The organism is Streptomyces sp. NPDC024632 (assembly GCF_055559175.1).
Map to the genome: position 1 here is coordinate 74,845 of NZ_JBVHLD010000010.1, position 57,067 is coordinate 131,911.

A 57,067-nucleotide genomic window follows, 5' to 3' on the forward strand; every position below is an offset into this window, starting at 1 on the left:
GGGATGCGGTGTGCGGGGGAGGGTGGGGGGGGGGCGGGGAGGCGGGACTGCCGCGACCCCCGGTGGGGGGTCGCCCCCCCCCCCCCCCCCCCTCCCCCCCCCCCCCCCCGCCCCCCTTTCACGTGTGTCGCCGTACGCGCCTACCGCAGCTCGGCCGGCGGGGTGCGGGCCGCGTCGACCTTCTCGGTGCGGACGAGTTCGCCCCAGACGATGTAGCGGTAGCGGGAGGTGTAGACGGGGGTGCAGGTCGTGAGGGTGATGTAGCGGCCCGGCGTGGTCTTGCCGGACTCCTTGGGGACCTGGTCGGTGACGGCGACGTTGTACTTCGAGGTCTGGTCGAGGATCTTGTAGACCTTGTAGACGTACCAGGTGTCCTTCGACTCGAAGACGACCGGGTCGCCGTCGTGGATCTTGTCGATGTTGTGGAACTTGGCGCCGTGGCCGTCGCGGTGGGCGGCGAGGGTGAAGTTGCCGGTCTTGGCGGTCGGCAGCGCGGCGGGGACGGGGTCGGTGTAGTAACCGGCGACGCCCTCGTTGAGGACCTTGGTCGAGGTGCCCTTCTTGACCAGCACCTCGTAGTCCTTGCCCATGGCGGGGACGTGCAGGAAGCCGATGCCGTCCTTGGTGTCGAGGCTCCCCGGTCCCGCGTCGGGCGTCCGGGCCCAGTCCTGCCGGACCTTGTCCGCCGCCTTGTGCTCATGGCGGTCGGCGAGGACGTTCGTCCACCACAGCGAGTAGGCGACGAACAGCGCGAGCACCAGGCCCGCGGTGATGAGGAGTTCGCCGATGACGCTGATGGTGGCCGCGATGGGCCCCCGGCCGCCGCGTTTGGTCGTGGTCACGCCGTTCCGTTCCTCAAGTTCCGCTTGGAGCATGGATCACTCCACCAGCGCGTCGGGCTTGCCCTTGCTGCGCGGCCGTTCCTCGGTCAGCTTTCCCCAGACGATCAACCGGTTGGTGCTGGTGAATTCGGGGGTGCAGGTGGTCAGCGTCAGATAGCGGCCGGGCCCGGTGAAGCCGGAGCCGGTCGGCACCGGCTTGATCACGCTGATGTTGGACGGCGGGGTGGACGCCAGCGAACTGGTGATCTCGTACGTGTAGTAGGTGTCCGCCGTCTCGACCACGACCTTGTCGCCGGGCACCAGGTGGTTGATGTAGCGGAACGGTTCACCGTGGGTGTTGCGGTGGGCGGCGACCGCGAAGTTGCCGGACTTGTCCCACGGCATCGCGGTGTTCAACACGCCGTCGTAGTGGCCGATCATGCCCTTGTCCAGCACATTGTGCTTCGAGACGCCCTGCGCGATGGGCGCCTTGACGTCCAGCTTGGGGATGTACATGATCGCGAAGCCCTGGCCGGGCGAGAAGGTGCCGGGGACCCGGTTCGGGTCGTCCTTCGTGGCGTCCCACTGGTGCTGGAGGTTGTTCGCGGCGCCGCTGGCCTGCTGGTGCGCGCGGACGTTGGTCCACCACAGCTGGTACGTGACGAACAGCAGCATCAGCACGCCGGTGGTGATGAACAGCTCACCGACGATACGGCTGACGACGACCGCCGGGCTCTCCTTGGCGGCCTTCGCGGCCCTGCGGGCCTCGACCCGGCTGAGCGGGACGGCTCCGGCGGGGGCCGCACCGGCCGCGCCACCGGGCGTACGGCCCCTGGCGCGGTGGCCGCCGTGTCCGGCGCCGCCGCGCTGCTGTGCCTGCGCCGCCTTCCGCCGCGCGGCCCGCCCGCCCTCGCCGTCGGGGCCGAGCACGGGACCCGACGCCGGACCGGGCCCGGGACCCGCGGGCTCGGGGGCCGGTTCCGGGGCCGACTCCGTGGTGGGGAAGACGGATTCGAGTACGTCGTCCGCGGGCGGTTCGACGGCCGGCTGCTCGACCGGCCGCACGACGGGCTGCACGACCGTCGCCGTGCCGAGGTCCAGCTCCTCGTCCGCGGTGACGGGCCGGACCGGGGGCGGCGGAGGAGGCGGGGCCGCCTGCGGCGGCTCCTCGGGTACGAACCAGGGCGCGGCCGGCTCGTCGAACACCGGCTCTTCGTAGGCCGGTTCGGGGAAGACCGGCTTCTCGTACGCCGGTTCCGGGAAGACCGGCTCGTCGAACACCGGCTTCTCGTACGCCGGTTCGTCGTAGGTCGGCTCGGGAACCGCGGGGGGTCTTCCGGGGAGAGGGTCGTTCAGGGGGTCGTCGAGCTGCTCGACAACGGCTTTGAACTGCCCGGTGTCCTCATAGGACATCGGGCCGTCCGAGGGGCGCTCCGGGCGGAGCGTGGTCACGCCCCGGCCCTCCCCGCAGGACTTCCCGAACCTCCGGCGCCCCCCGCCGTACCGACCACGGGCGCCAGCCCCTCGGAGCGGCCGACGGCCCCCGGATCACCGCACTCGGCGAGCCAGTTGGCCAGCATCAGATGGCCCCACTCGGTGAGCACCGACTCCGGGTGGAACTGCACGCCCTCGACGGCCGCGTCCCGGTGCCGCAGCCCCATGATCACGCCGGACTCGGTCCACGCGGTGACCCGGAACTCCTCGGGCACGGTGTCGCGTTCGACGGCGAGTGAGTGGTAGCGGGTCGCGGTGAAGGGCGACGGCAGCCCGGCGAAGACGCCGGTCCCGTCGTGCGTCACCGGCGACGTCTTGCCGTGCAGCAGCTCCGGCGCGCGGTCCACGACCCCGCCGTACGCGACGGCCATCGACTGGAGGCCGAGGCACACGCCGAAGACCGGCACCCCGGTGTCCGCGCAGTGCCGCACCATGTCGACGCAGACGCCCGCCTCTTCCGGCGTGCCGGGGCCGGGCGAGAGCAGTACGCCGTCGAAACCGTCCTGCGCGTGCGCGGGCTTGACCTCGTCGTTGCGCCGCACCTCGCACTCGGCGCCGAGTTGGTAGAGGTACTGGACCAGGTTGAAGACGAAGGAGTCGTAGTTGTCCACCACGAGAATGCGTGCGCTCATCGGACAGCGGCCGTCCCCGTCTCGCGTACGACGGCCATCCCGTTGTCGACGGTGACCTCGTTGAACGGCAGCAGCGGCTCCGCCCACGGAAAGATGTACTGGAAGAGGAGGTAGACGACGGCCAGGGCGAGCACGAGCGAGATCAGAGCCCTCACCCACGCGTTACCCGGCAGATGCCGCCAGATCCAGCCGTACATGCGCTGCCTTCCTTCCTCTTCCCCGGAACAGAGTAAAGGGAGATCGGCGTGATAGGGGGCCCGGCTGGACAAAGGCTTCGGCATGCGTTCGCCAATGCTTCGGCCGGGGACGCCCGCCGCTCACGACGCCGGCTCCGCGTAGTGCAGGTCGGTCGAGCCCGAGTAACCGGGCAGTGTCGTCCGCTTCTGCGCGCCGACCTTCCAGCCGAGGCCGTACGCGTTCACGTACTGGAGGTAGTTCTGGATGGCCGGGCTGTCGTTGAGCGCCTTGCGCAGTTTGGCCTGGTCGCCGACGGCGGTGATGCGGTACGGCGGGGAGTAGACGCGGCCCTGGAGGATCAGGGTGTTGCCGACGCAGCGCACCGCGCTGGTGGAGATCAGCCGCTGGTCCATGACGCGGATGCCCTGGGCGCCGCCCTGCCACAGCGCGTTGACCACGGCCTGGAGGTCCTGCTGGTGGATGACCAGGTCGTTGGGCTGCGGGTCGGGGACGCCGGGGACCAGCGCGGTCGCGTTCGGCGGGGCGTCGTTGAGCGTCACGTCGATCGCGGGGCCGGTCAGCTTGCCGGTGCCCGCCGCCTTGTCGAGGGCGTCGAGCCTGGCCCGCTCGGCGGGGCTGACGCCGTCGCCCTGCCGGGTCAGCCGGTCCACGTCCTTGCGCACCCCGGAGAGCTGGTCCTCCAGCTGCTGATTACGGGTGTTCTTGGTACGTACGGTGTCGGACAGCTTCGGCAGCGGGTCGTCGCTGCGGATGTCGACGCCCTTGGCGGTGTTGAAGCTGGTCCAGAAGATCAGTCCGGCGAGCGCGAAGACTCCCGCACTCATGGTCCGCAGCGCTACGGTGCGGTGGGCAGGACGGGAGGAGGGGGTGGGGGATACCCCGTCTGAATCCGTCACCGTACCCTGTCTCCTTATAACCCGAGGAAGCACTACGCTAACGGACGCCCGGAAGCGGTAGTGACCCTTACCAGGCCCAGAACCCGCCCGGCTTACCCCGCACACCCGCGCGGTTACGCAGCGCATCGACAGGAGCGTCCCTCGTGCCGAAGTCACGGATCCGCAAGAAGGCCGATTTCACGCCGCCACCGGCGAAGACGGCCACCGCCATAAAGTTCAACACCAACCGCAACTGGGTCGCGCCGCTCATGCTGGCGTTCTTCATCGTCGGTCTGGCGTGGATCGTGCTGTTCTACGTGACGCAGGGCAGTCTGCCCGTCGAAGCGTTCGGCAACTGGAACATCGTGGTCGGTTTCGGCTTCATCGCGGGTGGGTTCGTCGTGTCCACCCAGTGGAAGTAGCCGTCCCCAGCGGGGTGCCGGGGGCCGCGTCGGCGTGCTGCCGGACGTTTGTCCACACGGTTATCCACAGTGGGGAAAAGGTCGGAAGATCTGTGGATAACCTCTACGAGGTTGACGCCGGTACGACCGGTGGCCAGGACGTCGGCCACCGGTCTTTCGCTGATCTTGGGCTTGTGCGGGCGTGAAACACGGTCTTCCGGCGACTTGTGCACAACTTGCGAAGACCCGCCTACACGCTGTGGATAACGTGTGATCAACGCCAATGGACACGGGTCCACGGCCGCGAATCCGTCCCTCAGGACGTGACCTGCGCCACAGCGATCACGCTGAGCGCGATCGAGACCACCAGGACCGCCGCCGTGGTCCCCCACTGCACCAGATCGCGGCGCTCGCGCGGCGCGTAGGCCATCCCTACGGCGATCGCGGTACCCGCCACCAGTCCGCCGATGTGGCCCTGCCAGCTCACGTCGGCCCAGGTGAAGGTGAACACGATGTTGAGCGCCAGCAGGATCAGCACCGGCCGCATGTCGTAGCGCATCCGCCGCATGAACACGGCCGTCGCGCCGAACAGGCCGTAGACCGCGCCCGAGGCGCCCAGGGTGAGCGACGACGGGGCGAGCAGCAGCACCAGCGCGCTGCCGCCGAGCGCGGAGACCAGGTAGAGCGCGAGATAGCGGGCCCGGCCGAGCATCCGCTCCAGCGGGGCGCCGATCCACCACAGCGACAGCATGTTGAAGCCGATGTGCAGGACCGCCTGGTGCAGGAACGCCGAGGTGATGAGGCGGTACCACTGGTCGGGGCCCTGGGCGACGCCGATGCAGCCGTGCTGTCCGAACGGGTCGTTGCCGCAGACCGCGTACAGCCCGAGGTCGTAGACCAGCCGGTCGCCGACCGCCTGGACCAGCAGGAACACCGCGATGTTCAGGCCGATGAGGATCTTGGTGATCAGGAACGGGTCGGCCGCGACCGTGCCGCCGGCGACCGTACGCGGCGCCGCCGTGTGCCGGCTGGACTCGTTGACGCAGTCCGGGCACTGGAAGCCGACCGACGCGTTGACCATGCACTCGGGGCAGATCGGCCGGTCGCACCGGGTGCAGCGAATACCGGTCTCCCGGTCCGGGTGCCGGTAGCAGCAGACCGCCTGGTCCATGAGCCTTCTCCCTGAATGAAGCGCCTCGCGATGCGGCGCGGAGGCGCTGAGACGCCCCGCCCACTCCTACGTGCGGGCGGGGCGCGATGTTCCCGAAGACGTTCCCCTGAGACGTTCCCCGAAGGTGCTTCCGAAGGGTACGGGATACGGGCCGCGGGGCGGCGGGCCGCGTCAGCGCTTCTCGATCACGACCGTCTCGATGATGACGTCGTCCAGCGGCCGGTCGGTGCGCGGGTTGGTCGGCGCGCCGATGATCGACCCGACGACCTTCTTGCTGGCCTCGTCCGCGACCTCGCCGAAGATGGTGTGCTTACGGGTCAGCCAGGTGGTCGGCGCGACCGTGATGAAGAACTGCGAGCCGTTGGTGGCCGGGCCCGAGTTGGCCATCGCCAGCAGATAGGGCTTGTCGAAGGCCAGGTCGGGGTGGAATTCGTCGGCGAACTCGTAGCCGGGACCACCGGTACCGTTCCCCAGCGGATCGCCGCCCTGCATCATGAAGCCGGAAATGACGCGGTGGAAGACGGTGCCGTCGTAGAGCTTGGCCGTGGAAGGCCGGCCGGTACGGGGGTCGGTCCACTCGCGGGTGCCCTCGGCGAGCCCGACGAAGTTGTCCACCGTCTTGGGCGCGTGGTTCGGCAGCAGCCGGATCACGATGTCGCCGTGGTTGGTCCTCAGGGTGGCGTAGAGCTGCTCGGCCACGGTCTACCTTCCATAGTCTTCGCTGACAGGGACAAATCCTTTCACGGACGCGGTGGCGCGCGCGGGGTTCCCCGAGGGTCCGTGGCAAGGGAGCCGGCGGCGCGTCCCGAAGGCCCTCCCGGACACCGGGACGGACCGCTCGGAACGGGTACCTGACCCGTATGCGCGTCCACACATGCCGGACCCGCCATCGACAGGCATGATTTCAAACTGGGTGGAAAGGCGAAAACCGTACGCCACCGAGGAGGAGGATCCCGTGACCCGCATCGACAGCGTGCGCCACGCAGCCGACGTGACCAAGGACAGCGTGCGGCATGCCGCGGAGGTGGCGGCGCCGTACGCGAGCACGGCTAAGGACAACGCCGCGTACTACGCGCAGCAGGCCGGCGCACTGGCCAGGCAGCAGTACGACGCCCATCTCGCCGACCGGGTCGACCAGGCCCGCGAACAGGCGAAGTCGGCCGTGCCGCCGAAGGCCGCCGACGCGCTCGGCACCGCCGCCAAGCGGACCCGCCGCGGCGCGCGGGCCGCCGCCGACTACACCGCGCCGAAGGTGCGGGCGGCGGCCGACTACACCGCGCCCAAGGTGGAGTCCGCCGTGACCGCGACCCGCTCGGTCGCCGGTCCGGCCAAGGACGAGGCGGTGCTGCGCGGTGCCGCCGCGCTGCACGCCCTGCGCGGTCAGGTGACCGCGGCCGAGATCGACGGGCTGGTCCGCAGGCGGGTGCGCCGCGAGCGCACCGGCCGGGTCTTCCGCGGGCTCGTCGTCGCCGGTCTCGTCGGCGGTGCGGCCTTCGCCGCCTGGAAGTGGTGGTCGAAGCAGACCAACCCGGACTGGCTGGTGGAGCCGCCCGAGGCGACCGACGTCGCCGACCGCGGTCCCGTGAACAGCAGCGGCACCCTCACCGTCGTGGAGCCGGTCGGCCACCCCAACGGGTCCTCGCCGAACGGCACGATCGACCAGGTCGACGGCTCCCTCGAGGCCGATGGCCTCGACCCCGAGGTCGAGGCCAAGCAGGCCGACGCCGACCGCCCCGACGACGAGGGCCGGGGCGGCACCTACCCCTAACCGCCGACGAGGGACGAATCGCGCGATCAGCCGTGACGTGTGTGGCACGTCACGGCTGATCGCGCCGTGGCGCGGGTGAGAACCGTCCCCAGCGGGGCGGTTGCTGTTGTTTTCGGGCTCAAAGCCCGGCGGGGGCTGAGCACGCCGTTCCCCGCGCCCCTTCTGGGCTCGTACCCACCGTGCGCACAAGTGCGCCGTCGTCAGACGGCAGGGGCGGGTTGGGGGGCCTGCTCCGCAGGGGCTTCGGGGACGTCGAGCACGGCGGGGACCCCGCGGAGGGCGAACAGGGCGGCGACGGCACCGGCCAGCATCAGCGCGGCGGCGATGTAGAGGGTGCCGTGCAGCCCGTCGGTGAAGGCCGACTTGGCGGCGGCGACGACCTGCCGCCCGGTGGCGCCGGGCAGAGTGGCGCCGGTCTCGACGCCGGAGGTGACGGATTCGCGCGCGGTGGCGACCCGGTCGGGGGAGAGCCCGGCGGGCAGGATGAGGCCGTTGCGGTAGAAGGCGCTGAGGACCGACCCGAGGATGGCGATACCGAGGGCGCCGCCGAGCTCCATGGCGGTCTCGGAAATGGCGGCGGCCGTACCGGTCTTGGTCCTGGGCACGCTGGCCAGCAGGGTGTCGGCGGTGACCGAGAAGACGAAGATCAGTCCTGCGCCGTTGACGACGAGCGCCGGAAGCAGCAGCCAGTAGCTGGTGTCGGCGCTGATCAGCCCGAACGCGGCGGTGCTCAGCGCCATGAGCAGCAGGCCGAACGAGACGGTACGGGCTCGGCCGATCCTCGGGATCAGCAGCGCGGACAGCGGCGCGGCGAAGGCGGCGGACAGCGGTCCCGGCAGCAGCGCGAGCCCCGCGGTCAGCGGCGACCAGCCGCGTACCACCTGGAAGTACAGGGAGAAGCCGAGGGACAGGGTGGTGGCGGTGAACAGCGTCACGACGTTGGAGCCGACGGCCCCCGCGAAGGCGGGGTTGCGGAAGAACCGCAGGTCGAGCAGCGGTTCGGCGAGGGTGGTCTGGCGGCGCAGGAAGAGGACGAGGGCGGCGAGGCCGACGGCCGCCGAGATCCAGACGGCGTGGTCGTCGACGCCGTCGCGTGCGGCGGCCTTGATCGCGTAGATCACGCCGAAGAGCCCGGCGATCGACAGGGGCACGCTCGGCCAGTCCAGCCGTCCCGGGTGCGGATTGCGGGACTCGGGGAGCAGGACGGCGCCCGCGACGAGGACGGCGGCCATCACGGGGACGTTGATCAGGAAGACCGAGCCCCACCAGAAGTGGTCGAGCAGCACGCCGCCGACGACCGGGCCGAGCGCGAAGCTGGCCGCGCCGATGCCGCTGCTGATGCCGATCGCGGTGGTCCGCTCCTTGGGGTCGTCGAAGACGCTGCGGACCAGCGACAGGGTCGACGGCATGATCGTGGCCCCGGCCAGGCCGAGCAGCGCGCGGGAGGCGATCAGCATGCCGGGGCCGTCGGCGTAGGCGGTGAGCGCGGAGGCGGCGCCGAAGCCCGCGACGCCCAGCAGCAGGAGCTTCTTGCGGCCGATCCGGTCGCCGACGTTGCCCGCCACGATCAGCAGGCCGCCGAGGACGAAGCCGTAGATGTCCACGATCCACAGGAGCTGTGTGGAGGACGGGCCCAGCTCGCGGGACAGGGACGGGATCGCGTAGTTGAGGACGCTGTTGTCGATGCCCAGCAGCGCGGCGGCCACGCAGCAGATGGCCAGGACGGCCCAGCGCCGCCGGTGCGCCTGTTCTGCGGCGCTCCCGCGGCCCCTCACGTCGTCGTTCGGTGTCGTCGTCATGGCAAGCAGCGTGCGGCGGCCCGCTGACGGCCGGCGCACCGTCGGCTGACAGGGCCGGGGCGCGATCCGGTCAGCGGGCGGTCGGGGCTGGGCCGGGGCGCGGGTCCCAGGACGGGAGCCGCACGCGGCAGGCGGTCGGAGAGCGTCAGGGGCGCGGGTCTCGGGACCGGTCTCGCCCACGCGGCGGGCGGTTCGCCGTCCGCTCAGTCCGCCGTGAGGTACGCCGTCAGGACGGCGAGTGCCGCGTCGCGGTCGAGGGCGGCGGCCCGCGCGCGCTCGCGCTCGTACGCCTCGTCGCCCAGCGCGGCGCGTACGGCGGCGACGGTCGCGGCGGCGTCCGGCCCGGTGGGCGGCCGGCCGCGCAGGGCCTCGGCGGCGCCGAGGAGGGCGGCGGCCCGTGGCGCGTCGCCGTTGAGCAGGGCGAGGCCCGCGGTGGCCTCGGCGGCGACGGCGCCGTTGAGCGGGAGCCGCATGGCGACGCTGTCGAGGGTGACCGCCTCGCGGAAGTGGCCGCGGGCCAGGTCCGGGTCGCGGTCGGCGACGGCGACCCGGCCCAGGGCGACGAGGACGGCGGAACGGGTGCCGTTGCTGGAGAACCAGCCGACCGGGCACTCGGCCAGCGCCTGCTCGTACAGCGCGCGGGCGCCGTCGCCGTCGCCGCGCAGCCGGACGGACTCGGCCAGCGCCAGGTGGGCGAGTGCCAGGCACTCGGGGGTGCCCGCCCGGCGGGACAGCTCCACGGCCCGCTCGCTGTACGCGGCGGCGGTCGCGTAGTCGCCCGCCTTGGTGCTGTACGCGGCGCGGATGCAGAGCAGCTCCGCCATGTCGAGCGCCGAGTCCAGCTCCTCGGCGAGCAGCAGCGCGTCATCGAGGAGGGAATCGGCGAGCGCGAGTTCACCGCGGTGGTCGGCGAGGTCGGCCAGCACGTTGAGGTTGGTGATCATGCCCCAGCGGTCGCCGAGGCGGCGGAACTCCTCGTAGGAGGCGGTGCAGTGGATCCGCGCGGCGACCGGGTCGGCGCGCGTCAGCCAGGACTGGAATCCGCTGCCGAGCAGGATCAGCGCGCGGTACCAGGGGTGGTCCCGCTCGGTGAGGAACTCGTCGAAGACCGCTTCCAGGACGTCGATGCCCTCGTCGGGGACCCCGGCGAAGGGCGCCCACAGCAAGGTGAGCACGGGGTAGCGGCGGGACAGCCGGTGCATCGCCTCGACCACCCGGGTCGCCGCCGCGACATGGTCGGCGAACTCCTCGGGGTCGGGCAGCATTCCGACCACCGCCATCACGCACAGCGCGTACTCCTCCTCCATCCCCTCCGGCGGATTCGGGCCGAGGGCGGCGAGGACCTGGCGGGCGGGTCCGAAGCCCTCGTAGCGCACGCCGCGCAGCAGCCAGTACGAGGACAGGGCCGCGATCAGCCGCATCGCGGTACGCACCTCGCCCGCCTCCAGGCTGCGGTGCAGCGCGGCCTGGAGGTTGTCGCGCTCGTCGCCGAGCAGCCGCAGCCACTCCAGTTGCTCGGCGCGGCGCAGGTGCGGGTCGGCGGTGAGCGCGAAGTCCAGGAAGTACGCGGCGTGCGCGCGCACCGTCGCCTCGCGCTCCCCCGCCTCCGTCAGCCGCTCGGCGCCGTACGCTCTGATCGACTCCAGCGCGCGGTAGCGAATCCGGCCCGCGCCGTCCGGCTGCTCGGCCACCACCAGGGACTTGTCGACCAGCGCGTCCAGCAGGTCCAGCACGTCCTCGGCGAGGATTCGCGCGCCGTCCGCGCACACCGCCTCCGCGGCGGCGGGCGTCCAGCCGCCCGCGAAGACCGAGACACGGCGGAGCACGGCCCGCTCGTCGTCGGGCAGCAGGTCCCAGCTCCAGTCGACGACCCCGCGCAGGGTGCGCTGGCGCGGCTGGGCGGTGCGGCTGCCGCGCGACAGCAGCCGGAAGAGCGCGTCGGGCCGTACGCCCAGGCTGTACGGGGCGTCGTCGTCGGGCAGCGCGCCGAGCCGGTCGGCGATGTCGGTCACCGACAGCGAACGCAGCCGGGCCGCGGCCAGTTCGATGGCGAGCGGCAGCCCGTCGAGCGCGGTGCACAGCCGCAGGACGGCGTCCACGGTGGCCGGGTCCGCGGTCGCGTCGAGGTCGAGGTCAGGGCGTACGGCGGCGGCCCGCTCGGTGAACAGCCGCACGGCGGGGGAGCGCAGCGCCTGCTCGCGGTCGGTGCCGGGCCGGGGCACGTCGAGCGTGGGCACCGGGCACAGCGTCTCGCCGTTGATGCCGAGGGCTTCCCTGCTGGTGGCGAGCAGCCGCAGCAGCGGTGACCCGGCGAGCAGCCGCTCGGCCAGCCGGGCCGCGTCCTCCACCACGTGCTCGCAGTTGTCGAGGACCAGCAGCAGCGGGCGGCCGTCCAGGGCGGCGGTGATCCGCGCGACGGGGTCGTGCGGGCCGGGGTCGTGCCCCTGGCCGCCGGACGCGGCCGATCCGGCCGCCAGCAGCCCGCCGGCCCGCAGGCCGAGCGCGCCGAGGACGGCCTGCGGGAGTTCCGCGCCGTCGCTGAGCCCGGCCAGCGGCACGAAACAGGCGTCGTGCGCGTACCGCCCCGCGGCCTCCACCGCCAGGCGCGTCTTGCCCGCGCCGCCGGGGCCGGTGAGCGTGACGAGCCGCTGGCGCGCCAACTGCTCACCGATCCGCTCCAGTTCGGCGGACCGGCCGATGAAGCTGGTGAGCTGGGCGGGGAGTTCGTGCCGGGGCGGGGCGGGGGCGGGCGCGCCGTCCCCTGAGCCTGCCGCGCCTTCCGTCGATGTTCCACGTGGAACATGTCCGTCGGCGCCCACCCTGTCCGCCGTGTCTGTTTCACGTGGAACATCCTGCGGCGCGTCCTGTGGAACATCCCGCCGGGCGGCCCGCGGCGCGGCGCGTGGGGCCTCGCGTGAGATGTCCCGTGGAAGCAGCGCCGGGTCGCCGCGCAGCACCGCGAGGTGGACGGCGGCCAGTTCGGGTCCGGGGTCGGCGCCGAGGGAGTCGGCCAGTTCGCGCCGGGCCTCCTCGTACGCCTCCAGCGCCTCGCTCTGCCGTCCGCTGCCGTACAGCGCGCGCATCAACTGGCCGCGCGGGCGCTCCCGCAGCGGGTGCGCGGTGACGAGTTCGCCGAGTTCGGCGACCAGGGAGCGGTGGCGGCCGAGGGCGAGGTCGGCGTCGACTCGGTCCTCGACGGCGCCGGTCCGCAGCTCTTCGAGCCGGGTGATCTGCGCGGCGGCGAAGGGCGCGGGGCCGACGTCGGCGAGTGCGGGGCCGCGCCACAACGCGAGGGCGGTGCGCAGCAGTCGCTCGGCCAGGACCGGGTCGCCCGCGGCCAGGGCGGCGCGGCCCTCGGCGCTCAGCCGCCGGAAGCGGTGGGCGTCCACCTCGTCCGGTGCGACGGCGAGCCGGTAGCCCGCGGGGAGCCCTTCGAGCGGCACCGGCAGCACCTGGCGCAGCCGGGAGATCTGGGACTGCACGGCGTTCCCCGCGCCCGCGGGCGGCTCGTCGCCGTAGAGGCCGTCGATCAGCCGCTCGGCGGGCACCGCACGGCCCGCGTCGAGCAGCAGCAGGGCGAGCACCGCGCGCCGCCGGGGGCCGCCCAGCGCGACCTCGGCGCCGTCCGCGCCCACCACCCGCGTCGCGCCCAGGATGCCGAACATCACGCCCCCGTTCTCCGCCCGGGAGCGCGGGCCGACGCCGCCCGTGGCTCCCCGGGCACCGTCAGCAGGTCGCCGTGTCCCCTGCCTCGCCCAGGCACTCCGGCGCGGCGGCCGGGGCGTCGGTCACGCAGCTCAACGCCGCGTCCGTCGCCGTCCCGTCCACGCCGTGTCCCGACGCGGCGAGCTGGAGCAGATCGTAGAGGGTGTCGCGCTGGCCGGTGTCGAGCGCGCAGAGGACTTCGTCCTCGACGCGGGCGAGCGCGAATTCGGCCTTGGCCAGCCGCTTGCCGCCCTCGTCGGTGAGCTGCACCAGGTGGCGCCTGCGGTCCTCGGGCGAGCGGAGCCGTTCGATCAGGCCGTCCGCCTCCAGATCGTTGAGCAGGCCGACGACATTGGCGCGGTCCATCATCAGCGTCGTGGAGAGCGCCTGCTGGGTGCTGCCGTGCTGGTCACGCAGGACGGTGAGGGCCACCAGGTGCCGTGGGCGCAGGCCGAGCGGGGTCAGCACGGACTCGGCGTGCAGTCGCATCCGGCGCGTGAGCTGTTCGAGCAGCGCGCCTGAACGTCGCGGGGGCTGGTTGAGCACGGGCAGTGAGGCCACTTCCTCAGTCTATCGGGCGGCGTGGAATCATGACGTGCTATAAATCGTTGGCGTTACACAAACCAAGTATGAAGGGTTAACGAGATGCCTCACCTCCTGCACATCGATTCCAGCGTCCAGGGCGACCGATCCGTCAGCCGCCGGTTGACCGCGCGGGCCGCCGCCGCCTGGAAGGCCGCCCACCCCGATGGCACGGTCACCTACCGCGATCTGGGCAAGGACCCGATTCCGCACATCCACACCGGCACCGTGGGCGTGGCGATGATCCCGGCCGAGGACCGCACCCCCGAGCAGGCCGCCACCTACGCGCTGTCCGAGACGCTGATCGGTGAGGTCAAGGAGGCGGACACCGTTCTGCTCGGTCTGCCCGTCTACAACTTCGGCGCGCCCAGCAGCGTCAAATCATGGGTCGACCACCTGATCGTGCCCGGTCTCTCCGTCGACGCCGAGACGAGGGACCCGCTGCTGACCGGCCGCGACTTCGTCGTCCTCGCCTCGCGCGGCGGCGGCTACGCCCCCGGCACCCCCCGCGAGGGCTGGGACCACGCGGAGCAGTGGCTCCCGCACGGCGTGGTCATGACCGGCTTGGTCCCGCGCTTCATCACCGCCGAGCTGACCCTCGCGCCGGTCACCCCGGCCATGTCCGAGCTGATCCCGCTCGCCGAGAAGAGCCTCGCGGCGGCGGAGGAGGCCGTCGACGCGCTGTGGCAGCCGGTGCGGGCCGCCTGATCCCTGGGGGTTCCCTGACCCCTCAGGGTTCCCTGGTCCCTCGGGGTTCCCTGACCCCTCAGGGGCTCGCGGCTTGACGCCCCGGCTCCACCGGCCCGGGCCACGGCTACGCCTGCGCCACCACGATGTAGAAGGTCACGGCCGCGAGGAAGGGCCCTGAGGCCAGGTGGTCCAGCCAACGACGGGCCCCTTCGACGGTGAAGTACCCGGCGGCGAGGGCCCGTTGCGTGGTCCGCTCCAGGCCGAGGACCTTGTCGGCGGCGCCGACGTCCCGGAAGGCGGGCGTCACCGGGACGACCGTCGGCACCGTGAAACCGGCCTCCGCCGCCAGCCGGGGGAGCTGCCTGCCGATCCGGGCGTTACGGATCACCTCGTCGGTCACGTACCGCGTGTAGGCGCGCGACAGCTCGTCGTCGGGGTGGTCGACGGTCAGCGTGTCCCAGTCCGGCTCGCCCAGCACCAGCCGCCCGCCGGGCCGCAGCACACGGTGGGCCTCGCGCAGCGCCCGTACGGGATCGGCGACGTGTTGCAGCACTCGGTCGGTGCGGGCGCGGTCCACGCTGCCGTCGGCCAGGGGCAGTTCGTGGACGTCACCGAGGTGGACGGTGACGGTGTCCCGGTCGGCGGTACGTTCCCTGGCGGTGTCGACGGCGACCTGGTCGTGGTCCACACCGATGACCGCGCCGGGGGCGGAGCCCGTGCCCGTACCGCTGACCGCGTCGGCGAGGGCGCCGAGGTCGGTGCCGGGGCCGCAGCCGATGTCCAGGACCGTCTGGCCGGTCCTGACATCGAGTGCGTCGAGCATGCGGCCCTTGTAGAAGCGGCCCAGGTCCGTCGCGGCGAGACGGTCGAGGTAGACGACGGAGCCGGGAGCGACGGTCTCGAAGACCGTTGAGGTCGGTGAACTCGGTGAGCTCGATGAGGTCGATGACGTCATGGCGCCAGTCAACCAACCGCCCCCGCGTCGGCGGGCTCCTTCCCCCGAAGGGGCGGCTACCAGGAGATCGCGTCGTTCATCGACTGCTGCCAGTAGCTGACCTTGAGCGAGTCGTCGATGTAGGTGCCCCCGGCGGGCAGCGACGGGTGGGCGCCGGTGCCGACGCTCTCGTTGCCGGAGCGGCCGTGGAAGTAGACGTTCAGGGTCTTCACGGTGCGGCCGTGCCCGGCGCTGCCGTCGGCGGCGGCCAGGACGATGACGGCGTAGCCGGACTCACCCGGGTTCAGGGTGACGACCGCCTGCGGCTGGGACTCCTCGATGACCGGCGGCTCGGCCTGCGCGTCGGTGAACTGCACGGACGGGTACGTGTAGAGGAGGCAGGGGTTGCCGCCGGTGTTGGTGACCGTGAGCAGCATGTGGTTCACGGGACGGTTCAGCGGGGACGCGACCGTCTTGGTGTTGGAGCCCTGGCAGGTGACCGCCGTGTCCTTGGCCCCGGGCTTCTTCGGCGCGGGTGCCTTGGCCACGGGCTTCTTGGTCGAGGCGTCCGCGGCGGGCTTCGAACCGACCGGCGTGCCCCCGGCGTCCGCAGTGGTGGAGCCGGAACCGGGAGTGAGGGTCGGGGTGACCGAGGGCGAGCCGTCAGAGGAGGAGGACGAAGAGGCCGGCGAGGCGCCCTCGTCCCTGCTGCCCGACCCGTCGTCGCAGGCGGTCAGGGCGAACGCGGCGAGCGCCACGGTCGCGGCGGCGGTGACGAAGCGGGTACGGGTACGGGAGTTCCGGATGCTGGACATGTGGCGGGTGCCCCTTAGTCGTTCGGGTGGTGGTGCTGCTTGGATGACTGGAGCTTGCGGGGCAATCCGTCCCAGCCACCACCGTCGGCGGGCAGTTGGGGACGCTGGGATGGGAAAACGGGCTCTGAGCAGGGGGAACGCACATCCCCTGGAATGCGTGACTGGGACGCGGGGGGATGGAGGAACTGATGTCGGTGGCAACAGGGGCCGGTGAGACGAACGAGTTCGCGACCCTGCTGCGGCAGCTCAAGGACCGTTCGGGCCTGAGCTACGGGGCGCTGGCGAAGCGGCTGCACATGAGCACGTCGACGCTGCACCGCTACTGCAACGGCACCGCGGTGCCGAACGAGTACGCGCCGGTCGAGCGCCTGGCGCGGGTCTGCCGGGCGACGCCCGAGGAACTGATGGAGCTGCACCGCCGCTGGATCCTCGCGGACGCGGCGCGCGACCGGCGCGCGGAACAGGCCGCGGCGGCGCGGGCGGGGGCGGCAGCGGCGGAAGCGGGGGCGGCGGAGGCACCGGGTACGGAGCAGGCGGCGCCGTTGTCGCAAGCGGGGGAGGCGGGTGCCGGGGCCGAGACCGGGACCGGGACCGGGGCCGAGACCGAGACCGGGGCCGGGGCCGGGGCAGAAGCCGAGACCCCGGCCAAGGCCAAGGCCGAGACCGACGGAAACGGTGACCTCGTCGTCACCGACCTGCCGCGCACGCCCGCGCCCGCACCGCCGTCACGCCGCCGCCGTCACGCCCTGATCGCGGCCGTCACCGTGGCCGCCGTCCTGGGAGCCGTGGTCCTCGCCGTGGACCGGCCCTGGGACGGCGGGAACGGCGGGGGGTCCGCCGACGGAAAACAGCGGGCCGTCGGCGCCACCGGCACCACCGCCGCCACGACCACCGGTACGGCGGCCACCGCGACGCCACCCGCCACCCCGTCCTCGACCGCGCCGAGCCGCACCCCGTCCACCACGCCCTCGGCCACCAGGACCGGCGGGGCCGCGCCCGCCACCAGGACCGGCGACGGCGAAGGCGACGGCAAGGCCCCGCCGGTCAGCGTCGACGTCCACCCCTACGTCCGCGCCGAGGAGAACCCGTGCAGCCAGCACTTCCTCGTCGACGCCGAGCCCTCGCACATGGGGCCGCCCGCCAGCGAGCAGGACTCACCGCGCTGGGCCGCCGCGTACGGCGCGGTCTCCTCCGACGAACAGCGCCTGTCCCTCACCGTCCAGGGCACCGGCTCCGAGACCGTCGTCCTGGAGGCCCTGCACGTACGGATCGTCTCCAAGGCCGCGCCGCTCGCCTGGAACGACTACGCGATGGCCGTCGGCTGCGGCGGCAATGTCGGGACGGCGGACTTCGGCGTCGACCTGGACAAGGGCAGCCCGCACCTCACCCCGGAGAACGGCCAGCGCGACTTCCCGTACAGCGTCAGTGAGTCGGACCCCGAGGTCTTCCGCGTCACCGCCACCACCAAGGCGTACGACGTCCGCTGGGACCTGCTCCTGGACTGGTCGAGCGGCACCCGCCACGGCACCCTCCACATCGACAACAAGGGCGTCCCCTTCCGTACCAGCGCCCACGTGAACCGTCCCGGCTACGACTACCCGCCCGGCTACACCGACTGGATCAAGCGGGAGGGCGGCTGAGGCGAGGCGGGGGACGACGCGGTGACGTACGGACACGGGTGACGCGGGTGACGCCGTTACCGCGTCAGTGCTCCGAAGGCGACTTCGGCCGCCCGGGCGATGAGCGCGTCGTCGCGGGTCGCGTCCTCGGCCGCGCGGCGGGACAGGACGGCGAGGACGATCGGCGCGCCCCCGCCGGGCGGCCAGGCGATGGCGATGTCGTTGCGGGTGCCGTACCCGCCGGTGCCGGTCTTGTCGCCGATCCGCCACCCGCGCGGCGCACCGGCCCTGATGGTGTGGTCCCCGGTCGTGTTGCGCACGAGCCAGTCGGTCAGCACGGCGCGCTTGTCGGCGGGGAGGGCCGTCCCGAGGACGTACGCGCGCAGGTCGGTGGCCAGGGTGCGGGGCGTGCTGGTGTCGCGGAGGTCACCGGGGACGGCGTCGCTGAGCGCGGGTTCGTACCGGTCGCAGCGGGTGACGTGGTCGCCGAGCGCGCGCAGGGCGTCCTGGAGCCGCCGGGGGCCGCCGAGTTCGCGGAAGAGAAGATTCGCGGCGGCGTTGTCGCTGTACCGGATGGCCGCGTCGCACAGGTCGCGCACGCTCATTCCGGTGGCCACGTGCTTCTCGGTGATCGGTGAGTTGCTGACGATGTCGCCCCGGCCGTAGCGCACGACGCGGTCGAGCCGCCGCAGCGAGTTCTTCTCCAGAACGGCTCCGGCGAGCAGGGCCTTGCAGGTGGAGGCGTACGCGAAGCGTTCGTCGGAGCGGTGCGCGACGGTACGGCCGCTGCCGGTGTCGAGCGCGTGGACGCCGAGGGTGGCGTCGAACTTCTTCTCCAGGTCGGCGAAGGCGCGCCGTGTCGCGGGGTCGGCGGCGTTCGTCGCGCCCGGGGCGGGTCGCGTGGGCCCGGTGGGCCGGGTCGCGGGCGGGGACGTCGTCGTCGGCCGCGCGCCCGACCGGGTCGGGGCGGACGTTCCGGAGCCGCCGCAGCCGGTGATCGGCACGGCCACGATCCCGGTGAGGGTGGCGAGCGCGGAACGGCGGGAGACAGGGGCGCGGGTGTCCATGGGGCGCGGGACTCCGTTCTGGGGGGGGTGGGTTCGCAGTTCTGAAGGGGGTGGGTTCGCACCGGGGGGCCGCCGGTCGGCTCAGGAGGTGAGCCGGTCCTGGTGGCCGCGGACGGCCCACGGCGTCGGTGCGGGGGCACACCGTACGGTCGGCCCCTCGTCCCGGAGTCAAGCCCGCGACCGGGCCGTATGTCGAATATGCTCTTGATGTCGGATCGATTCACAGGCCGTATCGGCCCACGCCAGGGGGTACGGATTGCTGACGGAACGGCATCTGGAAATCTTCGTCGCGCTGGCGGAAGAGGGACACTTCGGGAGCGCCGCGCAGCGGGTCGGCATCACGCAGCCGCCGCTGTCGCAGGGCCTGCGGCGGCTGGAGGCACTGCTCGGCGTCCGCCTCTTCGACCGCGAGCGCGGGGTGTCCCTCACCGAGGAGGGCGCCCTGCTGCTCCCGCACGCCCGCCGGGCCCTGGCCGCGCTCGCGGAGCTGCGCGAGACCGGTGCACGTGAGCAGGCCGACGGGCGCCGTCTGCGCCTCGGGCTGGCCCCCGAGGTGCCCGCGCCCCTCGCGGCCGGCGCGGCGGCCGAGGTCGCGGGCGCGCCGGTACGGACCGGTGAACGGACGCGCATCGGCGTGACGACGGCGCCGACGGCCGTACTGCTCAACGACCTCGCCGCCGGGCGGCTGGACATCGCCGTGATCCGGCACCCGTCCGTGCTGCACGGTCTCACCGCGGGCCGGGTGATCCTGCTGCCGACCTGGCTCCTCACCCCGGCAGGTCCGCACGTTTCTCACGGCGGGGGTGGGGGTGGCGGTCACGGTCACGATGGGGGTGGCGCGCCGCCGCGGCTGCCCGTCGCCGTACGACCGCGGGCCGAGGCGCCCGCGGCCCACGACCTGTTCGTGGACACCCTGGCCAGCCGTGGCCGCCGGGTGGAGACGGTGGTGGTCTCCGACGAGCGCGCCGGGCTCGCACTGGTGGCGGCGGGCCAGGCGGTGCTGGTCACGGCGGACGACACGCTGACGGCCTCGGGGGTGGAGCGGCGCGCGGCGGCCGATCCGCCGCTTCCGCTGCGGCTGCGGGTGGCCTGGGATCCGCGGCGGCCGGGGGCGGGGGAGACCGCGCGGACGGCGCGGCGGTTCGAGGAGAGCCTGGCCCGTGGCGTCGCGGCCCCTCACACCTCTGGGCACTCTCCGCACGGCGTCCCGGCCCGGCGGGTGGCGCCGTGAGCGGCACCCGGCACAAGAGCGGGGTCGAGCGGGCCATCCGCGCCCTGTTCGACGACGCGGGCGTCCGCGGCTGGCTGCACGTGGCGGATCTGCGCCGCCCGTCCGACCAGGTGACGATCGACCCCGGCGAGCGGCTGCCCATCGCCTCCGTCTACAAGGTGCCGCTGATGGCCGCCTTCTGCCGCCTCGCGGACGCCGGGCTGCTCGACCCGCGCCGCCCGGTGACGCTGGAGCCCGACGAGCGCGTCCCCGGCGCGACCGGCGTCTCCGTACTCCGCGACCCCGTCACCATGTCCCTGCGCGACCTGGTCGTCCTGATGATGACCATCTCCGACAACGCCGCGGCCGACGCCGTCCTCCGCGCGGTCGGCCCCGACGTGGTCGACGCCATGTGCCGCGAGCTGGGCATGCCCGACACCCGCGTCCACGGCGGCGCCGCCGGCACGTTCAGCCGCCTGGTCGCCGAGACGGGCGCCGCCTCCCTGGACGCGGCCCTCGCCCGCGTCGCCGACAACGACTCGGTCGCACCCCCCGGCGTGTACGACCCGGCCTTCACGGCGTCCGGCACCCCCGCCGACATCGCCGTGCTGCTCCGCGCGATCTGGACCGACGAGGCCGCCTCCGCCGCCCGTTGCGCCTTCATGCGCGACGTCATGCGCCGACAGCCCTGGACCCACCGCCTCGCCTCCGGCTTCCCCTACGACGACATCACCGTCTACGGCAAAACCGGCACCTTCGGCTCACTGCGCCACGAGGCGGGCGTCGTCGAATTCCCCGACGGCACCGCCTACACCGCCGTCGTCTTCACCCAGGCCGCCCGCTCCGACACCAAACTCCCGCGCGCCGACGCCGTCATCGGCACGGCGGCGCGACTGGCGGTGGAAGCACTACGCGCCACCCGCACCACCTGACCGCCCCCGGCCCCCAGGTACGACGGTGGGCCTTCGCGGTGTGGACGACTCGGCGGAGATCCCCACCACGCCTCAGGTGAGGACGTGTTCCCAGGTCAGGGCCGACGTCCCTTCGATCCAGTAGCGGTGGGACGCCTGGGTGACGCGGAGCCGTACCGAGTTGATCTCAGGGTGTCCGGCTGCCTGCCAGGCGACGAGCGCGCCCTCGATCCTGTCCCAGAGAGGTACGGGGCCGCCCTGCCGGACCGTCCACCGACCGTCCTGGGCGGTGAATTCCGCGAAGGACTCCCGGTCGGGGTCGAAGAGGTACAGCAGGCCGGTCCCGTCGCTCCGGACGGCGCGGACGAGATGTGCGCCGGGTGCGGCGAGTTGAGCGAGGAAGGCCGGCATCCAGTCGTCGAGGAGGGTCGGTGGCACCTTCGTCTTCCGCTCGCTGTCCACGTAGGCGGTGCGGGCGGACAGGTCGCCTGCCACCGGCACGACGGCTTGGGCACGTGCCTGCATGAACGACGAGCGGCCGGCAATGCGGCCCTCGGCGTTGCCGTCGTCGTCGACCACCTTGGCCAGGCCGGTTCCGTACGGCCAGGAGCCCACGGTGGCCAGGATGGTGCCCCCGGGCTTGGTCTGGAGGATCCAGGTGTGCAGAATGCGGCGGACGGCGCAGGTGGCGATCACGCGGTCGTACGGGGCGTTCCGTGGGTACCCGAGGAGGCCGTCGCCGGTGACGGTCCATGCGGAGAAACCGAGCGATTCCAGCGCGGTGTCCGCGCGCTCGGCCACCTCCGGATCGACCTCGACCGTGGTCACGTTCTCCGCGCCGAGGCCGTGGCACATCAGGGCGGAGGAGTAGCCGGTACCGGTGCCGATTTCCAGGACCCGGTGACCGGGCTCCAGGTCCAGATTCTCGATCATCCGGACGACGGTGGCCGGGGTGGTGGAGGAGGAAGTGGGCACCCCGGCAACGGGCTCGGCCGTCTGGTCGGCGGTCAGGTGGCCGTCGAGCTGAGTGGTGAGGGTGTCGCGACCGTACGCGGTCCTGAGCCACTCGGTGGGCTCGGCGCCGGCCGCCGTGACGGGTTTCCAGAGGCCGCCCTCGTCGAGGAACACCCCGGGGCGGAGGAACACCTCGCGGGGTACGGCTTCGACGGCCGCGCGCAGCCAGGGCGAGATGAGGTCGCCGTGTCGAGCCAGCGCCGTGGCGAGGCGGCGGCGCTCGGGCGCGGAATCGGTCACGGGCTTTCTCCTTGTGCGAGCAGGTCGGCGAACGCGGAGGACATCGGGAGGCCGGTCTCCGTCGCCAGCCACCCCCACTGGCCGTTGGGATTCAACTCCAGCCACCAGTAGTCGCCCGCCCGATCCACGGCGAGGTCGAAGCTCCCCGACACCAGGCCGAGACACTCCAGATAGAGGTGGAGCGCCTTGGCCACCTCCTCGGGAAGGCGCTCGACGGTGTAGGTGAGGGCGCTGTAGTCCTTGCGCCAGTCCAGCAGACCGGACTGGATCCGCACGGCGAACGTGCGCCGGCCGACCACCAGGACACGGACGTCGGCGGCTTTCTCCACGCGAGCCTGAAACAGGTGCGGCGCGACACGGACGCTTTCGTCGACCTCGTCGGCGGACACGGGTTCGGCCCAGCCGGTGACCGGTACGCCGTCCCGCACGTACGGGGTCCAGCGCAGCGTTTTGAACAGCACGTCGCCTCGGATACCGGCAATGAACTCGCGTGCTTCGTCCGGGTCGTTGGTGATGAGGGTGGCCGGGACGGCGAGGCCGAGTCGCTGTGCGAGGGCGAGCTGCGCGGGTTTGTAGTCGGCGGCGGCGATCCGCTGGGGATGGTTCACCCAGAGCGGGCCGTCCATCGCGTAGAGGAGACCGCCGAGCCCGAAGCGGACGTGCGCAGCCGCGAACCGGGCGTCGTCCGGGCGCAGATGGGAGAAGGCCGGCCACTCGGGGCGGCGCCAGTACACCGCGCGGACGCGGGCCAGGTCGGCTGTCCTCGACCGGGTGCGCAGCCGCCCGGCCATGGAGTCCGGGCGGGTGCCGAACCGGGTCGAGACCGTCAAGTCGGCACCGATGTCAGCAGGGTTGAACCTGACCACGGGCACATTCCGCCGGTTGAGTTCGGTGATCACCATGTCGGCGGTCAGGTCGTCCGCCTCGGTCACCACCAGAACCGGCCTCTCCTCGGTCACGGCGTCAGTCCTGCTCGGAATCCTGGTCGTGACCCTGATCGTTCTTGGAGTCCGAGTTCGTGGTGGTCGACGTTTCGGTGCCCTTGCTGGTGCCGTGCGCGCCCATCTCGACCAGCAGACCGGCGCGATCGCGGAACACACTTAATTGCGTGCCGGGGTCGACGACGACCGTGGCATGCGGGCGCTGTGCGGTGGTCGGGTACGGGGCGAGACGGCCGACGCCCCACGGTGCGGTGGGCTGGGGCGCGAGTCGCTGCTCGGTTCGGGTGACCACGCTGATGACCTCCACGGCGGGACGAACGGATCGGGTCCTTCGAGCCTGCCGCGGCCCCATCCCGCCGGGAATGAACCACCGTCGCACCTTTGTGGCACTTCCGTGGCCGCTCGCACACCGTCCGTGATTCCATGGCGGCGGGAGGTAGGCGCGCCGTGGTGAACGTGAGTCGATGGACGGGCCACGAGGCGGGCTTGCTGCGGCAGGCGCTGCGCATGAGTGTGCGTGCTTATGCGGCGCATCTCGGCGTCGGCATCCGCACCGTCTCGAAGTGGGAGAAGCTGGGCACGGACACCTGCCCCTGGCCCGACACGCAAGCCATTCTCGACACAGCCCTCGCTCGTTCCGACGCCGCCGTACAAGCCCGATTCGATCAGCTCATGGGTTCGTTCCCCGGTCGGCGACCGACCAGGACGCCCTCGCTCACGGTCGCCGATTACGAGACCTGGACGGAGGATCTGGAGCGCGGCGCGGTGTGTCTCGACCGCCAGGACTTCTCCTTCGCCGCCAGCCTCCTGGAACGTTGGCTCGGTCGGGTCCGGACACGGGACCTGGACGATCGCGGCTTGTACCTCTACGGTCGCTCCCTGGTCCTCTCCGGCGACCTGCGCCGACTCCAGGGCACCCTTCAGGACTTGATGACCGCCAAGCGCCTCTACTGCGACGCCCACGCCGTGTTCACCGAACTCGGCATCCCCCGCCGGGCCGCGCAGATCGAACTCTCGCTCGCGGTGGTCACCGAGATGGCCGGACGGCTGGCCCCCGCCGCCACGCTTTATCAACAGCTCACCGACGACGAAAGGCTCGGCTCGGCCGACCGCGCTCGCGCCCTGCTGTGGATCGGCACCGCCCTGGCCAAGCACGGCCGCAACGAGTTCGCCATCCAGGTCATGGCACAGGCAGCCGAGCGGTTCGAGGACCTGGACGAACCGGAGGACTGGGCGACCGCCCAGCAGAAACTCGCGCTGGCGCACCGCGGCGTCGGCGATCTCACCCGGGCGCTGGCGTACATCGACACGGCCCGCAGCAACGGCCGTTTCGAGACCCCGCTCCAGCGCGTCCAGATCGACACCGCGCACGGTCACATCCTGCTCACCGACCCGGCCACCCGCAGTGCCGGCGACTCCGTGCTCGACCGGGCCTCCGACACCGCCACCCGGTACGGCCTGAAACACCAACTGCGGAGCATCAAGACCGTGCGTGAGAACGAGGAGTACGCGTGACCAGCCAGGCACCGATCAGCGACGCGGACCGGGCCGACGCCCGCACCATCTGGGACTTCCACCAGACGGGCCACGAGCTGAAGCCCTGCTCCGCCGCGATCACCCTCGGCAGCCTCGACCTCGGTGTGGCCACCACCGCCGCTGACCTCTACCGCGCCGGCATGTTCCCGACCGTGGTCTTCACAGGCGACACCAGCGCAGCCACCCAGGCACGATTCCCGCGCGGCGAAGCCACCCACTACCGCGAGCACGCGCTCTCCCTGGGAGTGCCGGACGAGGCGATCCTGCTGGAGCCCAAGGCCACCAACACCGGTCAGAACATCGGCTTCTCCCGCGAAGTGCTGGAGAACGCGGGCATCCCGGTAACCACCCTCCTCCTGATCTCCATGCCGTACATGCAGCGCCGGGCCTACGCGACATGCCGCAAGGCGTGGCCCGAGGTCGAGCCGGTCTGCGTCTCCCAGCCTTTGCCGTACGACGAGTACGTCAGGACGCATGACGACGAGAAGCAGCTCATCGACATGCTCATGGGCGACATGGAACGGGTGATGGAGTACCCCAAGCGCGGATTCGCCATCGAGCAGCACGTCCCTGAAAGGGTCCGCGATGCCTTCGAACGCCTCCGCGCCGGTGGTTACGACACCTGGCTCCTGCCCGGCTGACCGAACCGCCTCCTTGCACGCACCGGCCGTGCGCTCGTGCGCGATCCATCAGCCCAACCTCCTGCCCCGCCTCTCCACGCTGGCGAAGCTCTACGCGGCCGACGTATGGGTGGTCCTCGACGACGTCCAGTTCGTCCGTCGCGACTACCAGCACCGAGCCCGGCTCGCGGGGCTCCACCGCCCGGAGCAGTGCCGGTGGCTGTCCGTGGAAACCCATCTCCCTTACGGGCGCGCAACGTTGATCCGCGAGGCCCGACTCGTAGACCCGTCACGCGCCGCCCGGCGCCTCAGCCAGTTGCCCGCACAGCACTACCGCCCCGCCGCGTACTGGCCTTTGCTGCAAGCCGCCCTCCAACCCGCAGTCCAGGCGGTCACTGAAACCGGTGGGACAGCGTCCGTCGCTGAATCCACCACCCGCGCCCTGCTGAACGTCCTGGACTGGCGCGGCTCCATCGTGCACAGCAGTGACCTCGCCGCGTCCTCGGACCGCTCGGCACGCCTGGCCGACCTCACGAGGGCGGTCGGCGCCGACACCTACCTCTGCGGCACGGGCGGCATGCGATACCTCGACCGAAGCCCCTTCGCCGAGCGGGGTCTCAGCGTCCACGCACTCCGTCCACCATCCTCCGAGGGCCTGTGGACGGGGGCGGCGACAGTGTCCGCCCTGTGGGCACTCGCCGCGTACGGCCCCCGCAACGTCAAGGCCGCGTTCGACGAGTTCCTCACAGCTCGTGTCCCGCACGCCAGCGGCCCCCTCGCCCGGACCGGGCAAGGGGGCCGCTGAACTGCGGGAACGCTGTGGAGCCTAGGAGATTCGAACTCCTGACATCTGCCTTGCAAAGGCAGCGCTCTACCAACTGAGCTAAGGCCCCGCTACGGGAGACAGCGTACCGGTTCCGGGGGCGGGGGCCGAACGGGTATGGGGGTGGGTCCGTAGGATGGGTTTGCTGGATTCGCGGGAGCAAATTGGGAGCGCGTATGGATGCGTCGGCGCAGGACTCGGCACGTCGCGCGCAGGAGGCGAGGGAGTTGCAGCGGGGGTGGTACGGGGAGCCGTTGGGGGATCTGTTCAGGCGGCTGCTGGCGGACCTGGGGCTGAACCAGGCGCGGCTGGCGGCGGTGCTGGGGCTGTCGGCGCCGATGCTGTCGCAGCTCATGAGCGGGCAGCGGGCGAAGATCGGGAATCCGGCGGTGGTGCAGCGGTTGCAGGCGTTGCAGGAGCTGGCGTGGCAGGTGGCGGAGGGCCGGACGGGGGCGATCGAGGCCGCGGCGCGGATGGACGAGATCCGGGAGCTGGCCGGGTCGTCGGTGCTGGGCGGGACGACGACGCACTCGGCGGCCGGGGAGCTCCCGGCGGCGCCCGCGCGGCAGGTGGTGCGGGGCATCCAGGACGTGCTGCGGTCGGTCGCGTCCGCGCAGGAGATCGAGCGGGCGGCGCACTCCCTCGCGCCCGCCCACCCGCAACTGGCAGAGTTCCTTCGTGTGTACGGCGCCGGGCGGACCGGTGAGGCGGTCGCGCACTACGAGGCGCATCAGGACTGAGGGGAGGGGCGCGCACCATGGGTGAGGTCTTCGCGGGCCGGTACGAACTGGTGGACCCGATCGGCCGCGGCGGCGTGGGCGCGGTCTGGCGCTCGTGGGACCGCCGCAGGCGCCGCTACGTGGCCGCCAAGGTCCTCCAGCAGAGCGACGCGCACGCGCTGCTGCGTTTCGTCCGCGAACAGGCGATGCGGATCGACCACCCCCATGTGCTGGCCCCGGCGAGCTGGGCGGCCGACGACGACAAGGTGCTGTTCACCATGGACCTGGTGCACGGCGGCTCGCTGTCGCACCTGATCGGCGACTACGGGCCGCTGCCGCCGCACTATGTGTGCGTGCTGCTCGACCAGTTGCTGTCCGGGCTGACCGCCGTGCACGCCGAGGGCGTCGTCCACCGCGACATCAAGCCCGCGAACATCCTGCTGGAGGCGACCGGCACCGGCACCCCGCACCTGCGCCTGTCGGACTTCGGCATCGCCATGCGCAAGGGCGAGCCGCGGCTGACCGAGACGGACTACGTGGTCGGCACGCCCGGCTACTTCGCGCCGGAGCAGATGCTCGGCGCCGAGCCCGACGTCCCCGCCGACCTCTACGCGGTGGGCCTGGTCGCGCTCTATCTGCTGGGCGGGCAGAAGCCGGACGCGCAGGCGATCTCGGAGCGCTTCCTGACGATGGGCATGCCGCCCGCGCCCGTGGGGGTGCCGGAGCCGCTGTGGCAGGTCATCGGCGCGCTGCTGCAACCCGACCCGCGGGCCAGATTCCGTACGGCCAACGGCGCGCGCAAGGCGCTGGCCGCCGCCGTGGAGCTGATCGGGGAACCGGCCGCGGGCGACGAACCGGTGGAGGTCTTCGACCAGATCGGCCCGCTGCCCGAGGGCTTCGGCCCGGACGGCCCGCTGGCCGCCAAGTCCTCGCAGTCCGCGGAACGCGCGAGGCACGCGGGGCCCGCGGAACCGGAACCCGCCGCGCCCGCCGCCCCGGCCGTCCCGGAACCGGCCCGCGCCCTCACCACCGGCTTCCCCCTCGCCGCCCCGCAGACGGCCACCCCGCAGACAGCCGCCCCGCAGACGACCGCCCCGCAGGCAGTCGCCCCGCAGACAACGGCCCCCGCCCCCGTACAGCCGGTCACCCACACCAGGACCCGCGCGGAGCCGTACACCCCCGCCCAGCCGCTCCCCCCGGCCGCGCCCATCGCCCGTACGGCCCCGACGCGCCCGCTGCCCGACCCGGCGGCCACCGGCCCGGCAGCCGCGGACCCCGCGGCCGGTCACAGCGCCGGTACGGTCTCGGCCCGCCTCCCGGTCCGCGCGCCCACGCCGGGCCCTTCGGCCAAGGTGGTCGTGCCGGTCCTCGTCGTCGCCGTCCTGTGCTTCGTCGTCGGCATCCTGGCCCTGCTGGCCTCCTAGAGCCGCCGTGCCTCCGCGCGGAAACGGGTAACAGCCGCCCTCCAGGAGAGCGACTATTACCGGCATCCGTACAAGAACCCGTACAAGAATCCGTCCGAGAGCCCGTACAGGACACCCGCTACCAGGCAGGCGGCGGCCCGTACCCCGGCTGCGGCGGCACCGCGTCCGCCGTCCGCGCCGCCCGTCGCCGCGCGGCGACGAACCACACCACGAGCGTGAGCAGCAGCACCGTCCCGGCGCCCATGGCGCCGAAGGCGAGGAAGCGCAGCCCCGAACTGCCGGACGACCCGGACGACCCGGTGCCCGAGCCGTTCGCCGCCGAGACGTCGTGCGCGCTGACGCCGATGCCGGCCGCGCCCGGATCACCGTCGTACGCGGGCGCGGGCAGCGCCTCGCCCTTGACGTCCACCCGCAGGGTGACCGGCACCGCGCCCGTCACCGCCTTGGCGACATCGGGGTGCACGGTGACCGCGAAGTAGTACCAGCCCGCGTACCGCACCCGCACCACATCGGTGGCGCTGCCCGCCCTGTTGGCGTACGACACCGGCGCCAGCCGCTCGTTCAGCGAGGTCGGCGCGCCGGAGTAGGAGTGGTCGACGGAGTCGATCAGCTCGCGAACCGGGCTGTACGCCGTCAGCCGCACGCCCTGGCCGATGTACGTGGCGCTGTCGCCGTTGGCCGGAGCGCTGGAGAAGTCCGAGAAGACGGTGGCCTGCTGGCCCCAGTCGACCGGGACCTTGTAGAAGCGCGTCTCGCCCGGCAGCACCTTGTCCTTCCAGATGCCGGTCTTGACGGCCGCCGCCGTCTCGAAGCTCGGGCCGCCGCGGGCCTGCCGCGGGGTGCCCGCGGTCAGCGGGGTCGGCGACGCGGAGCCGAAGTTCGGCGCGGGCTGCGCCGTCGTCCCGGCCTTCAGCGCGGGTTCGAGGACGAAGCGCAGCTCCAGCGGCCACGCGCCGGGGTCGGACGTCCCCGCGCTCGTCCGGTGCACCGACAGCGTGTACTGGTTGGCCTCCTGGCAGGACGTGCCGACGCCCGCCAGCCGCGCGACCGCCGAGCCGATCGGCCGGGTCGCGTCGTCGTCACGGAAGTTGGCGTCCCGGCTGTCGCAGGTGGTGCCGTCCGCGCTCTGGAGTTCAAGCTCCAGCCCGTCGTTGTACGCCACCCGCGAGCCGGTCGGCGGCAGCGCGAAGGCCGAGGCGTACGCCGAGGACGTGGCGTCGAGCGTGATCCCGTACATCCGGGTCTCGTTCGGCTTGATCATGTCCCGGTACGTGGTCGCGGCCTTCAACGGCGGCGCGTCCGCCGTGGTCTGCGCCCCCGAGACGGCGGTGCCCTCCGGCTTCCAGGTGGCCGGGGCCTCGGTCGGGACCCCCGTGGAACCGGCCGAGGCCGACCCCGACGCGGAGGACGGGGGCGCGGACGGTGACGCCGTGTCGGCCGCCGCCTGCCCCTGGAGCGCGGCGAGCGCGAGCACGCCCGCCGCCGCGGTGAACGTCAGTTGGCGCTTCATGCCCCACCCCTGTAGTCGTCGCCGGACTGAGTGCCCGGTTGAGTGCCGGACGGTGTGCCCGGCTGTGTGCCCGGCTGTGTGCCGGTCTGTGTGCCCGGCTGTGTGCCGGTCTGTGTGCCCGTCTGAGGGCCCGTCTGAGGGCCCGTCTGAGGGCCCGTCTGAGGGCCCGTCTGAGGGCCCGCCTGCGCACGGAACCGCTGACGGGCCCCGGCGCGGCGGATCAGCGCCGCCACCCCGACTCCGGCCAGCGCCACGGCGCCGCCCGTCCCCGCCGCGAGCAGGTCCTTGCCCGTGACCGAGCCGATGCCGGACCCCGCGGCGGAGCCCGTACCGTCACCGTCACCGTCACCGTCACCGTCACCGTCCCCCGCGGCCCGGCCCTTCGTACCGCCGTCGGCGCCGCTCGCGCCGTTCCGGTCGCCGCCCTGCCGGGCCAGCTTCGGCGCCTGGTACTCGGGGCCCGCCAGCTCGTCGCCGGTGACCGCGACCCGCAGGATGACGCCGACAGCGGCGTTCTTGGCCAACTGCGCCGCGTTCGGGCCGAGTCCGACCGCGATCCAGTAGTCGCCCGCGCTGTGCACGGTGTCGGCCGGGTCGCCGACCGTCCAGCGGTTGGTCCAGGTCACCGGGACCGTACCGAGGCCGACCGACAGCGGCTTGCCGAAGTACGAGCGCTCGCCGCGGGCGTCGGAGGCGCTCTCGATCGGGAGCCTGCCGGGCGCGAAGGCCGAGGTGGTGACGAAGGTGGACGCGTGGGACGAGGAGTCGTCCAGGACCGGCTCGTTGGCGAATTCCGCCGCGTAGGTGAGCTGCTGGCCCCAGCCGAGGTGGACCTTGTAGTAGCGGGTCTGGCCGGGCAGCAGGTGGTCCCGCCAGACGCCGGTGCCGACCCGTGCGGCGTCGTTGAAGCCGGTGCCGCCGACGAGGTCCTTGGGCGTGCCGGTGACGGGCGCGGGAGCGGTCCCGTAGTCGGTCCGCGCGGCGGCCGGTGTGGTGCCCGCGGACAGCGGCGCCTCGGCGTCCAGCCGCAGTTCGACCGGCCAGCGGCTCCGGTCGGAGGCGGGCGCGCTCGTCCGGTGCACCGACAGCAGGTAGCGGCCCGCCTTGTCGCAGTCGTCCTTGTGGTCGGCGGACGGCACCCGGCTGACCGCGCCGGTCAGCGTCATCGCGCCCTCGTTCTGCCCGAAGTGCGCGGACTGCGTGTCGCAGGAGTAGGCGTACTTGCCCGTACCCGTGAGCTTCAGCTCCAGGCCGTCGCCGTAGGTGACCGGCACGCCCGGCTGCGGGGCCGCGGTGACCGACGCGTCGGCGGTCGAGACGCCGTCCAGCGTGGCGGCGTACCAGCGCGTCTCGCCGGGGCCGATGGTGTCGAGGTACTGGCCGGTGCTGATCGAGGCGGCGTGCTCCGCCGAGTCGCCGCCGGTGATCCGGGTGCCCTCGAAGCGGTACGCGTCCGCGCTCAGTTGGGAGGCGCGCACGAGCTGGCGGGCGAGCGAGGCGGCGTCCGGCGCGTCGTAGTACGAGCCGTGCCCGGCGCGGGCGACGCACTCCAGCTCGTCGCGGGCCGCGCCCTTGACCTGGAAGCCGACCGTGTTGATCCGCAGGTCGATGCCGTCCTTGCCGTCGCCCGCGAGCCGCGCGGCCACGTCGCACGGCTTGGGCGCCCCGCAGTTGGACTCGCCGTCCGAGATCAGCAGGATCGTGCGCCGCCCGTCGGCGGGCAGGTCGTCGGCCGCCTTGGTGAGCGCGAGCGCCGTCGGGGTGTCCCCCTTGGGCTGTACGGCGTCCACCGCGCGCTTGACGGCGTCCCGGTCGAGCGGGGTGACCGGCTTGGCGAGCGAGGTGTCGTCGCAGCCGTGCGGCTTGCCCGCGCCGTAGACCCGCAGTCCGGTCGGGTAGCCGTCCGGCAGCGAATCCACGACGGAGCCGACGGCCTTGCGGGCCGAGGCGATCCGGGTGCTGCCCGAGCCGTCGGGGCCCGCCATCGAGCCGGAGGAGTCCAGCACCATGATCAGGCTGCCGTCCTGGCCGACGGCCGGGGCGGCGGGTGCGGCCGGGGCCGCGGCGGCGGTTCCCGCGCCGGTCAGCACGGCCGCGCAGGCCAGGAGCAGCGCCCCGAGCAGCGCGGCGGTGGCGGCTGCCCGCCCCGGTGGTGGTCGTCGTTCCATGCCGTCACATCCCCCTCGCTCCACTTCATTTGCAAGAGCAAACCTAAGGATTTGCTCAGGCAAACTCAAGCGGTTCCTGTCACGGTCCCGCAACAGCCGAGCCGGGCTCGCCCACACGCCCCGGCAGCGGCCAAGTCCCCCGACCCGCCCGCGACAGCCAAGCCCCCGACCCGCCCCCACGGCCCCCGGAAACAGCGAAGCCCCGGCGGCACTCACCCATGAGTGCGGCCGGGGCCCGAAGACAGTACGTACGGTTCACACGGTCGTGCTGGATCCCGCCGGAACCGTGTCGGTGGCTTCGGTCCACAGGTCCTGCTCGGCGCGGTCCGCCTGAATCTGTCGGTATACGAACAGTCCGGCGACGGCGGCCAGGGCGACCAGGAGAAACTTCTTCATCGCGTGACCTCCTCCTTGATTCCGTGGGGAGAGCTTCTGACGCGCCCGACTATACACAGCGGCCGATACCGAACGGTGACCTGTGCGGCCTTTCGTTCTACCCTCAACAGCGCGGCCTCACACCCCTCGTACACACCGAAGGCCCCCAACCGACTTGCGGTTGGGGGCCTTCACGCGGTGGGGCTACCAGGACTTGAACCTGGGGCCTCTTCCTTATCAGGGAAGCGCTCTAACCGTCTGAGCTATAGCCCCGCGCTGCACCGAAAGATTAGCGCACCCTGGGCCATGTCCCAAAATCGGTATCCGCCGCCCCGACCTGCCGCCCTGACGGACGGCTACTCGTCCTCCGCCAGCGTCAGCTCGACACCGCCGACGAAGCCCGCCGAGAGGTTGTAGACGAAGGCGCCGAGCGTGGCCAGCGCGGTGGCCAGGATGACGTCGATCACGGCGATCACACAGGTGATGACCATCACCCGGGAGAGCGACAGGAACGACACCAGGTCGAAGCCGCCGCTGCCGCCCTGCTCGGACGTGGTGGCCTCGCTGATGGTGTCGCCGACGGTGCTGAAGACGCCGATCGCGTCCAGCACCATCCACAGCACCGCCACGGCGATGATCGTGCAGATGCCCAGTGCGATGGAGAGCAGGAAGCTCACCTTCATCACCGACCAGGGATCGGCCTTGGCGATCCGCAGCCGCGCCTTGCGGGTGCGCGGCACCGACCGGGCCGCGGGACGCGGCCTGCGCACCCCCGCGGCGGCGGGCGAACCCGGCGTCGGCGGAGGTGTGGCGGGTGCCGGCGGCGCGTACGCCTGCGCCGGCTGGTGCGGCGGCGGCTGACGCGTGTCAGTCACGGTGTATCCCCCCTCTTGCGGGCCGTTGAGGTTGGCCGAGCCATGGGCACCCCCGGTCCTGCCCGCCCCACCTGCGGCGCCCGTGGCTCCACTCACGGCTTACTCCTCCGCTTCACCGGCCTCGGGCTCCAGGCCCGCGACCGCTCCGTCGTCCTCACCGGCTTCGGCCACGATGGCCGACTCCGGGTCGTCGTCCGCTTCGGCGTTCCGCGCGATGCCGACGACGGCGTCCCGCTTACCGAGGTTGATCAGTTGGACGCCCATGGTGTCACGGCCCGTCTCCCTGACCCCGTTGACCCGCGTACGGATCACCCCACCGCTGAGCGTGATGGCCAGGATCTCATCGGTCTCCTCGACAACCAAAGCGCCGACCAGAGAACCGCGGTCCTCCACGATCTTCGCCGCCTTGATACCGAGTCCGCCGCGCCCCTGGACCCGGTACTCGTCCACCGATGTGCGCTTCGCGTACCCGCCGTCCGTGGCGGTGAACACGAACGTACCGGGCCGGACGACATTCATCGAGAGGAGTTCGTCACCTGGACGGAAACTCATGCCCTTCACGCCCGAGGTGGCGCGGCCCATCGGGCGCAGCGCGTCGTCGGTGGCGGTGAAGCGGATGCACTGCGCCTTACGGCTGACGAGCAGCAGATCGTCCTCCGCGGAGACCAGCTCGGCGCCGATCAGCTCGTCGGAGGTGCCGAGCACCGCGCCCTCGCCGTCCGCGTCGCCGTCCACGGCGCCGGACTCGCGCAGATTGATCGCGATGACACCGCCCGCGCGCGGCGAGTCGTAGTCCTTCAGCGCGGTCTTCTTCACCAGTCCGGCCTTGGTGGCCAGCACCAGGTACGGCGCCGCGTTGTAGTCCTTGATCGCCAGGATCTGGGCGATCCGCTCGTCCGGCTGGAAGGCCAGCAGATTCGCCACGTGCTGGCCGCGCGCGTCCCGCCCGGCGTCCGGCAGCTCGTACGCCTTGGCCCGGTAGACCCGGCCCTTGTTGGTGAAGAACAGCAGCCACTGGTGGGTGGTGGTCACGAAGAAGTGGTCGACGATGTCGTCCTGCTTCAGCTTCGCGCCGCGTACGCCCTTGCCGCCGCGCTTCTGCGACCGGTAGTCCTCGGTCTTGGTGCGCTTGACGTAGCCGCCACGGGTGATCGTGACGACGATGTCCTCCTCGGCGATCAGGTCCTCCATGGACATGTCGCCGTCGAAGGGCACCAGCTTGCTGCGCCGGTCGTCGCCGAACTTGTCGACGATGGCCTGGAGCTCCTCGCTGATGATCTGCCGCTGCTTCTCCGGCGAGGCGAGGATCGCGTTGTACTCGTTGATCTTCTGCTGCAACTCGTCGTGCTCGGCGATGATCTTCTGCCGCTCCAGGGCGGCCAGCCGGCGGAGCTGCATCTCCAGGATCGCGTTGGCCTGGATCTCGTCGATCTGGAGCAGGCCCATCAGGCCCTCGCGCGCGACCTCGACGGTGTCGCTGCGCCGGATCAGCGCGATGACCTCGTCGATCGCGTCCAGCGCCTTGAGCAGACCGCGCAGGATGTGGGCGCGCTCCTCTGCCTTGCGCAGCCGGAAGCGGGTCCGCCGCACGATGACCTCGACCTGGTGGTTCACCCAGTTGCGGATGAACGCGTCCAGCGACAGGGTGCGCGGCACGCCGTCGACCAGCGCCAGCATGTTGGCGCCGAAATTGGACTGGAGGTCGGTGTGCTTGTACAGGTTGTTCAGCACGACCTTGGCGACCGCGTCCCGCTTGAGGACGATGACCAGCCGCTGGCCGGTGCGCGACGAGGTCTCGTCACGGACGTCGGCGATGCCGCCGATCTTGCCGTCCTTCACCAGGTCGGCGATCTTCTGCGCCAGATTGTCCGGGTTGGTCTGGTACGGCAGCTCGGTGACGACCAGGCACTGCCGGTTCTGGATCTCCTCGACCTCGACGATCGCGCGCATCGTGATCGAGCCGCGGCCCGTACGGTAGGCGTCCTCGATGCCCTTGCGGCCGACGACCAGGGCGCCGGTCGGGAAGTCCGGGCCCTTGATCCGCTCCATGAGGGCGTCGAGCAGCTCCTCGGGCGTGGCGTCCGGGTTGGCCAGGCACCACTGGGCGCCGTCGGCGACCTCACGCAGATTGTGCGGCGGGATGTTCGTCGCCATGCCGACCGCGATGCCCGCGGAACCGTTGATCAGCAGGTTCGGGAAGCGCGCCGGGAGGACCGTCGGCTCCTGGTTGCGGCCGTCGTAGTTGTCCTGGAGGTCGACGGTCTCCTCGTCGATGTCCCTGACCATCTCCATGGACAGCGGCATCATCTTGCACTCGGTGTACCGCATCGCGGCGGCCGGGTCGTTGCCCGGGGAACCGAAGTTGCCGTTGGAGTCCACCAGCGGCATCCGCATCGACCACGGCTGCGCGAGACGGACCAGCGCGTCGTAGATCGAGGAGTCACCGTGCGGGTGGTAGGTGCCCATCACGTCGCCGACGACGCGCGCGCACTTGTAGAAGCCCTTCTCGGGCCGGTAGCCGCCGTCGTACATCGCGTACAGCACGCGGCGGTGCACCGGCTTGAGGCCGTCCCGCACGTCCGGCAGCGCGCGCGAGACGATGACGGACATCGCGTAGTCGAGATAGCTGCGCTGCATCTCGGTCTCGAGCCCGACAGGCTCGATGCGCAGGCCACCCGACTCGTTGCGCTCGTCCATCTCGGACGGGGGTACGTCGGGCACGGGGGGAACGTTGGAGGTGTCGTCGGCCATCGCTGTCGATTAGTCCTTTCACACGGCCAGTGGGGGCCGACTCAGATGTCCAGGAACCGGACGTCCTTGGCGTTGCGCTGGATGAAGGAGCGGCGGGCTTCCACGTCCTCGCCCATCAGCACCGAGAACAGGTCGTCGGCCTGGGCCGCGTCGTCGAGCGTGACCTTGCCGAGCACCCGGTGGTCGATGTCCATCGTGGTGACCCGCAGCTCCTCGGCGTTCATCTCGCCCAGACCCTTGAAGCGCTGGATCGAGTCCTCGCGGATGCGCTTGCCGGCCTGCTTGCCGATCTCCACCAGCGCGTCCCGCTCACGGTCGGAGTACGCGTACTCGAAGTCGTCCCGGCCCCACTTGATCTTGTACAGCGGCGGGCGGGAGAGGTAGACGTGCCCGGCCTCGACCAGCGGCCGCATGAAGCGGAACAGGAAGGTCAGCAGCAGGGTGTTGATGTGCTGGCCGTCGACGTCGGCGTCCGCCATCAGGATGATCTTGTGATAGCGGAGCTTGGAGATGTCGAAGTCCTCGTGCACACCGGTGCCGAAGGCCGAGATCAGGGCCTGGATCTCGGTGTTCTGGAGGATCTTGTCGATCCTCGCCTTCTCCACGTTGAGGATCTTGCCGCGGATCGGGAGGATCGCCTGGTACTGCGGGTTGCGGCCGGACTTCGCGGAGCCGCCGGCCGAGTCGCCCTCGACGATGAAGATCTCGCACTTCGTCGGGTCGTTGGACTGGCAGTCGCTCAGCTTGCCGGGCAGCGACGCGGACTCCAGCAGCCCCTTGCGGCGGGTCAGGTCCCGCGCCTTGCGGGCCGCGACCCGGGCGGTGGCCGCCTGGATCGACTTGCGGATGATGTCCGCGGCCTCGTTGGGGTTGCGGTCCAGCCAGTCGGTCAGGTGCTCGTGCACGACCTTCTGGACGAACGTCTTCGCCTCGGTGTTGCCCAGCTTCGTCTTCGTCTGGCCCTCGAACTGCGGCTCGCCGAGCTTGACGGAGATGATCGCGGTCAGACCCTCGCGGATGTCCTCGCCCGCCAGGTTGTCGTCCTTCTCCCGGAGGAACTTCTTCTCGCGCGCGTAGCGGTTGACCAGGCCGGTCATCGCCGCGCGGAAGCCCTCCTCGTGCGTGCCGCCCTCGTGCGTGTGGATCGTGTTCGCGAAGCTGTACACACCCTCGCTGTACTGGGTGTTCCACTGCATGGCGACCTCGACCGACAGCAGCCGCTCCTTGTCCTCCGCCTCGATGTCGATGACGGTGGGGTGGATCAGCTCGCCCTTGCGCGAGTTCAGGTACTTCACGTAGTCCACGAGGCCGCCCTCGTAGTGGTACGTGACGGTGAGCGGCTTGCCCTCCTCGTCCACGTGGTCGGCGCGCTCGTCGGTCAGCGAGATCCGCAGGCCCTTGTTGAGGAACGCCATCTCCTGGAAGCGCCGCGACAGCGTCTCGAAGGAGTAGTCGGTGGTCTCGAAGATGTCCGCGTCTGCCCAGAAGGTGACCGTGGTGCCGGTCTCGTCGACCGCCTCGTTCTTCAGCAGCGGCGCCGTCGGCACACCCAGCTTGTAGTCCTGCGTCCAGCGGTGGCCCTCGGTGCGCACCTCGACCGCGACCCGGGAGGACAGCGCGTTGACCACGGAGACGCCGACGCCGTGCAGACCGCCGGAGACCGCGTAACCGCCGCCGCCGAACTTGCCGCCCGCGTGCAGCACCGTCAGCACGACCTCGACGGCCGGCTTGCCCTCGGAGGGGACGATGCCCACCGGGATGCCGCGGCCGTTGTCCACGACGCGCACGCCGCCGTCTTCGAGGATGGTGACGTCGATGGTGTCCGCGTGACCGGCCATCGCCTCGTCGACCGAGTTGTCGACGACCTCCTGGACGAGGTGGTGCAGGCCCCGCTCACCGGTCGAACCGATGTACATACCGGGGCGCTTGCGCACCGCTTCGAGACCCTCGAGCACGGTGATCGCGCTGGCGTCGTAGGACTTGCTGGAATTCTCGTTGGGGTTGCCGGAATCGGCCACGAAGCGCCCTTTCTGGCACAGCACGAGCCGTCTCCCGCGGGGCGGGATCGGCTGCGTCTTCGACATGTTCCGCTGGTGTCCCCCTGTCTGCTGCCAGGGGAGGGCGGTCTGCCTATCAGTCTACCGGTAGCGCCGACATGAATGGGGCTTTGGCGGTACCTGAGTTCCCATGTGCCGTCCCGAACCGCCGCCGCCCGACTCCCTACACGCGGCCCTGGTGCCAAAACCGCTCACACGGGCGTCCAGGGCTTCCGGCTGTCAACCCCCGGCTACGCTGAGCAGGGTCGGCGCGAAGTCGCTACGGGCGCCGTACGAACGCGCTCCCCGCCGTACGCGCGGCGGCGCGTTCTCAGCCGTACGTGTCGCCGGGGCCGACGCTGCCGGGGGCGCGCAGCCGTCCGTACGAGCGGGCCGGGCCCGCGGGGCCGAGCACCTTGATCAGCTTCACCGTGCCGTGGCCGAGATCCGCGTTGAGCCGGGCCACCAGGGTCGGCGCCAGCAGCCGGAGCTGGGTCGCCCAGGCGGTCGAGTCGCACTGGACGGTCAGGACCGAGTCCTCCTCGTCGTACCGCGCGGGCGCGCAGTGCAGCGCCACCTCGGGGCCGACGAGCTGCGGCCAGCGGCCCATCACCCCGCCCACCGCGGCCGGGGCCTCCCAGCCGCGCTCGGTGATCAGCCGGTTGATCGCGGCGCCCAGCGGCAGCGGGTCGCGGCCGTCGGCGCGCGCGCCGCTGCGCAGCCCGCCGCGCCTGGCCTGCTTCTTCTGCACGGCCGCCGCGCCACGGGCCCTGGCCTGCTCCTTCGCGGCGCGCAGCGCGACCCGCGCGAGGTCGACGCCGGTCTGCTCGGGGAGCGTGCCGGACGGTGTACCCGCGGGCGCTGCCGGAGCGGTGTCGGCCGCGCCGTCCGCCGGGAGTGCCGTGCCGCCCGCGCCCCTGGCCCGCTTCGCGCCGCGCTCGCTCATACCCGCTCCACCGTCCCCTGCTCCACCGCGAACCGGGCCCCCACCAGGACACCCGGCACATCGTCGTCCACCGCCGCCGTCACCAGCACCTGCTCGCCGGGCGCGACCAGCTCCGCCAGCCGCTCGCGCCGCTTGGTGTCCAGCTCGGCGAAGACGTCGTCCAGCACCAGCACCGGCTCGCCGCCGTCGGAGCACAGCAGTTCGTACGACGCCAGGCGCAGCGCGAGCGCGTACGACCAGGACTCGCCGTGGCTGGCGTAGCCCTTGGCGGGCATCGGGCCGAGCTTGAGCAGCAGGTCGTCGCGGTGCGGCCCGACCAGCGTCACCCCGCGCTCGATCTCCTGCCTGCGCGCCTCGCCCAGCGCCTCCAGCAGCCGCCCGTACAGGTCCTCGCGGCCCTCGGCCCCGGCCATCCTCTCGCCCATCGAGCCCCGGTACTCGAAGCCGACCGGGCCGCCGCCGGGGGCGAGCTGTTCGTACGCCTTGTCGGCCAGCGGCTGGAGCGCGGCCACCAGGTCCAGGCGCTGCGCGAGCAGTTCCGCGCCGACCCGCGCCAGATGCTGGTCCCATACGTCGAGGGTGGACAGATCGCCGCCCTTGCCGCCGTGCCTGCGGGCCATCGCGGCGGACTTCAGCAGGGTGTTGCGCTGCTTGAGCACCCGGTCGTAGTCGCTGCGGACCCCGGCCAGGCGCGGGGTGCGGGCGGTGATCAGCTCGTCGAGGAAGCGGCGGCGCTCGGTCGGGTCGCCCTTGACCAGCGCCAGGTCCTCCGGCGCGAAGAGCACGCTGCGGACGATGCCCAGCAGGTCGCGCGGGCGGCCGGGCGCCGAGCGGTTGATCCGGGCGCGGTTGGCCCGCCCCGGATTGATCTCCAGCTCCACGAGCTGCTGCCGGTCGCCCTGCACGACCTGGGCCCGGACGACCGCGCGCTCGGCGCCCATCCGGACCAGCGGCGCGTCGGTGGAGACCCGGTGGCTGGACAGCGCCGCCAGATAGCCGACGGCCTCGACCAGATTGGTCTTGCCCTGCCCGTTGGGCCCCACGAAAGCGGTGACGCCCGGGTCGAGGGGGACCTCGGCCCGGGCGTAGGAACGGAAGTCGGCGAGCGAAAGGTGCGCTACGTGCATCGCGTGCTGTGGCGCGGGACCGCGCCGACCTCCCTGCTGTCTGGCTTTCGTACTACTCGGCGGCGGTGACCGCGTGGCCGCCGAATTCGTTGCGGAGCGCGGCGATCATCTTCATCTGCGGCGAGTCGTCCTGGCGGGACGAGAACCGGGCGAACAGCGACGCGGTGATGGCGGGCAGCGGCACGGCGTTGTCGATGGCGGCCTCGACCGTCCACCGGCCCTCGCCGGAGTCGTCCGCGTGGCCGCGCAGGGCGCCCAGGTGCTCGTCCTTGTCGAGCGCGTCCACGGCCAGGTCGAGCAGCCAGGAGCGGATGACCGTACCGGACTTCCAGGAGCGGAAGACCTCGCGGACGTCGGTGACCGAGTCCACCGCCTCCAGCAGCTCCCAGCCTTCGGCGTAGGCCTGCATCATCGCGTACTCGATGCCGTTGTGGACCATCTTGGCGAAGTGGCCCGCGCCGACCTTGCCCGCGTGCACGGCGCCGGCGTCGCCCTCGGGCTTGAGTGCGTCGAAGATGGGCTGCGCCTTGGCGACGTCCTCGTCCTTGCCGCCGTACATCAGCGCGTAGCCGTTGGCCAGGCCCCAGACACCGCCGGAGACGCCGCAGTCGACGAAGCCGATGCCCTTGGCCGCCAGCTCGTCGGCGTGCCGCTCGTCGTCCGTCCAGCGGGAGTTGCCGCCGTCCACGACGAGGTCGCCGGGGGAGAGCAGTTCGCCCAGCTCGTCGATGGTCGACTGGGTGGCCGCGCCCGCGGGGACCATGACCCACACCACGCGCGGTCCCTTGAGGGAGTCCACAAGCTCCTGGAGGCTGTGGACGTCGGCGAGATCCGGGTTCCGGTCGTACCCGATGACGGTGTGCCCGCCGCGGCGGATGCGCTCGCGCATGTTGCCGCCCATCTTGCCGAGACCGATGAGACCGAGCTCCATCGCAGATCCTTCGTTCGAAGCGTGTCTGACCTGAGCCGAGCCTACGACGGCCCGCTGTGACCGGCTCAGCCGGACGGTGTGTCCGGCGGGCGGGGGCGGCCCCGGCGGCCGGCTGACGGCCGCCAACAGCCGTCAGCCGGACAGCCGGACCGGCATGATCAGGTACTTGTACGCGTCGTCCGCCTCGGCGTCGAGCGCGGGACGGCCGCTGAGCAGCGCGGGCTTGGTCGAGGTCGTGAAGGAGAGCTGGGCGACGGCGGAGTCGATCGCGCTGAGGCCGTCGAGCAGGAAGGTCGGGTTGAAGGCGATCGAGATGTCGTCGCCCTCCAGCTTGGCGTCGACGCGCTCCACAGCCTGTGCGTCGTCGCTGGAACCGGCCTCCAGGGTGAGCACGCCCTGCTCGAAGCTGAGCCGCACCGGGGTGTTGCGCTCGGCGACCAGGGCCACGCGCTTGACGGCCTCGACGAACGGCGCGGTCTCGATCACCGCGACCGAGGCGAACTCGGTCGGGAAGAGCGTGCGGTACTTCGGCAGGTCGCCTTCGAGCAGCCGGGTCGTCGTACGGCGGCCGGCGCCCTCGAAGCCGATCAGGCCCTCACCGGCGCCGGATCCTGCGAGCGCGATGGAGACGGTGTCTCCGCTGGTGAGCGACTTGGCGGTGTCCAACAGCGTCTTGGCGGGCACCAGGGCGACGGCGGAGATGTCGGCCTGCTCGGGCTTCCACAGGAACTCGCGGACCGCGAAGCGGTAGCGGTCGGTGGCGGCGAGCGTGACGGTGTCGCCCTCGATCTCGATCCGCACACCGGTGAGCACCGGCAGCGTGTCGTCGCGGCCCGCGGCGATGGCGACCTGGGAGGCGGCGGCGGCGAAGATCTCGCCGGGCACCGTCCCCGAGGCGTCGGGCATCGCGGGCAGCGCCGGGTACTCCTCCACAGGCAGGGTGTGGAGTGTGAACCGCGAGCTGCCGCAGACCACGGTCACGCGGATTCCGTCGGTGGAGATCTCCACCGGGCGGTTGGGCAGGGCCCGCGAGATGTCGGCGAGCAGCCGCCCCGAGACCAGGACCGTGCCCTCCTCCTCGACCTCGGCCTCCACCGACACCCGTGCCGAGACCTCGTAGTCGAAGCCGGAGAGGCTGAGCTTGCCCTCCTCCGCCTTCAGCAGGAGCCCGGCGAGGACGGGCACCGGGGGACGGGCCGGAAGGCTACGGGCTGCCCAAGCCACTGCCTCGGCGAGTACGTCGCGCTCCACCCGGATCTTCACCGGAACCGCCTCCTGCTTGTTGCTGGCTGTCGGGGAACAGTCTGACGCACAGCACCGACAGTCGGTGCGGGTTGGCGTCAAGCCGCGACACGAGCCGCAGGGCGGGTCCGGGCCGAGTTGTGCACACCCCCCGCTTCGAAGCAGGTTCCCATCTATCTCTACGTAGTCGTAGTAATAGGGGTTGTGGATACCGTGGATAAGTGGTTCCGGTGCAGGTCAGACCCTGTTTTTTATCCACCGGGCCTGTGGGCGGGGCATGGGGACAACCAGGGGGTCCTGTGGACGGCCGGAAGTTGTGCACACCCGATTCACAGGTGACCCCGGGTTCTCCCCAGCGCTGTCCCCAGAAATACCCAGGTTCTCCCCAGGCCAACCCACCACCTTGGTGTGACGCCTTTCACTCTTCCGTGGGACCAGGCGCGTTTCGTTGCCGAACAGTGGACAGAGATGTGGAGAAACGATCCCATGCTGTGCACAACGAGCCCCAACCTGTGGGCGAGCGGTGGACAACGCGAAGTGACCCCCAAGAGGTGTCCTTTCTGTCCACAGTCTGTGGATTCGGGTTGCCCACATATCCACACCCGGCTGAGCTGGGCGTACCTCCGTTGCGGCGCCCGGCCTGTGGAGACTTTCTGGACAACTCCGGTGTCCCCAGGGTGTGGACGGTCCATTTGCCACAGTCCTGTGGAGAACTGCCCCTCGGCGTACGGGAATCGAACAGGGCGCGGCGCGGCGGACAACGCGAAGCGCCCCGGGAGAGGTCTCCCGGGGCGCTCGGAGGGGCTGTGGGCGGCGCTTCTCCGCGCGCGGCTCAGCTCTTGATGCGGTTGGTCAGCTCCGTCACCTGGTTGTAGATGGAGCGCCGCTCGGCCATCAGGGAGCGGATCTTCCGGTCGGCGTGCATGACCGTGGTGTGGTCGCGGCCGCCGAAGAGCGCGCCGATCTTCGGCAGCGACAGGTCCGTCAGCTCGCGGCACAGGTACATGGCGATCTGCCGGGCGGTGACCAGGACGCGGCTGCGCGAGGAGCCCGACAGGTCGTCCACGGCCAGCCCGAAGTACGCGGCGGTCTCGGCCATGATGGCCGTCCCGCTGATCTCGGGCACCGAGTCCTCGCCGCCGGGGATCAGGTCCTTCAGCACGATCTCGGTGAGCTGGAGGTCGACCGGCTGCCGGTTGAGGCTGGCGAAGGCGGTGACCCGGATGAGCGCGCCCTCCAGCTCGCGGATGTTCCGCGAGATCCGGGACGCGATGAACTCCAGCACCTCGGGCGGGGCGTTGAGCTGCTCCTGCACCGCCTTCTTGCGCAGGATCGCGATCCGGGTCTCCAGCTCGGGCGGCTGGACGTCGGTGATCAGGCCCCACTCGAAGCGGTTGCGGAGCCGGTCCTCCAGGGTGACGAGCTGCTTGGGCGGCCGGTCGGAGGAGAGCACGATCTGCTTGTTGGCGTTGTGCAGGGTGTTGAACGTGTGGAAGAACTCCTCCTGCGTCGACTCCTTGCTCGCCAGGAACTGGATGTCGTCGACGAGCAGGATGTCCATGTCCCGGTACCGCTTGCGGAACGCGTCCGCCTTGCCGTCCCGGATCGAGTTGATGAACTCGTTGGTGAACTCCTCGGAGCTGACGTACCGCACCCGCGTCCCCGGGTACAGGCTCCGCGCGTAGTGCCCGATCGCGTGCAGCAGGTGCGTCTTGCCGAGCCCCGACTCCCCGTAGATGAAGAGCGGGTTGTACGCCTTGGCCGGGGCCTCGGCGACGGCGACCGCGGCCGCGTGCGCGAAGCGGTTGGACGCGCCGATCACGAAGGTGTCGAAGAGGTACTTGGGATTCAGCCGGGCGGTCGGCTCGACGGCGCCGCCGGAGGAGGAGCCCGAATGGCCCGAGTGGTTCTGGCGGCCCGAGGGGTCGGAGTGCCCGGAAGGCCCCGAGGGCCCGTCGAGCCGGCCGCCCGACAGATTCGGCGACGCGTGCCGCCCGGTGGACTGCGGCTGCTGGTCCGGCCGGCCCTGGCCCTGCTGCCGGTCCTGCTGCTGGTAGCCGCCGGACTGCGGCGCGTAACCGCCCTGCGGGGACTGCGGGTACGCCTGGTGCGGTACGACCGGGTAGCCGTCGTGCGTGTCCTGTCGGTACCGGTGGCTCTGCTGCTCCGGGTACGGCTCGCGGTCCTGGAAGCCGCCGCTGTTCTGCGCGGGCAGGGTCCAACTGTCGGTACGCGGCTGCCGCCAGCCGTCGTCGCTCTGCCGCGGCGGCCACTCATCGGGGCCCGCGTGCCTGCCCTGGCTCTGCTGCTCGGGGTAGGCGCGGCGCATCCGCATGCCGTCGTCCCCGAGGTCGCCGCCGTGCCGGTCGTCCCGCATGCCGTCGCGGTGGTCGTCGCGCAGCTCGTCCCTGTGATCCGCGCGGTGCCCGTCGCGGCGGTCGTGCCGCTCGTGCTGCTGCTCGTACGGGTCCTGGTCGTGGTCGGCCGGGGCCGGCTCCTGGTCGCCGCCGGACGCGACGGCGATGGCGATCCCGACAGGGTGACCGAACTCACGGCTCAGCACCTCGGTGATCAGCGGCAGCAGCCGCCCCTCCAGGACGCTCTTGGCGAATTCGTTGGGCGCGGAGAGGACGGCGGTGCCCGCGACCAGGGCCAGCGGCTGGGTGCGCTTGAGCCACTCCGCGTCCTTGGGCTTCAGGTCCTCGCTGTCCACCAGCAGTTTCTGGAGTACGCGCGGCCACACTGCGGCAAGATCGGCGGTTACGTCAGCCACAGGGCACGCTCTCTCGTCGCTTAATGGTGCAAGTGCGGGCAACTCCCGCGAAAGTGTGGTCCTGAAGACAGGCGGGAAGAGTTGGGAGTTCAGCCACGGTAGTCAGGGGGTAGGCGCGGTTCAAGTCGTTGTCCACAGGGTGTGTACAAATGCCGGGCCCGCGACCGCCGGGTTTGACCGGATGGCCTAGCCGCGCGTACCGTATCGAGGTCGAGTTGTCGATGGCTGCTGCCGCCTGCCTACCGATGGGCGAGGGTCTTCCGGAAGTCCCCGGATGATCGTCAAGCGGTGCACCTGATCTGTTCCGCGAGATTCTTCGTGGGCGCACGGTGACAGCCAGGCGACGCCCCGCCGGACACGATTTTCCCTGGAGCCCCCGAGTGAGCAAGCGCACCTTCCAGCCGAACAACCGCCGTCGTGCGAAGACCCACGGCTTCCGTCTGCGTATGCGCACCCGCGCCGGCCGCGCGATTCTCGCGACCCGCCGCAGCAAGGGCCGCGCCCGACTGTCCGCCTGATCGTCACAGGTCTCATGCCGTGCTGCCCACCGAGAATCGGCTGAGGCGGCGCCAGGACTTCGGAGAAGCGGTTCGCCGAGGACGCCGAGCGGGTCGACCGCTGCTGGTGGTCCATCTGCGCAGCGACATCACGGACCCGCATGTGCCGGGGGGGAGCACTCCCCCGGTGCGTGCGGGTTTCGTCGTGAGCAAGGCGGTGGGTGGCTCGGTGCAGCGCAATCTGGTCAAGCGCCGACTGCGTCATCTGGTCCGCGAACGCCTGTCGCAGCTGCCCCCCGGTAGCCTGGTAGTCGTACGAGCGCTACCCGGAGCCGGTGGCGCTGACCATGCGGAGCTGGCCCACGACCTGGACGCCGCCCTCGAGCGGCTGCTGGGTCGCGACACCCGAGGCGAAGCCGAGGGGAGGGTGTCTCGATGAAGTACCCGCTGCTGGCACTGATCAAGCTGTACCAGTGGACGATCAGTCCGCTGCTCGGCCCGGTCTGCCGGTACTACCCCTCGTGCTCCCACTACGGGTTCACGGCCATCGACCGGCACGGCGCGATCAAGGGCACCGCCCTGACCGCGTGGCGCATCCTGCGCTGCAATCCCTGGTCGCCGGGCGGCGTGGACCATGTCCCGCCGCGCAAGCGGCCGCCATGGCACGATCGGCTGCGCCGCGCACTGCGGGGCGGCTCCGACGGGCCCGTCACGCCCGAGCCCACCGGACCCTCTCACGCCCAAGGAGCCTGATCGTGGGGATTCTGAACCCCCTCTACGACGCTGTCTCGTGGATCATCGTCCAGTTCCACTCGTTCTACAGCCTGATCTTCGACAAGGACAGCGGCTGGGCGTGGGGTCTGTCCATCGTCTCGCTGGTGGTCCTGATCCGGATCTGCCTGATCCCGCTGTTCGTCAAGCAGATCAAGTCGACCCGGAACATGCAGGCGCTCCAGCCCAAGATGAAGGCGATCCAGGAGCGCTACAAGAACGACAAGCAGCGCCAGTCCGAAGAGATGATGAAGCTGTACAAGGAGACGGGCACCAACCCGCTCTCCTCGTGCCTGCCGATCCTGGCGCAGTCCCCGTTCTTCTTCGCGCTCTACCACGTGCTCAGCAACATCGCCAAGGGCCACGAGGTCGGCGTGATCCACGCCAACCTGGTCGACAGCGCCAAGAACGCGCACATCTTCGGTGCCCCGCTGGCGGCGAAGTTCCTGGACAGCGCGGCCAAGGTCGAGTCGCTGGGCGCCACGCAGACCAATGTGCGCATCGTCACGGTGATCATGATCCTCATGATGTCGGCGTCGCAGTTCTACACGCAGCGCCAGCTCATGACGAAGAACGTCGACATGACGGTGAAGACCCCGTTCATGCAGCAGCAGAAGATGCTGATGTACGTCTTCCCGGTCATCTTCGCCGTCATGGGTATCAACTTCCCCGTCGGTGTCCTCGTCTACTGGCTGACCACCAACGTGTGGACCATGGGCCAGCAGATGTTCGTGATCCGGCGTAACCCCACCCCCGGCAGCCTCGCGTTCCAGCAGCGCCAGGAGCGGCTGCGCGCCAAGGGCAAGCTCGTCGAGCCCCCGGAGGAAGTGGCCGCCAAGGAGGCCGTGGAGGTCGCGCGCGCCAACCGCACCCAGCCCAAGCGGCAGCCGAAGTCCAAGCGCCAGACGACCCCCACGGGCACGGGCGCCGGCGGCGGCGCGGCGGGCGGCACCGGTGGCGGCGGCGCTCCCAGGGCGGGCGGTGGAGCCCCGCGGGCGGGCGCTCCCAAGGCCGGTGCCCCGAAGGCGAGCGGCGGCTCGGCAGGCACAGGCAGGACAGGCGGCGGTACGAAGCAGGGCGGCGCTCCGGGCAAGCAGGGCGGTTCGCCCGGCAAGCAGTCCGGTGGCAAGTCCAAGCCGACCAACCTGTCGAAGAAGAAGTAAGAGGAGCCCAGGCGTGAGCGACGTCAACACCACCACCGCACCCGACAACGGCTCGGCCGCGACCCTGAACCGGCTGGAGCAGGAGGGTGATATCGCCGCCGACTACCTGGAAGGTCTGCTGGACATCGCGGACCTCGACGGTGACATCGACATGGATGTCGAGGGCGAGCGCGCGTCGGTGTCGATCATCGGTGACACCGGCACCCGTGATCTGAACAAGCTGGTCGGCCGGGACGGCGAGGTGCTGGAAGCCCTCCAGGAGCTGACCCGGCTCGCGGTGCACCGGGAGACCGGTGAGCGCAGCAGGCTGATGCTGGACATCGCCGGGTTCCGGGCGCGCAAGCGGGCCGAGCTGGCGCAGCTCGGCGCGAAGGCGGCGGCGGAGGCCAAGGCCAGCGGTGAGCCGGTGAAGCTGGACCCGATGACGCCGTTCGAGCGCAAGGTCGTGCACGACGCCGTGGCCGCCGCGGGCCTGCGCAGCGAGTCCGAGGGCGAGGAGCCCCAGCGCCGGGTGGTCGTACTCCCGGTCTGACCGGACGCTGTGTGGTACTGCTCTGTCGGCCCCGTCTGTTCGCAGGCGGGGCCGAACCTTGTGAGTGACCTAGGAAAGGACAGCCCCCGTGACGGAGGCAGCAGCGGAGCTTCCCGCGCCGCCCGAGCAGGCCAGGACGGTCTTCGGTGACCGGTTCGCCGACGCCCTGCGCTATGCCGAGCTGCTCGCGGACGCCGGGGTGCGCCGCGGCCTGATCGGCCCGCGCGAGGTGCCCCGCCTGTGGGAGCGGCACCTGCTGAACTGCGCGGTGCTCTCCGAGGTCATCGACGAGGACGTGTCCGTGTGCGACGTCGGCTCGGGCGCCGGCCTGCCGGGTATCCCGCTGGCGCTGACCCGGCCCGATCTGCGGATCACGCTGCTGGAGCCGCTGCTGCGCAGGACCACCTTTCTCGAAGAGGTCGTCAAGGTGCTGGGGCTGAGCAATGTCACCGTGGTGCGCGGCCGGGCCGAGGAGATGATGGGCAAGCTGCCCCCGGTGGACGTGGTGACCGCGCGCGCCGTGGCGCCGCTGGAACGGCTCGCGGGCTGGGGCCTGCCGCTGCTGCGCCCGCACGGTGAGATGGCGGTCCTCAAGGGCGACACCGCGCTGGACGAGCTGAAGGCGGCCAGGGCCGCGCTCGACCGGCTGGGCGCGGTCGACACCTCCGTGGTCCAGGTCGGCGAGGGCATCGTGGACCCGCTCTCCACCGTCGTACGCGTCCTGGTCGGCGAGAGCCCCGGCGGGGTACGCGCCGCGACCCGGCGGGCGAAGGCCGCGCGCGCGAGCCGTAACCCGCGGGGCGGCGCTCCCCGCCGTCGCCGCTGAACCGTCGTTCCTCGAACGGTCCCGCGCCGAACCCTCCCTCTACGCCATACAAACGGCCAAACAGACATAACCCGGAGTGTCTGCGGAGTTAGCGGTCCGGCGCTGTGCATCGTGTTCCACGTGAAACGTCGCTCGCTGCTACCAGGAGTCCTCAGCCGCGGCCGAGCCGCGGCCGAGGCACACGCCAACAAGCCCTCCAAGACGCCCCAGTCGGTGGATAGATCTACGGCTTCATCCACAGGCAGCCAAGTCTCGCTGGTTCATCACCCCTCCGGCATGGCAGGCTCTTCTCATAGCGAGCCTGAAGTCGAGGAGTGTGAGTCCTTGCGGTCCGACGCCAACATCGCGGGACCGATGGCCGATCCGGTCCCCGGTCCCCGCACAGCAGAGTTTGCCGGGGGCCCGATTGCCGTGCCCCCGGGGTTCGGAGACGGTGTTTCACGTGAAACATTGCCTCCCATGGATGACACCCCGATCGGCCGCGCCGCGCAGTTGGCCGTCGAGGCACTGGGACGCGCCGGGGAAGGACTTCCCCGGCCGGCCCAGACCCGGGTGATGGTGGTCGCCAATCAGAAGGGCGGGGTCGGCAAGACCACGACCACGGTGAATCTGGCGGCGTCTCTGGCGCTGCACGGCGCCCGGGTGCTCGTGGTCGACCTGGACCCGCAGGGCAACGCCTCCACGGCGCTGGGTATCGACCACCACGCCGAGGTCCCCTCGATCTACGACGTCCTGGTGGAGAGCAAGCCCCTGTCCGACGTCGTGATGCCGGTCCCCGATGTGGAGGGCCTGTTCTGCGCGCCCGCCACCATCGACCTGGCGGGCGCCGAGATCGAACTGGTCTCCCTGGTCGCCCGCGAGAGCCGGCTCCAGCGGGCGATCGAGGCGTACGAGCAGCCGCTGGACTACGTCCTGATCGACTGCCCGCCCTCGCTCGGCCTGCTGACCGTCAACGCGTTGGTGGCCGGGGCCGAGGTCGTCATCCCGATCCAGTGCGAGTACTACGCGCTGGAGGGGCTGGGCCAGCTCCTGAAGAACGTGGAACTGGTCCGCGCGCACCTCAACCCGAAGCTGCATGTGTCGACGATCCTGCTGACCATGTACGACGGACGGACCCGCCTCGCCTCCCAGGTCGCGGAGGAGGTGCGCACGCACTTCGGCAAGGAGGTGCTGCGGACCAGCATCCCGCGGTCCGTCCGGATCTCCGAGGCGCCCAGCTACGGGCAGACCGTACTGACCTATGACCCGGGCTCCAGCGGCGCGCTGTCGTATCTGGAAGCCGCCCGGGAGATGGCCCTGCGCGGAGTCGAGGCGTCCGTCGCCGTCGAGTACGACCCGCAGGGTGACTACACCCAGCACGATGAGCAGAACCCGCACAGCATGTCGGAGGGGATCCAGTGAGTGATCGACGCAGAGGGCTCGGCCGTGGTCTCGGCGCGCTGATCCCGGCCGCGCCGCAGTCGACGGGCGGCGCCCAGGGCGCCGCACCGGTACTGACGCAGGAACGCGGCGTCGCCGCGGCCAAGGTGGCCGGACTGGTGGACCGCAGAGTCCCCGAGGCCGTGCCGCCGCCCGTGGTGGACATCCCTGTTTCACGTGAAACAGAGCCGGACCTCTCCGACGCGAAGAACCCCGTACCGGGTGCCTACTTCGCGGAGCTGGACCTGGACTTCATCACGCCGAACCCGCGCCAGCCGCGTGAGGTCTTCGACGAGGACGCCCTCAACGAACTGATCACCTCCATCAAGGAGGTCGGTCTGCTCCAGCCGGTCGTCGTGCGTGAGATCGGCAAGGACCGCTTCGAGCTGATCATGGGCGAGCGCCGCTGGCGGGCGTGCCGCGAGGCCGGCCTGGAGCGGATTCCGGCGATCGTCCGGGCGACCGACGACGAGAAGCTCCTCCTGGACGCCCTCCTGGAGAACCTGCACCGGGCCCAGCTCAACCCCCTGGAGGAGGCGGCGGCGTACGACCAGTTGCTCCGCGACTTCTCCTGCACCCACGAGCAGTTGGCGGACCGGATCGGGCGCTCCCGCTCGCAGGTCTCCAACACGCTCCGGCTGCTGAAGCTGTCCGCCCCGGTGCAGCGCCGGGTCGCGGCCGGGGTGATCTCCTTCGGCCACGCGCGGGCGCTGCTCTCGCTGGACGACCCCGAGGAGCAGGACAAGCTGGCCCACCGGATCGTCGCCGAAGGGCTGTCAGTGCGCGCGATCGAAGAGATCGTGACGCTGATGAACAGCGACCCGAAGCCCACCAGGAAGAGCGCGGCGCCCCGGGCCGGGCGTCGGGTCTCCCCGGCGCTCACCCACCTCGCCTCCCGGCTCTCCGACCGCTTCGACACCCGGGTGAAGGTCGACCTGGGGCAGAAGCGCGGAAAGATCGTCGTGGAATTCGCGTCGATAGAGGATCTGGAGCGCATCCTCGGGGCGATGGCCCCGGGCGAGGGCAATGTGCTGGAGAACCGGCTCGAAGAGGAAACCGAGGACGAAGACGGCGAGTGACGCGGGCGCACCCCGGCGTTCGCGCCGGGGTGTACGTGGGCAGTTCGGTTCACGGCAGAGATGGGGTTCAGGCCACATGGGACGTCGGCTGGCACCACTGACACTCGACAATCTCCCGGACCTCCCCAAGCCCTGCCGCAGTTGCGTCTTCTGGGAACTGGACCCGGTCAGTGGCGAAGCGGCCGTCCAGGCGGGCAAGCCCGAGCTGGAGAAGGAGGCGTGGATCTCCGCCGTTCTGCTGGAGTGGGGTTCCTGCGGACGGGTCGTCTACGTCGACGAGGTGCCCGCGGGCTTCGTGCTCTACGCGCCCGCCGCGTATGTGCCGCGCTCCCTGGCCTTCCCGACCAGCCCGGTGTCGGCGGACGCCGTCCAGCTCATGACCGCGCGCATCCTGCCCGGCTTCCAGGGGCAGGGCCTCGGCCGGGTCCTGGTGCAGACTGTCGCCAAGGACGTCATCCGGCGGGGCTTCAAGGCGATCGAGGCATTCGGCGACGCCAAGTGGACCGCCCCCTCGTGCGTCCTGCCCGCGGACCATCTGCTCGCGGTCGGCTTCAAGACGGTCCGCCCCCACCCGCGCTATCCCCGGCTGCGGCTGGAGCTGCGCTCCACGATCTCCTGGAAGGAGGACGTCGAGATGGCCATCGACCGCCTCCTGGGCGCCGTCCAGAAGGAGCCTGCCCTCCGGCCCCTGTGAGCCGCCGTCACTCCCCACGGCCGCGCCGGGCACCCGGCCCGGACATGTGAGAGGGCCGACCCCGGATCGGGGGTCGGCCCTCTCGTGTTCCACGTGGAACAGCGTCCGCCGGTGAAGACGTCCGCCGGTGAAAGCGTCAGCCGGTGAGCGTCAGCCGATGAAGTCGGACAGGTCGCGCACGATGGCGGCCTTCGGCTTGGCGCCGACGATGGTCTTCACGACCTCGCCGCCCTTGTAGACGTTGAGCGTCGGGATGGACATCACGCCGTACTTCGCCGCGGTGACCGGGTTCTCGTCGATGTTCAGCTTGACGATGGTGATGTTCTCCGCGTGCTCCTCCGCGATGGCCTCCAGCGAGGGGGCGATCTGGCGGCACGGGCCGCACCACTCCGCCCAGAAGTCCACCAGCACGGGCTTGTCGCTGGCGAGCACCTCCTCGGCGAACGTCTCGTCGGTCACGTGCTTGGTGTTGCCGGCCACGGCGGTCTCCTCAGGTCGTGATGTGTGCGTGTCGGGGGTGAGGGATGGAAGCGGGTCAGACGGCGGCCTTGTCGGCCGACGCGTCGGCCGTCTCGGCCTTCTCGGCGTCGGCGAGGGCGGCCAGGTAGCGCTCGGCGTCCAGCGCGGCGGAACAGCCGGTGCCGGCCGCGGTGATCGCCTGACGGTAGGTGTGGTCCACGACGTCTCCCGCGGCGAAGACACCGGGGACGTTGGTCCGGGTGCTCGGCGCCTGGACGGTGAGGTAGCCCTCGCCGTCGACGTCGAGGACGCCCTTGAACAGCTCGCTGCGCGGGTCGTGGCCGATCGCGATGAACAGCCCGGTGACGGGCAGCTCCGAGGTCTCGCCGGTCTTCGTGTTGCGCAGGGTCAGACCGGAGAGCTTGCCGTCGCCGTGGATCTCGGCGACCTCGCTGTCCCAGACGAAGGAGATCTTCGGGTCGGCGAAGGCGCGGTCCTGCATCGCCTTGGACGCCCGCAGGCTGTCCCGGCGGTGCACGATCTTCACGGACTTGGCGAAGCGGGAGAGGAAGGTCGCCTCCTCCATCGCGGTGTCGCCGCCGCCGATCACGGCGATGTCCTGCTCGCGGAAGAAGAAGCCGTCACAGGTGGCACACCAGGAGACGCCGCGGCCGGAGAGCTGGTCCTCGTTGGGGAGGTTCAGCTTCCGGTGCTGCGAGCCGGTGGTGACGATGACGGTCTTGGCGCGGTGGACGGTGCCCGCCGAGTCCGTGACGGTCTTGATGTCGCCGCCGAGGTCGACCGCGACCACGTCGTCCGGGACCAGCTCGGCGCCGAAGCGCTCGGCCTGGGCGCGCATGTTGTCCATGAGGTCCGGGCCCACGATGCCGTCGCGGAAGCCGGGGAAGTTCTCCACCTCGGTGGTGTTCATCAACGCGCCGCCGGCGGTGACCGACCCCTCGAAGACCAGCGGGTTGAGGGATGCGCGCGCCGTGTAGAGCGCCGCGGTGTACCCCGCGGGCCCCGAGCCGATGATGATCACGTTACGGACGTCGCTCACGGGTGTCTTCCTCGTCTCTGCGGACAACTGCGGGGGCCCTGGCTGGACTCTCGTCCTGCCTAACGGATCCTACGGGTCCAGCATTCCCCGGACGGCGCGGCGCACGCCGTACGCCACGCCCCCCGGACGAACGGCTCAGCGCGGGTAGGTGCTCCGGAAGAGGACCGCGCCGGGACTGGTCGCCGTACAGGCGGCGCTGACCACGAACGCGTCGACCGCCGAGGCGTCACTCGGGTGCGGCAGCACCACAAGGTAGGAGTCCGTCCCGTGGAAGGACTCACGCTCGGCGGCCAGCGCCGGGCCGGTGCGCTGGGTGGCCTTGAGCACACACGGGGGGACGGTGGGCACCGCCTTGTCCGGGCTCATGGTGGCTCCCTCGCTGCTGACGCCCGGACCGCTGAGCATCGGGGAGTCGGACTCCCCGGCCGCGTGGTTCGGCGCCGCCTCATCGAGCAGCTCCCGCACCTGGACCGCGATCGGGTCGGCGGCGGTGGCCGCCTTCTTGCTGCTGGCGGTCGCGTCGCTCTGCGAGGTGGTGTCGTCGCCGACGTGATAGATCGTGACGCCCAGGCCGACGACGACCACGGCGGAGGCGGCGACGAGCAGTCCGCGCCGCCACCGCCGACCGGTGCGGCCGGGACCGGCGGACCCGGAGGCATGTCCGTCGGGACCGGTCGATGTTCCACGTGGAACATGCGTCGGTGTCGGTTTGGGTGACGGCCGCGATGTTCCACGTGGAACATCGGGCGTGGTGGCGTCGAGGAGCGCTTCGGCGGCGAGCGCCGCGTCGATCCGTCCGGCGATGTCGGCGGGCATCCGCTGCGGTCCCGGCAGGGTGCCGAGCAGTCCCCTGATCTCCTCCAGGGAGTCCCGGACGTCGGCGCACAGCGAACAGCCCGCGATGTGCTCGGTGACCTCCGTGGCGCGCTCGGGGCGGAGCAGCCCCTCGGCCAGGTCGGAGATCTCGGCGACCTCGGGATGCGCGTCGTGGTCCGCTGTCGATGTCACCGCTGTTCACCTCCACCCTGTTCCGGTCCCGTCTCTGGGACGGATGTCCCCTCCGCCCGGTTCCTTCCCCCGCCGCGATCGGCGCTATCCACGCCCTGCGCGCGCAGATGGGTGACGAGGGGAAGCAGTTTCGCCCGGCCTCTGGCGCACCGGCTCTTGACCGTACCGGTGGGCACATCGAGCACCGCGGCGGCTTCGGCGACCGAGTAGCCCTGCATGTCGACCAGGACCAGTGCGGCGCGCTGGTCGGGCGGCAGCGTGGTGAGGGCGGCTATCAGCTCGCGGTGGAGTTCCCCGCGCTCGGCCGGGACCTCGGCCGACTCGTGGGGTTCGAGCAACGCCTCGAAGTTCTCCTCGTCGGCCACCGGGGCCGTCCTGCGGGAGGCGGCCTTACGGGCCCGGTCGAGGCAGGCGTTGACCGTGATGCGGTGCAGCCAGGTGGTGACGGCCGACTGGCCGCGGAAGGTATGGGCGGCCCGGAAGGCGGACACCAGCGCGTCCTGGACGGCGTCAGCGGCTTCCTCGCGGTCCCCCAGGGTGCGCAGGGCCACCGCCCACAGCCGGTCCCGGTGGCGGCGCACCAGCTCGCCGAAGGTGTCGGGATCGCCCGCGACATGACGGGCCAGGAGATCGGCGTCGGCGACATCGCCGAGCGGGTTTGCCTCCAAGGCCGTTCTCCCCCGTCCCCTGCCCCTGTGGGTCTCGCCGTGGGTGTCCCCGCGGCCGTCGCCGCGGGGTCAGCCCGTCTCCGGGATCAGCCCGTCACGCTGATCTCGGAGATCCTGCCACGGAAGTGACCGGTCTCGGCAGGCGCCAGACGCGTCATCCACACCAGCACGTAGCGCGAGGTGAGATCGGCGCTCGGCTTGAACGTCACCGAACTGCCCGAGCCCTGGGCCACCTTGGTGAAGGCGTCGAAGGTGGTCGGCATCGCGGAGGTGCCCTTGGGCGCGGCCAGGAGCTGCGCGGTGACGTCGCCCACGAAGTCGACCTTCACCGTGCTCACGTGCTTGGCGCTGCCCAGGTCGACGATGACGCCGACACCCGGCTTGAGATTGCCCAGATCGGCGCCCAGGTAGTAGTTCGTCTCCCAGTACGTGGAGAGGTCGCCGTCGAACGCCTTGGGGAGATCCTTCGGATTCTCGCTGCCGTCGCCGAGCGGGTCGAAGTCCTTCAGCCCGGCGATCTTGATCGGGACCGGGGCCTTGCGCGTCGGGTCCTGGCTCGCCTTCTGGCCGGTCGTCGGGTGACTGGTCGGCCGGTCCTCACGCGACTTGAGGGTGTCCGCGAGCTGCCAGCTCCCCAGGCCGATCGCCACGATCACCAGTGCCGAGACCGCCCATTTCAGTGCCCGGCCGGTACGGCCGGGCAGGGCGGGCGGCGGAGCGGGGGCCGCGACCGCGGGCGGCTGCGGCGTACCCGGTGGCGCGGGCGGCTGGCGGAAGGCGGCGACCGGGTAGACCGGCGGTGCCTGCTCCGGCGGCCGGATGCGCGGGATGCCCGCGACGGCCTTGGCCAGCTCCTCGGGAGTGGTGCAGGGCGGGTCCTGCCGGGAGGCGGTCGCGCCGTCGTTGACGAGCGCGCGCATGGCCAGCTCGGACAGCCCGCGGTGGACGCCCGCGCGGACCTGGTCCGGTGCGACCAGGCCGACGCCCTTGGGCAGCCCCGCCAGACCGTGCGCGTCCTCCTCGTACGGCCAGCGCTGCGTGAGCGAGGCGTAGAGCAGCGCGCCGATCGCCTCGGTGTCCTGCCGCTGCGGACGCTCGGAGTTGAGCCCGCGCAGTGCGGCGGCGACCGCGAGGCCGCGGATGCGGTACTGCCCGGAGACCGTACGCAGCACGGCGCCGGGGTCGAGACGCAGGTGTGCCAGGCCCTCGCGGTGGGCGGCGGCCATGCCCTGGGAGACCTGGCTGACCATCTGGTACGCCTCGTGCGGCTCCATCGCGCCCGCGGCGAGCAGCTCGGCCAGCGAGGAGGCGTCGGGCAGCCACTCGTGGATGACGTACACCAGGTCGTTCTCCTCGACGGCGTCGAGGACCTGGACGAAGCGCGGGTCGCCGAGGAGCGCGGCGGACCGGGCGGCGGCCAGCACCTGGCGGGCCCGCCGGTGGTCGGCGGGCAGGATGTGGATGCCGACCGCCCTGCGCAGCTTCTCGTCGACCGCGCGCCAACTGCTGAAGCCGTCGATCCGGGTGACGCACTCGGCGAGCTGGTAGCGCCGGGCGAGCTTGTGACCGCTGTGCAGCTCGGGCTGCGCGCTGCGGACGGGCCTGGGCGCCGTGGTGGCGCTGCCGCCGCCCTTGGCGGGGCCGGCGGGCCGCTGGCCGTCGGCGGGCGCTGTGGAGGCGGCTGTGGGGCTTCCTGGGGTGGCCTCGGTCGCCGGGCGGTCCCCGTCCCCGGTCTTCTCGTCGGGGGCGAGCGTGGCGGTGCCCCCGGAGCCGGACGTCGAGGGCGCGGGGGACGGTGCGGACGGGGCCTTCACGGAGGCGACCGGCGTGCCCTTGGCGGGCGTCCCCTTGGCCGGGGTGCCCTTCGCCGAAGTGCCCATCGAGGAGGTGCCCTTGGCGGGCGTCCCCTTGGCCGACGTGCCCTTGGCCGGTGTCCCCTTCGCCGGGGTGCCCTTGGCAGGAGTGCCCGTCCCGACGGGCGCGGTCGCGGAGGCCGCCTTGGCGCCGTTCGTCGAAGCGGACGCCTTGGGGCTTCGGCCGTCCTTGACGGTCTGCTTGGCGGCCCTCTTGGCCGGGGCCTTGGCCGCCGACGTCGTCGCCGACGCCGTCGCGGGCTTGGCCGCGGTCGGTGCGGCGGCGTTGGCGGAG

The 57,067-nt window shown here is 71.5% G+C and carries 52 protein-coding genes and 2 tRNA genes; 20 read left to right on the forward strand and 34 right to left on the reverse strand.

Annotation, left to right across the window (positions count from 1 at the left end; all coding sequences use genetic code 11):
• Positions 1–140: 140 nt before the first annotated feature.
• The 5 genes from ACZ37P_RS21795 to ACZ37P_RS21815 all read right to left on the reverse strand — a co-directional run bounded on the left by ACZ37P_RS21795 (position 141) and on the right by ACZ37P_RS21815 (position 3,969).
• Positions 141–842 carry a class E sortase gene (locus ACZ37P_RS21795; protein WP_391041969.1) on the reverse strand — a complete coding sequence of 234 codons (702 nt, stop codon included), beginning with the start codon at positions 840–842 and terminating at the stop codon, positions 141–143.
• A gap of 36 nt (positions 843–878) precedes the next feature.
• Positions 879–2,234, reverse strand: coding sequence for a class E sortase (locus ACZ37P_RS21800; protein WP_467348365.1), 1,356 nt, complete (start codon positions 2,232–2,234; stop codon positions 879–881).
• A 35-nt stretch (positions 2,235–2,269) separates the two neighbouring features.
• Positions 2,270–2,947 (reverse strand): aminodeoxychorismate/anthranilate synthase component II, encoded by a 678-nt coding sequence (locus tag ACZ37P_RS21805; protein WP_355336697.1) that lies wholly within the window; start codon positions 2,945–2,947, stop codon positions 2,270–2,272.
• Positions 2,944–3,144: a hypothetical protein gene (locus tag ACZ37P_RS21810; RefSeq protein WP_355336696.1), complete on the reverse strand. Its 201-nt coding sequence runs from the start codon at positions 3,142–3,144 to the stop codon at positions 2,944–2,946. Before ACZ37P_RS21810 ends, ACZ37P_RS21805 begins: the two co-directional genes overlap by 4 nt.
• 120 nt (positions 3,145–3,264) lie before the next feature.
• Positions 3,265–3,969, reverse strand: a complete 705-nt coding sequence (locus tag ACZ37P_RS21815) for a DUF881 domain-containing protein (RefSeq protein WP_355336695.1) — start codon at positions 3,967–3,969, stop codon at positions 3,265–3,267.
• 215 nt (positions 3,970–4,184) lie between these two features.
• On the opposite strand from ACZ37P_RS21815, the gene crgA reads away from it, so the two are divergent.
• Entirely contained in the window at positions 4,185–4,442 is a 258-nt protein-coding gene (gene crgA, locus ACZ37P_RS21820) for a cell division protein CrgA (protein ID WP_188281586.1), read from the forward strand.
• A 295-nt stretch (positions 4,443–4,737) separates the two neighbouring features.
• On the opposite strand, the gene ACZ37P_RS21825 is transcribed toward crgA, so the two are convergent.
• Positions 4,738–5,592 (reverse strand): rhomboid family intramembrane serine protease, encoded by an 855-nt coding sequence (locus ACZ37P_RS21825; RefSeq protein ID WP_467348175.1) that lies wholly within the window; start codon positions 5,590–5,592, stop codon positions 4,738–4,740.
• A gap of 171 nt (positions 5,593–5,763) precedes the next feature.
• Positions 5,764–6,291 (reverse strand): peptidylprolyl isomerase, encoded by a 528-nt coding sequence (locus ACZ37P_RS21830; RefSeq protein WP_355336693.1) that lies wholly within the window; start codon positions 6,289–6,291, stop codon positions 5,764–5,766.
• A 256-nt stretch (positions 6,292–6,547) separates the two neighbouring features.
• On the opposite strand from ACZ37P_RS21830, the gene ACZ37P_RS21835 reads away from it, so the two are divergent.
• Positions 6,548–7,360, forward strand: a complete 813-nt coding sequence (locus ACZ37P_RS21835; RefSeq protein ID WP_355336692.1) for a DUF5324 family protein — start codon at positions 6,548–6,550, stop codon at positions 7,358–7,360.
• 200 nt (positions 7,361–7,560) lie between these two features.
• Here ACZ37P_RS21835 and ACZ37P_RS21840 read toward each other — a convergent pair whose 3' ends face one another.
• From ACZ37P_RS21840 to ACZ37P_RS21850, 3 genes are all read right to left on the reverse strand, one after another.
• Complete coding sequence (locus ACZ37P_RS21840; protein ID WP_467348178.1) at positions 7,561–9,159, reverse strand: MFS transporter; 1,599 nt, start codon at positions 9,157–9,159, stop codon at positions 7,561–7,563.
• A 203-nt stretch (positions 9,160–9,362) separates the two neighbouring features.
• A complete protein-coding gene (locus ACZ37P_RS21845; protein WP_467348180.1) occupies positions 9,363–12,824 on the reverse strand; it encodes an AfsR/SARP family transcriptional regulator in 3,462 nt (1,153 codons plus the stop codon).
• A 61-nt stretch (positions 12,825–12,885) separates the two neighbouring features.
• A complete protein-coding gene (locus tag ACZ37P_RS21850; protein ID WP_467348182.1) occupies positions 12,886–13,425 on the reverse strand; it encodes a MarR family winged helix-turn-helix transcriptional regulator in 540 nt (179 codons plus the stop codon).
• Between the two features lie 84 nt (positions 13,426–13,509).
• Here ACZ37P_RS21850 and ACZ37P_RS21855 point away from each other — a divergent pair, with 84 nt between their 5' ends.
• Positions 13,510–14,154: an FMN-dependent NADH-azoreductase gene (locus tag ACZ37P_RS21855; RefSeq protein ID WP_391041984.1), complete on the forward strand. Its 645-nt coding sequence runs from the start codon at positions 13,510–13,512 to the stop codon at positions 14,152–14,154.
• A gap of 106 nt (positions 14,155–14,260) precedes the next feature.
• Here ACZ37P_RS21855 and ACZ37P_RS21860 read toward each other — a convergent pair whose 3' ends face one another.
• Together ACZ37P_RS21860 and ACZ37P_RS21865 are read right to left on the reverse strand one after the other, a co-directional pair.
• Positions 14,261–15,091, reverse strand: a complete 831-nt coding sequence (locus ACZ37P_RS21860; RefSeq protein ID WP_467348184.1) for a methyltransferase domain-containing protein — start codon at positions 15,089–15,091, stop codon at positions 14,261–14,263.
• A 56-nt stretch (positions 15,092–15,147) separates the two neighbouring features.
• Entirely contained in the window at positions 15,148–15,885 is a 738-nt protein-coding gene (locus tag ACZ37P_RS21865; protein WP_391158768.1) for a DUF4232 domain-containing protein, read from the reverse strand.
• A gap of 188 nt (positions 15,886–16,073) precedes the next feature.
• Between ACZ37P_RS21865 and ACZ37P_RS21870 the strand changes: the two genes are divergently transcribed.
• Entirely contained in the window at positions 16,074–17,525 is a 1,452-nt protein-coding gene (locus tag ACZ37P_RS21870) for a helix-turn-helix domain-containing protein (protein ID WP_467348185.1), read from the forward strand.
• 56 nt (positions 17,526–17,581) lie between these two features.
• Here ACZ37P_RS21870 and bla read toward each other — a convergent pair whose 3' ends face one another.
• Complete coding sequence (gene bla / locus ACZ37P_RS21875; RefSeq protein ID WP_467348186.1) at positions 17,582–18,571, reverse strand: class A beta-lactamase; 990 nt, start codon at positions 18,569–18,571, stop codon at positions 17,582–17,584.
• Positions 18,572–18,827: 256 nt separating this feature from the next.
• Here bla and ACZ37P_RS21880 point away from each other — a divergent pair, with 256 nt between their 5' ends.
• Both ACZ37P_RS21880 and ACZ37P_RS21885 read left to right on the forward strand, forming a co-directional pair.
• A complete protein-coding gene (locus tag ACZ37P_RS21880; RefSeq protein WP_467348188.1) occupies positions 18,828–19,802 on the forward strand; it encodes a LysR family transcriptional regulator in 975 nt (324 codons plus the stop codon).
• Positions 19,799–20,713, forward strand: coding sequence for a serine hydrolase (locus ACZ37P_RS21885; RefSeq protein WP_355336683.1), 915 nt, complete (start codon positions 19,799–19,801; stop codon positions 20,711–20,713). The genes ACZ37P_RS21880 and ACZ37P_RS21885 overlap by 4 nt, the downstream gene beginning before the upstream one ends.
• A 72-nt stretch (positions 20,714–20,785) precedes the next feature.
• On the opposite strand, the gene tgmC is transcribed toward ACZ37P_RS21885, so the two are convergent.
• Genes tgmC through tgmA form a run of 3 tightly spaced genes read right to left on the reverse strand, consistent with a single transcriptional unit; the run spans position 20,786 to position 23,194 of the window.
• The gene (tgmC, locus tag ACZ37P_RS21890; RefSeq protein ID WP_467348190.1) at positions 20,786–21,946 is read right to left on the reverse strand and encodes an ATP-grasp peptide maturase system methyltransferase; all 1,161 of its coding nucleotides are present in this window, start codon (positions 21,944–21,946) and stop codon (positions 20,786–20,788) included.
• On the reverse strand, positions 21,943–22,905 hold the full coding sequence (tgmB, locus tag ACZ37P_RS21895; RefSeq protein ID WP_401306018.1) for an ATP-grasp ribosomal peptide maturase: 963 nt from the start codon (positions 22,903–22,905) through the stop codon (positions 21,943–21,945). Before tgmB ends, tgmC begins: the two co-directional genes overlap by 4 nt.
• A 4-nt stretch (positions 22,906–22,909) precedes the next feature.
• The gene (gene tgmA / locus ACZ37P_RS21900; protein ID WP_467348193.1) at positions 22,910–23,194 is read right to left on the reverse strand and encodes a putative ATP-grasp-modified RiPP; all 285 of its coding nucleotides are present in this window, start codon (positions 23,192–23,194) and stop codon (positions 22,910–22,912) included.
• Between the two features lie 140 nt (positions 23,195–23,334).
• Here tgmA and ACZ37P_RS21905 point away from each other — a divergent pair, with 140 nt between their 5' ends.
• The 3 genes from ACZ37P_RS21905 to ACZ37P_RS21915 are packed head-to-tail and all read left to right on the forward strand — an operon-like array spanning position 23,335 to position 25,848.
• Positions 23,335–24,402 (forward strand): hypothetical protein, encoded by a 1,068-nt coding sequence (locus ACZ37P_RS21905; protein WP_467348195.1) that lies wholly within the window; start codon positions 23,335–23,337, stop codon positions 24,400–24,402.
• On the forward strand, positions 24,399–25,064 hold the full coding sequence (locus ACZ37P_RS21910) for a YdcF family protein (protein WP_467348197.1): 666 nt from the start codon (positions 24,399–24,401) through the stop codon (positions 25,062–25,064). The genes ACZ37P_RS21905 and ACZ37P_RS21910 overlap by 4 nt, the downstream gene beginning before the upstream one ends.
• A gap of 28 nt (positions 25,065–25,092) precedes the next feature.
• Positions 25,093–25,848, forward strand: a complete 756-nt coding sequence (locus ACZ37P_RS21915; RefSeq protein WP_467348198.1) for a WbqC family protein — start codon at positions 25,093–25,095, stop codon at positions 25,846–25,848.
• Between the two features lie 15 nt (positions 25,849–25,863).
• On the opposite strand, the gene ACZ37P_RS21920 is transcribed toward ACZ37P_RS21915, so the two are convergent.
• Positions 25,864–25,936 (reverse strand) — tRNA-Ala (locus ACZ37P_RS21920).
• 106 nt (positions 25,937–26,042) lie between these two features.
• On the opposite strand from ACZ37P_RS21920, the gene ACZ37P_RS21925 reads away from it, so the two are divergent.
• On the forward strand, positions 26,043–26,606 hold the full coding sequence (locus ACZ37P_RS21925; protein WP_355336678.1) for a helix-turn-helix domain-containing protein: 564 nt from the start codon (positions 26,043–26,045) through the stop codon (positions 26,604–26,606).
• 17 nt (positions 26,607–26,623) lie between these two features.
• Positions 26,624–28,009: a serine/threonine-protein kinase gene (locus ACZ37P_RS21930; protein WP_467348199.1), complete on the forward strand. Its 1,386-nt coding sequence runs from the start codon at positions 26,624–26,626 to the stop codon at positions 28,007–28,009.
• Between the two features lie 118 nt (positions 28,010–28,127).
• Here the strand turns inward: ACZ37P_RS21930 and ACZ37P_RS21935 are convergent, their stop codons facing one another.
• The 12 genes from ACZ37P_RS21935 to dnaA all read right to left on the reverse strand — a co-directional run bounded on the left by ACZ37P_RS21935 (position 28,128) and on the right by dnaA (position 44,743).
• Positions 28,128–29,519, reverse strand: coding sequence for a hypothetical protein (locus ACZ37P_RS21935; RefSeq protein ID WP_391042004.1), 1,392 nt, complete (start codon positions 29,517–29,519; stop codon positions 28,128–28,130).
• Complete coding sequence (locus ACZ37P_RS21940; protein WP_467348200.1) at positions 29,516–31,687, reverse strand: vWA domain-containing protein; 2,172 nt, start codon at positions 31,685–31,687, stop codon at positions 29,516–29,518. Before ACZ37P_RS21940 ends, ACZ37P_RS21935 begins: the two co-directional genes overlap by 4 nt.
• A gap of 255 nt (positions 31,688–31,942) precedes the next feature.
• Positions 31,943–32,083, reverse strand: coding sequence for a DLW-39 family protein (locus ACZ37P_RS21945; RefSeq protein ID WP_223187219.1), 141 nt, complete (start codon positions 32,081–32,083; stop codon positions 31,943–31,945).
• 178 nt (positions 32,084–32,261) lie between these two features.
• Positions 32,262–32,335 (reverse strand) — tRNA-Ile (locus tag ACZ37P_RS21950).
• 83 nt (positions 32,336–32,418) lie between these two features.
• The gene (locus tag ACZ37P_RS21955; RefSeq protein WP_391042007.1) at positions 32,419–33,033 is read right to left on the reverse strand and encodes a DUF3566 domain-containing protein; all 615 of its coding nucleotides are present in this window, start codon (positions 33,031–33,033) and stop codon (positions 32,419–32,421) included.
• A gap of 3 nt (positions 33,034–33,036) precedes the next feature.
• Positions 33,037–35,688 carry a DNA gyrase subunit A gene (gyrA, locus tag ACZ37P_RS21960; RefSeq protein WP_355336674.1) on the reverse strand — a complete coding sequence of 884 codons (2,652 nt, stop codon included), beginning with the start codon at positions 35,686–35,688 and terminating at the stop codon, positions 33,037–33,039.
• Positions 35,689–35,729: 41 nt separating this feature from the next.
• Positions 35,730–37,730, reverse strand: a complete 2,001-nt coding sequence (gyrB, locus tag ACZ37P_RS21965) for a DNA topoisomerase (ATP-hydrolyzing) subunit B (RefSeq protein ID WP_355336774.1) — start codon at positions 37,728–37,730, stop codon at positions 35,730–35,732.
• A 325-nt stretch (positions 37,731–38,055) separates the two neighbouring features.
• The gene (locus ACZ37P_RS21970; RefSeq protein WP_391042011.1) at positions 38,056–38,670 is read right to left on the reverse strand and encodes a DciA family protein; all 615 of its coding nucleotides are present in this window, start codon (positions 38,668–38,670) and stop codon (positions 38,056–38,058) included.
• Positions 38,667–39,797 carry a DNA replication/repair protein RecF gene (gene recF, locus ACZ37P_RS21975; protein ID WP_355336672.1) on the reverse strand — a complete coding sequence of 377 codons (1,131 nt, stop codon included), beginning with the start codon at positions 39,795–39,797 and terminating at the stop codon, positions 38,667–38,669. The genes ACZ37P_RS21970 and recF overlap by 4 nt, the downstream gene beginning before the upstream one ends.
• Before the next feature lie 52 nt (positions 39,798–39,849).
• Complete coding sequence (gene gnd, locus ACZ37P_RS21980; protein ID WP_467348204.1) at positions 39,850–40,854, reverse strand: phosphogluconate dehydrogenase (NAD(+)-dependent, decarboxylating); 1,005 nt, start codon at positions 40,852–40,854, stop codon at positions 39,850–39,852.
• 6 nt (positions 40,855–40,860) lie between these two features.
• On the reverse strand, positions 40,861–41,991 hold the full coding sequence (dnaN, locus tag ACZ37P_RS21985) for a DNA polymerase III subunit beta (RefSeq protein ID WP_355336671.1): 1,131 nt from the start codon (positions 41,989–41,991) through the stop codon (positions 40,861–40,863).
• Positions 41,992–42,802: 811 nt separating this feature from the next.
• Entirely contained in the window at positions 42,803–44,743 is a 1,941-nt protein-coding gene (gene dnaA / locus ACZ37P_RS21990; protein ID WP_401851336.1) for a chromosomal replication initiator protein DnaA, read from the reverse strand.
• Between the two features lie 380 nt (positions 44,744–45,123).
• Between dnaA and rpmH the strand changes: the two genes are divergently transcribed.
• From rpmH to ACZ37P_RS22035, 9 genes are all read left to right on the forward strand, one after another.
• Positions 45,124–45,261: a 50S ribosomal protein L34 gene (rpmH, locus tag ACZ37P_RS21995; protein ID WP_003975051.1), complete on the forward strand. Its 138-nt coding sequence runs from the start codon at positions 45,124–45,126 to the stop codon at positions 45,259–45,261.
• Positions 45,262–45,280: 19 nt separating this feature from the next.
• Positions 45,281–45,679, forward strand: coding sequence for a ribonuclease P protein component (gene rnpA / locus ACZ37P_RS22000; protein ID WP_391158835.1), 399 nt, complete (start codon positions 45,281–45,283; stop codon positions 45,677–45,679).
• Positions 45,676–45,993: a membrane protein insertion efficiency factor YidD gene (gene yidD, locus ACZ37P_RS22005; protein ID WP_188282916.1), complete on the forward strand. Its 318-nt coding sequence runs from the start codon at positions 45,676–45,678 to the stop codon at positions 45,991–45,993. Before rnpA ends, yidD begins: the two co-directional genes overlap by 4 nt.
• On the forward strand, positions 45,993–47,174 hold the full coding sequence (gene yidC, locus ACZ37P_RS22010) for a membrane protein insertase YidC (protein ID WP_355336772.1): 1,182 nt from the start codon (positions 45,993–45,995) through the stop codon (positions 47,172–47,174). Before yidD ends, yidC begins: the two co-directional genes overlap by 1 nt.
• A gap of 13 nt (positions 47,175–47,187) precedes the next feature.
• Positions 47,188–47,706 (forward strand): Jag family protein, encoded by a 519-nt coding sequence (locus ACZ37P_RS22015; protein WP_355336668.1) that lies wholly within the window; start codon positions 47,188–47,190, stop codon positions 47,704–47,706.
• 88 nt (positions 47,707–47,794) lie between these two features.
• Positions 47,795–48,532, forward strand: a complete 738-nt coding sequence (gene rsmG, locus ACZ37P_RS22020; protein WP_355336667.1) for a 16S rRNA (guanine(527)-N(7))-methyltransferase RsmG — start codon at positions 47,795–47,797, stop codon at positions 48,530–48,532.
• 276 nt (positions 48,533–48,808) lie between these two features.
• On the forward strand, positions 48,809–49,933 hold the full coding sequence (locus tag ACZ37P_RS22025; RefSeq protein WP_355336666.1) for a ParA family protein: 1,125 nt from the start codon (positions 48,809–48,811) through the stop codon (positions 49,931–49,933).
• Positions 49,930–51,030: a ParB/RepB/Spo0J family partition protein gene (locus ACZ37P_RS22030; RefSeq protein WP_467348208.1), complete on the forward strand. Its 1,101-nt coding sequence runs from the start codon at positions 49,930–49,932 to the stop codon at positions 51,028–51,030. The genes ACZ37P_RS22025 and ACZ37P_RS22030 overlap by 4 nt, the downstream gene beginning before the upstream one ends.
• 76 nt (positions 51,031–51,106) lie before the next feature.
• On the forward strand, positions 51,107–51,724 hold the full coding sequence (locus ACZ37P_RS22035) for a GNAT family N-acetyltransferase (protein WP_355336664.1): 618 nt from the start codon (positions 51,107–51,109) through the stop codon (positions 51,722–51,724).
• A gap of 150 nt (positions 51,725–51,874) precedes the next feature.
• Here the strand turns inward: ACZ37P_RS22035 and trxA are convergent, their stop codons facing one another.
• The 5 genes from trxA to ACZ37P_RS22060 form a co-directional block, all read right to left on the reverse strand.
• Positions 51,875–52,204 carry a thioredoxin gene (gene trxA / locus ACZ37P_RS22040; RefSeq protein WP_355336663.1) on the reverse strand — a complete coding sequence of 110 codons (330 nt, stop codon included), beginning with the start codon at positions 52,202–52,204 and terminating at the stop codon, positions 51,875–51,877.
• A gap of 55 nt (positions 52,205–52,259) precedes the next feature.
• Positions 52,260–53,243, reverse strand: a complete 984-nt coding sequence (trxB, locus tag ACZ37P_RS22045) for a thioredoxin-disulfide reductase (RefSeq protein ID WP_355336662.1) — start codon at positions 53,241–53,243, stop codon at positions 52,260–52,262.
• A 135-nt stretch (positions 53,244–53,378) separates the two neighbouring features.
• A complete protein-coding gene (locus ACZ37P_RS22050; RefSeq protein WP_467348210.1) occupies positions 53,379–54,251 on the reverse strand; it encodes an anti-sigma factor in 873 nt (290 codons plus the stop codon).
• Positions 54,248–54,919 carry an RNA polymerase sigma factor SigM gene (sigM, locus tag ACZ37P_RS22055; RefSeq protein ID WP_355336660.1) on the reverse strand — a complete coding sequence of 224 codons (672 nt, stop codon included), beginning with the start codon at positions 54,917–54,919 and terminating at the stop codon, positions 54,248–54,250. The genes ACZ37P_RS22050 and sigM overlap by 4 nt, the downstream gene beginning before the upstream one ends.
• 86 nt (positions 54,920–55,005) lie before the next feature.
• Positions 55,006–56,733, reverse strand: coding sequence for a protein kinase family protein (locus ACZ37P_RS22060; protein WP_467348366.1), 1,728 nt, complete (start codon positions 56,731–56,733; stop codon positions 55,006–55,008).
• Positions 56,734–57,067: the final 334 nt, after the last annotated feature.

What these genes read in the sequence shown, in the direction of transcription:
- ACZ37P_RS21800 (WP_467348365.1), bottom strand. Translation starts at nt 2,234, where the DNA reads ATGTCCTATGAGGACACCGGGCAGTTCAAAGCCGTTGTCGAGCAGCTC.
- ACZ37P_RS21805 (WP_355336697.1), bottom strand. Translation starts at nt 2,947, where the DNA reads ATGAGCGCACGCATTCTCGTGGTGGACAACTACGACTCCTTCGTCTTC.
- ACZ37P_RS21810 (WP_355336696.1), bottom strand. Translation starts at nt 3,144, where the DNA reads ATGTACGGCTGGATCTGGCGGCATCTGCCGGGTAACGCGTGGGTGAGG.
- ACZ37P_RS21815 (WP_355336695.1), bottom strand. Translation starts at nt 3,969, where the DNA reads ATGAGTGCGGGAGTCTTCGCGCTCGCCGGACTGATCTTCTGGACCAGC.
- ACZ37P_RS21825 (WP_467348175.1), bottom strand. Translation starts at nt 5,592, where the DNA reads ATGGACCAGGCGGTCTGCTGCTACCGGCACCCGGACCGGGAGACCGGT.
- ACZ37P_RS21840 (WP_467348178.1), bottom strand. Translation starts at nt 9,159, where the DNA reads ATGACGACGACACCGAACGACGACGTGAGGGGCCGCGGGAGCGCCGCA.
- ACZ37P_RS21845 (WP_467348180.1), bottom strand. Translation starts at nt 12,824, where the DNA reads ATGTTCGGCATCCTGGGCGCGACGCGGGTGGTGGGCGCGGACGGCGCC.
- ACZ37P_RS21855 (WP_391041984.1), top strand. Translation starts at nt 13,510, where the DNA reads ATGCCTCACCTCCTGCACATCGATTCCAGCGTCCAGGGCGACCGATCC.
- ACZ37P_RS21860 (WP_467348184.1), bottom strand. Translation starts at nt 15,091, where the DNA reads ATGACGTCATCGACCTCATCGAGCTCACCGAGTTCACCGACCTCAACG.
- ACZ37P_RS21865 (WP_391158768.1), bottom strand. Translation starts at nt 15,885, where the DNA reads ATGTCCAGCATCCGGAACTCCCGTACCCGTACCCGCTTCGTCACCGCC.
- ACZ37P_RS21870 (WP_467348185.1), top strand. Translation starts at nt 16,074, where the DNA reads ATGTCGGTGGCAACAGGGGCCGGTGAGACGAACGAGTTCGCGACCCTG.
- bla (WP_467348186.1), bottom strand. Translation starts at nt 18,571, where the DNA reads ATGGACACCCGCGCCCCTGTCTCCCGCCGTTCCGCGCTCGCCACCCTC.
- ACZ37P_RS21925 (WP_355336678.1), top strand. Translation starts at nt 26,043, where the DNA reads ATGGATGCGTCGGCGCAGGACTCGGCACGTCGCGCGCAGGAGGCGAGG.
- ACZ37P_RS21930 (WP_467348199.1), top strand. Translation starts at nt 26,624, where the DNA reads ATGGGTGAGGTCTTCGCGGGCCGGTACGAACTGGTGGACCCGATCGGC.
- ACZ37P_RS21935 (WP_391042004.1), bottom strand. Translation starts at nt 29,519, where the DNA reads ATGAAGCGCCAACTGACGTTCACCGCGGCGGCGGGCGTGCTCGCGCTC.
- ACZ37P_RS21940 (WP_467348200.1), bottom strand. Translation starts at nt 31,687, where the DNA reads ATGGAACGACGACCACCACCGGGGCGGGCAGCCGCCACCGCCGCGCTG.
- ACZ37P_RS21945 (WP_223187219.1), bottom strand. Translation starts at nt 32,083, where the DNA reads ATGAAGAAGTTTCTCCTGGTCGCCCTGGCCGCCGTCGCCGGACTGTTC.
- gyrA (WP_355336674.1), bottom strand. Translation starts at nt 35,688, where the DNA reads ATGGCCGACGACACCTCCAACGTTCCCCCCGTGCCCGACGTACCCCCG.
- ACZ37P_RS21970 (WP_391042011.1), bottom strand. Translation starts at nt 38,670, where the DNA reads ATGAGCGAGCGCGGCGCGAAGCGGGCCAGGGGCGCGGGCGGCACGGCA.
- recF (WP_355336672.1), bottom strand. Translation starts at nt 39,797, where the DNA reads ATGCACGTAGCGCACCTTTCGCTCGCCGACTTCCGTTCCTACGCCCGG.
- yidD (WP_188282916.1), top strand. Translation starts at nt 45,676, where the DNA reads ATGAAGTACCCGCTGCTGGCACTGATCAAGCTGTACCAGTGGACGATC.
- ACZ37P_RS22025 (WP_355336666.1), top strand. Translation starts at nt 48,809, where the DNA reads ATGGCAGGCTCTTCTCATAGCGAGCCTGAAGTCGAGGAGTGTGAGTCC.
- ACZ37P_RS22035 (WP_355336664.1), top strand. Translation starts at nt 51,107, where the DNA reads ATGGGACGTCGGCTGGCACCACTGACACTCGACAATCTCCCGGACCTC.